Raw genomic sequence first — 55329 nt, 5'->3', positions numbered from 1 at the left:
CAGGTCATCAGGGGCTCTCCCGCGCTTGCGATCCGGTGGCTCCGGGTCTTGCGCCGTCTAAGGGTCATGGGGTAATCAAGGCCGAATTGAGGCAAGCTCGGCAGGCTGGGCCAACTTCGGCGAAAATCCTCATTTGATTTCACAGATTCTGCCCCTAAACCCTTGATGTCGCAAACAAATGCGCCGCCGCAGGCGGTTCTTGTGAGGCCTGTCACAAGTGCTCACCCTGTGTTGCGGCGACGCTGCAACAGAGTACCGTTTCCCGCGACATCGACCGGTTTGGCATCACACCCATGGCGACACTGAACATACTGAGATTCCCCGACCCTCGCCTGCACACCGTGGCCAAACCGGTGGCCGAGGTGGACGAGCGCATCCGCACCCTGGTGGCAGACATGCTGGCCACCATGTACGCGGCCGATGGTGTCGGCCTGGCCGCCACCCAGGTGGATGTGCATGAGCGGGTGGTCGTGATCGACGTGTCCGAGCAACGCGACACGCCTCTCGTGCTGATCAACCCGGAGCTGATCGCCAAGAGCGAGGAGATGATGACCGGCGACGAGGGCTGCCTGTCGGTGCCGGCCATCTATGACGCGGTGCAGCGCCATGCCCGGGTCACCGTGCGTGCGCTCGACCGCGACGGCAAGAGCTTTGATCTGCCGGCCGAGGATTTGCTGTCGGTCTGCATCCAGCACGAGATGGACCATCTGATGGGCAAGGTCTTCGTCGAGTACCTGAGCCCGCTGAAGCGTGAGCGCATCAAGACCAAGATGCTGAAGAAGACCCGCGACGAGCAGGGCAAGCAGCGCTGAAAATGAGGCTGATTTTTGCCGGCACCCCGGAATTTGCCGCAGTAGCGCTGGCGCGGCTGCATGCCGCCGGCTTCGAGATTGCCCTGGCGCTGACCCAGCCAGACCGGCCGGCCGGCCGCGGCCTGAAGCTGCTGCCCTCGGCGGTCAAGCAGTTCGCACTGGACCATGGCATCCCGGTCGCCCAGCCGCGCAGCCTGCGCCTGGACGGCAAGTATCCCGATGACGCCCAGGCCGCCCGCCAGGCGCTGCTGGCGGCTGGCGCGGAGGTGATGATCGTCGCCGCCTACGGCCTGATCCTGCCGCAGTGGGTGCTGGATACGCCCCCGCGGGGCTGCCTGAACATCCACGGCTCGCTGCTGCCTCGCTGGCGCGGCGCCGCACCGATACACCGTGCGATCGAGGCCGGCGACGCCGAGACCGGCATCACCATCATGCAGATGGATGCCGGCCTGGACACCGGGGCCATGCTGCTGAAGGAAGCGGTGGCGATACGCCCGGATGACAGCACGTCCACGCTGCATGACCGCCTGGCGGATCTGGGTGGCAAGCTCATCGTCGAGGCCCTGCGGGCCGGCGAGTTGCGTCCCACGCCGCAACCGGCCGAAGGCGTGACCTATGCCCACAAGATCGAAAAGGCCGAGGCGGCAATTGACTGGGCGCTGCCGGCGCGGCAGATCGAGCGCCGTCTGCGCGCCTTCGACCCGTTCCCGGGCGCCAGCACGGTCATCGACGGCGAAATCGTCAAGGTCTGGCGTGCCGAGCTTGTCGATCAGGCCGGCCCGGCCGGCACCGTGCTGGCCGTGGACGACACCGGTCCGGTGGTCGCCTGCGGCGAGCAGGCGCTGCGCCTGACCGAGCTGCAGCGCCCTGGCGGCAAGCGCCAGCCGGCGCGCGCCTATCTTCAAGCCAAGCCGCTGGCGCCCGGAGACATACTGGCGGGCAGTTGAAATTGGCGGGAGCGGCCCCCATCTGGGCTGCTCAACCCCCAGGACTACCACCAGGAGAAGTGCACCATGTTCAACCTGCTCAAGACCGCGGTCTTGATGGCCGCCATCACCGCGCTATTCATGGCGCTGGGCGCCATGATGGGTGGGCGCCAGGGCATGATGCTGGCGCTGATCATCGCGCTGGGCATGAATTTCTTCAGCTACTGGTTCTCCGACAAGCTGGTGCTGAAGATGTACAACGCGCAGGAGGTCGACGAGACCTCGGCGCCGCAGTTCTACCGCATGGTGCGCGATCTGGCGCAGCATGCCGAGCTGCCCATGCCCAGGGTCTATCTGATCAACGAGGATGCGCCCAACGCCTTTGCCACCGGCCGCAACCCCGAGCATGCCGCCGTGGCGGCGACCACCGGCATCCTGCGGGTGCTGTCCGAGCGCGAGCTGCGCGGCGTGATGGCCCACGAACTGGCCCATGTGAAGCACCGCGACATCCTGATCAGCACGATCAGCGCGACGATGGCCGGCGCGATCTCGATGCTGGGCAATTTCGCGATGATCTTCGGCGGCCGCGACAGCGAGGGCCGGCCGGTCAATCCCATCGTCAGTATTCTGATGATGATTCTGGCGCCGCTGGCGGCCAGCCTGATACAGATGGCGATCAGCCGCGCACGCGAATTCGAGGCCGACCGTGGCGGCGCCGAGATCTCGGGCGACCCGCAGGCCCTGGCCTCGGCGCTGCAGAAGATCCACCGCATCGCCCAGGGCATACCGATGGAGGCTGCCGAGCGCCACCCGGAGACGGCACAGATGATGATCATGAACCCGCTGTCCGCGGGCGGCCTGCGCGGTCTGTTCAGCACTCACCCGTCCACCGAGGAACGTGTGGAAAAGTTGCTGGCCATGGCCGCTGGCCGGGGCTGAGCATCAAGTCCGGGTGCTTTGCGACCGATAAGCCCCAGATGAAGACGGCACTCACCTCCCTGACCCTGGCCGCGGCCGCCCTGTTGAGCGGTTGCGACTTGCTGGGTATCGAGTCGCCCGAGAAGATCGCCGCCGTCAAGGAGGCCGATGGCAAGGCCATAGGCGGGGCCTGCCGCCATGCCTCCCGGGCGATCGAGGACTGTTACGCGCTGAATCCCAAGGCCCAACGTGCCGCCGTGTTCACCGGCTGGCGCGAAATGGACGAATACATGCGCGAGAACAAGCTGGAGGGCATCACCCCTCAGGTGGCCAAGGGCCCGGCTGCCGGCAAGGGCGAGGCCGAGGTCGAAGAAAAGCCGGCGGCCAAGGATGTGGCCAAGGCGGGTGCCGCCAAGCCTGCCGCGGCGCCAGCTGCCGCCAAACCCAAGACCTGAAGGCGCGGTGGGGCCTGGCTTTTACGCCTGGGCCCGAGATTTCAGCAGTTCATCGCAAGCGGCTTTGGTCGCGTGGCCCCAGGCAGGATCATTCGCCCACTGTTTGATTCATTCCGATGAGGAGCCCACCATGTTGACCCGCCGTCTTGCCCTTTGCGCCGCCCTGATCCCCCTGTTTGCCAGCACCACGGCCAGCGCCTGGGGCAATGAGACCGTCCGAGGCTCCGGCAATGTGGTCACCCAGACCCGCGCCATCACCGGCTTCGATGCGATCAGCACGCGCGGGGGCATCGACGTGCTGGTGCGCCAGAGCGGCAAGGAGTCGGTCGAGGTGCAGACCGATGACAATCTGCAATCGGTGCTCGAGACGCAGGTGGTCAGCGGCGCCAAGGGCCGCACCTTGGAGATCTCCTTCAAGAAGGGTTACAGCGTGTCCAACCACAGCAAGACCCTGGTCACGGTCGATGTGATTCAGCTGCGTGCGCTGTCGATCGCCGGTTCGGGCGATGTGCGTGCCGAAAGCATCAACAGCCCGCAGCTGAATCTGGCTATTGCCGGGGCCGGTGATATGCGGTTGGGCAAGCTCAGCTGCGACGAGATCAAGATCAGCGTCGCCGGCTCCGGTGATGTGGTGGCCAGCGGCAAGACACAGAAGCTCAGCATCTCGATCGCCGGCAGCGGCGACGTCAAGACCGAGGGCCTGGCGGCCGACGATGTCAGTGTCAGCATTGCCGGCAGTGGCGATGCCGTGGTGGCCGCCAAGCAGAATCTGACCGTCAAGGTGGCTGGCTCGGGAGACGTCAAGTACGTCGGCAACCCGGCCAACATCAAGAGTTCGATCATGGGCAGTGGGTCGGTGAACAAGCTTTAAGACCGACTGATTCGTGCGCACACCGCGCCCCTCGGGCGCTAGGTTCGTCCGCCTCGTACGACAATCGAGGCATGACTACCGCAGCACAAGGCCCGCTCTGGCGCCATCCTGAGTTTTCCCGAGGCGCCCGCGACATGGTGGGCGTGTCTCTTGGTATTTCGGCCTGGGGCCTGGTGACCGGCGTGGCCATGATCAAGAGCGGGCTGAGCGTGCCGCTGGCGCTGGCCATGTCGCTGCTGGTATTCGCCGGCAGCTCGCAACTGGCCTCCCTGCCGCTGATCGCCGCCGGAGCGCCGCTGTGGGTGCTGTGGGCCACGGCCTTTTGCGTCAACCTGCGCTTTGTCATCTTCAGCGCCCATTGGCGGCTGTACTTCGGCCATCTGCCGTTCTGGCAGCGCATGCGGGTGAGCTATTTCGCGGCCGACCTGAACTACGTGATCTTTCTGCGCCGCTTTCCGGACATGAAGCCCGCACCCGAGCAACTGCCGTACTACTGGGGCGGCGTGGCGCTGAACTGGAGCGCCTGGCAGGTGCCGTCGATCGCTGGCATCTTCCTGGCCAATCAGGTGCCCACCGAGTGGGGCCTGGGCTTTGCCGGCATCCTGGCGCTGCTGGGGCTGAGCTATTCGCTGCTGTCCGACAAGGGCACCTGGATATCGGCCGGCGTGGCCAGCTGTGCGGCCGTGGCCGCCTATGCCTTGCCGCTGCGCCTGAACATCGTGGTGGCGATTGCCGCCGCCGTGGCCGTGGGCCTGCTGCTGGAGCAGTTCATGCCGCCACCGCCCAAGAAGCTGGAGGCACGGTCATGAGCGCCTGGGAAACCCTGCTTGGCATCGTTGGCATGGGGCTGATCACGGCCCTGACCCGTGGCTTCTTCCTCTTCCCCAAGCGTGAGATACCGCTGCCCGACTGGGCGCGCCAGGGCCTGCGCTATGCGCCGCTGGCGGCGCTGGCGGCCGTGGTCGTGCCCGAGATCGTGATGACCCAGGGCCATCTGATCAGCACCTGGAAGGACGCGCGGCTGTTCGCGGTGGCCGTCTCCACCGCCTATTTCTTCTGGCGCCGGGGCATTCTGGGCACCATCGTCAGCGGCACGGCGGTGATGCTGACGCTGCGCCTCGGGCTGGGCTGGTAAGGTTGAGGTTGTTCACCTCAACTGCACCGCCCTCCCATATGAACGTCATTCGCTTCTCCGACCTCGTGGCCGCCGGCAAGGTGGCCGGCCAACGCGTCTTCATTCGCGCCGATCTGAACGTGCCGCAAGACGACGCCGGCCAGATCACCGAAGACACCCGCATCCGCGCCTCCATCCCCTGTATCGAGCTGGCGTTGAAGGCCGGCGCGGCGGTGATGGTGACCTCGCATCTGGGCCGCCCGACCGAAGGTGAGTTCAAGCCCGAGGACTCGCTGGCGCCCGTGGCCAAGCGCATGAGCGAGCTGCTCGGCCGCGACGTGCCCGTGGTCGCCAACTGGGTCGATGGCGTGACGGTGGCGCCCGGCCAGCTGGTGCTGCTGGAGAACTGCCGCGTCAACAAGGGTGAGAAGAAGAACGACGAAACCCTGGCGAAGAAGATGGCCGCGCTGTGCGACATCTACGTCAACGATGCCTTCGGCACCGCCCATCGAGCCGAGGGCACGACCTATGGCATTGCGCAGTTCGCCAAGATCGCCTGCGCCGGCCAGCTGCTGGCGGCCGAGATCGATGCGATCACCCTGGCCCTGGCACACCCGAAGCGCCCGCTGGTGGCTATCGTTGCCGGGTCCAAGGTCTCGACCAAGCTGACCATCCTGAAGGCCCTGTCCGAGAAGGTGGACGGCCTGATCGTCGGCGGCGGCATCGCCAACACCTTCATGCTGGCCGCCGGGTTGAAGATAGGCAAGTCGCTGGCCGAGCCCGATCTGGTGGCCGAGGCCTCGGCGGTGATCGCGGCCATGAAGGCACGCGGCGCGGCCGTGCCGATTCCGGTCGACGTGGTGGTGGCCAAGCGCTTCGCGGCCGATGCCGAGGCCACGGTCAAGGCCGCCGCCGACGTGGCCGACGATGACCTGATTCTGGACATCGGCCCCAAGACCGCCGCGATGCTGGCCGAGCAGCTGAAGTCCGCCGGCACCATTGTCTGGAACGGTCCGGTCGGCGTGTTCGAGTTCGATGCCTTTGCCAAGGGCACCGAAGTCATCGCCCGTGCGATTGCCGATTCCAGCGCCTTCAGCATCGCCGGCGGCGGCGACACGCTGGCGGCGATCGCCAAGTACGGCATCGAAAAGGATGTCGGCTACATCTCCACCGGCGGCGGCGCCTTCCTGGAGATTCTGGAGGGCAAGACGCTGCCGGCGTTTGAAATCCTGGGCCGGCGCGCGCAGGGCTGAAGCCCGGCGCAGTGCCATCAACGGCGCCCATGTGGCGCCGTTTTTCATTGCCTTCCTTGCATGACAGTTGTAATTCTGCGCATGGTTGACGGCCCATTCGCGGAGTAAGCTGCCAGCCAAAGAAACTGATGGAGACCCGGATGAGCAACACGCCCCTGTCCCCGGCCGAAGCGGCCCTGCGCGAAGCCGCCCTCGAGTACCACCGCTCACCGACCCGCGGCAAGATCTCGGTCAATGCAACCAAGCCGCTGTCCAACCAGCGCGATCTGTCGCTGGCCTACTCCCCGGGCGTGGCCTACGCCTGCCTGGCGATCCAGGAGGACCCGAGCCTGGCTGCCGACTTCACCTCGCGGGCCAATCTGGTCGGTGTGATCACCAATGGCACGGCGGTGCTGGGCCTGGGCGATATCGGCCCGCTGGCCGGCAAGCCGGTGATGGAGGGCAAGGGCTGTCTGTTCAAGAAGTTCGCCGGCATCGATGTGTTCGACATCGAACTGGCCGAGCGTGACCCCGACAAGCTGGTGGACATCATCGCCGCGATGGAGCCGACCCTGGGTGGCGTGAACCTCGAAGACATCAAGGCGCCCGAGTGCTTCTATATCGAGAAGAAGCTGCGTGAGCGGATGAACATCCCGGTCTTCCATGACGACCAGCATGGCACGGCCATCATCTCCAGCGCGGCCCTGCTCAACGGCCTGGAACTGGTCGACAAGAAGATCGGAGAGGTCAAGGTGGCGGTGTCGGGCGCGGGCGCTGCGGCCATCGCCTGCCTGGACGTGATGGTCGGTCTGGGCGTGGCCCGTCAGAACATCTTTGTGGTCGACTCCAAGGGCGTGATCCAGTCCGAGCGCGACGACGCGCGCTCCGGCAAGCTGGACGAATCGAAGCAGCGCTACTGCCAGGTCACTGCTGCGCGTACGCTTGCCGATGTGGTCCGCGATGCCGATGTCTTCCTCGGCTGCTCGGCCGCCGGCGTGCTGACGCAGGACATGGTCAAGACGATGGCCCGCCAGCCCATCATCCTGGCGCTGGCCAATCCGGAGCCCGAGATCCGCCCCGAGCTGGCCAAGGCCGTGCGGCCCGACTGCATCATGGCCACCGGCCGCTCGGACTATCCGAACCAGGTCAACAACGTCCTGTGCTTTCCCTACATTTTCCGCGGCGCACTCGATTGCGGCGCGACCAAGATCACCGAGGCGATGAAGCTGGCCTGCGTGCGCGAGATCGCGGCGCTGGCCAAGGCCGAGACCAGCGATGAGGTGGCCGCCGCCTACGCCGGCCAGGAGCTGGCCTTCGGCCCCGACTACCTGATACCGAAACCCTTCGACGCGCGGCTGATACTGCGCATCGCCCCGGCTGTGGCCCGTGCCGCCGAGGAGTCGGGTGTTGCCACCCGGCCGATCACGGATCTGGACGCCTACCGCCAGTCGCTGGAACGCTTCGTCTACCAGACCGGCATGTTCATGCGTCCGGTGTTCGCCGCGGCCAAGGCCAAGCCGGCGCGGGTGATCTATGCCGAGGGCGAGGACGAACGCGTGCTGCGTGCCGTGCAGGTGGCGCTGGACGAGGGCCTGGCGCGGCCCATCGTCATCGGCCGCCCCGAGGTGATCGCCATGCGCATCCAGCGCGCCGGGCTGCGCCTGAAGTTGGGCGGCGATGTCGAGGTCATAGACCCTGCCAACGACGCGCGCTTTCGCACCTACTGGGAAACCTACCACCGCATGCTGGGCCGCGAGGGCATCACGCCCGAGATGGCCAAGGCCGATGTGAGGCGCTCGTCCACCACGATCGGCGCGCTGGCCCTCAAGCTGGGCGACGCCGACGCGATGATCTGCGGCCTGGTCGGCCGCTATGACAAGCATCTGGACCATGTGGCCAAGCTGATCGGCCTCAAGCCCGGGGCACCGAGCTTCGCGGCGATGAACGCGCTGATGATGGACAAGCACACGCTGTTCATCACCGACACTTTCGTCAACGACGACCCCACGGCCGAGGAGCTGGCCGAGATCGCCGCGATGGCGGTGGACGGTATGCGCCGCTTCGGCCTGCCGCCCAAGTTGGCATTTCTGTCGCACTCGATGTTCGGCTCTTCGACACGGCCTTCGGCGCGCAAGATGCGCAAGGCACGGGACCTGTTCGTTGCCGCGCATCCGGACATCGAATGCGACGGCGAGATGCATGGCGACGCGGCGCTGTCCGAGGCGGTGCGCCATACCTTCCTGATGGACAGCGGCCTCACCGGTGCGGCCAATCTGCTGGTGATGCCCAATCTGGACGCTGCCAACATCCTGTTCAATGTGCTGAAGGTGACGGGCGGGCAGGGCGTCACCGTCGGCCCGATTTTGCTCGGCGCCGCCGCGCCGGTCCATATCCTGACCCCGTCGGCGACGGTGCGTCGCATCGTCAACATGACGGCGCTGGCGGTGGCCGATGTGGCCGAAGCCGCCCGATAGGTTTCGTACCGCAGTGTAACCGAATGGCGCTGATAATCAGCGCCTACTTGTCCCGAGTACCGAGAGCCAAAACATGTCCCGTGCCACCAAGATCGTCGCCACCCTGGGCCCCGCTTCGTCAACACCGGAGGTGCTGGAACGCATGATTCGGGCCGGCGTCGATGTGGTGCGGCTGAACTTCTCGCACGGCAAGGCGCAGGACCATATCGACCGCGCCACGATGGTGCGCGAGGTGGCCAAGGCGGCCGGCAGGTCGGTGGCCATCATGGCCGATCTGCAGGGCCCGAAGATCCGCGTCGGCAAGTTCGCCAACGGCAAGATCGAGCTGGTCAACGGCACTAAGTTCATCCTCGACGCCGACCGCGTCGAGCTGGGCGACGAGCAGGCCGTGGGCCTGGACTACAAGGAACTGCCGCGCGATGTCAAGCCCGGCGACACCCTTCTGCTCAACGATGGTCTGCTGGTCTTGATCGTCGAGGCCGTGCGCGGCGCGGCGGTGCACACCATCGTCAAGGTCGGCGGCGAGCTGTCCAACAACAAGGGCATCAACAAGCAGGGCGGTGGCCTCACGGCCCCGGCGCTGACCGGCAAGGACATGGAGGACATCAAGACGGCGATGAGCTTCCAGGCCGAGTATGTGGCGGTCAGCTTCCCGAAGAACGCTACCGACATGGAAATGGCCCGCCAGCTCTGCAATGTGGCCGGCGAACCCTACCGCCACAAGCCGGGGCTGATCGCCAAGATCGAGCGCTCGGAGGCGATTCCGCATCTGGAGTCCATCCTGAAGGCCAGCGACGGCATCATGGTGGCGCGTGGCGATCTGGCCGTCGAGGTCGGGAACGCGGCCGTGCCGGCGCTGCAAAAACGCATGATCAAGCTTGCCCGCGAGCTGGACAAGGTGGCGATCACCGCCACGCAGATGATGGAGTCGATGATCGTCAACCCGGTGCCGACCCGCGCCGAGGTGTCGGATGTGGCCAACGCGGTGCTGGACGGCACCGATGCCGTGATGCTCAGCGCCGAGACGGCCGCAGGCAAGTACCCGGTCGAAACCATCGAGCAGATGGCCGCGATCGCGCTGGAGGCCGAACGGGCCGAGTTCGTGAGCCTTGACACCGACTTCGCCGGCCGCCAGTTCGGCCGCATCGACCAGTCGATCGCCATGGGCGCGCTGTTCACCGCCTTCCACCTCGGCTGCAAGGCCATCGTGGCGCTGACCGAATCGGGCTCCACCGCGCTGTGGATGAGCCGACACCGCATCCAGGTGCCGATCTTCGCGCTGACCACCCAGCCGCTGAGCCAGACCAAGATGACGCTGTACCGCAATGTGCGGCCGCTGCTGATGCCCAAGTACGAGGACCGCGACACGGCCCTCGCCGCCGCCGAGAAGCTGCTGGTGGACCAGGGCGTGCTGATGCCGGGCGACACCTATGCCATCACCTGCGGCGAGCCGATGGGCTACCCCGGTGGCACGAATATGTTGAAGGTCTGCCGCGTGGCGTGATGGCCATGGCGCCCCGGTAGAATCGGCTCAAGTTACGGCGTGGTTACAGGGTCTGAAATGCACCCGATAGTCGCGCGCACCGGTTTTTCAACTTAGGGGACTCTCATGGCACTCGTTTCCATGCGCCAATTGCTGGACCATGCCGCCGAACATGGCTACGGCATCCCGGCCTTCAACGTCAACAATCTGGAGCAGGTGCAGGCCGTGATGGCCGCCGCCGACGAGGTCGGTGCGCCGGTGATACTGCAGGCCTCGGCCGGGGCGCGCAAGTACGCCGGCGAGAGCTTTATCAAGCACCTGATCCAGGCCGCCGTCGAGGCCTATCCGCACATCCCGCTGGTGATGCACCAGGACCATGGCACCAGCCCCAAGGTCTGCGCCGGCGCCATCGACCTGGGCTTCGGCTCGGTGATGATGGACGGCTCGCTGATGGAAGACGGCAAGACGCCGGCCTCGTTCGAGTACAACATGGAGGTGACCCGCAAGGTCGTCGAGATGTCTCACAAGGTCGGCGTCACCGTCGAGGGCGAGCTGGGCTGCCTGGGCAATCTTGAAACCGGCGAGGCCGGCGAGGAAGACGGCATCGGTGCCGAGGGCAAGCTGGACCACAGCCAGATGCTGACCGACCCTGAAGAGGCCGCCGTCTTCGTCAAGGCCACCCAGCTGGACGCGCTGGCCATCGCCATCGGCACCAGCCACGGCGCCTACAAGTTCTCGCGCAAGCCCACCGGCGACATCCTGGCCATCGGCCGTGTCAAGGAAATCCACAAGCGCATTCCCAACACCCATCTGGTGATGCACGGCTCGTCGTCGGTGCCCCAGGATTTGCTGGCCATCATCAACCAGTACGGCGGCAAGATGAAGGAAACCTTCGGGGTGCCGGTCGAGGAAATCCAGGAAGCGATCAAGCACGGCGTGCGCAAGATCAATATCGACACCGACATCCGCCTGGCGATGACCGGCGCGGTGCGCAAGTTCCTGGCCGAGAACCCCGACAAGTTCGACGCTCGCGAATGGCTGAAGCCGGCCCGCGAGGCCGCCAAGGCGATCTGCAAGCAGCGTTATCTGCAGTTCGGCTGCGAAGGCCAGGCCGCCAAGATCCAGCCCCGCTCGCTGGTCGATGTGGCTGCGGCCTATGCGCGCGGCGAACTGAATCAGGTCGTGCAGTAACAAAAGCGCATCCACAACAAGAAGGACGCCTCGCGAATCTTGCCCGCCGTGCTGTCAGCCCGGCGGGCTTTTTTGCATCAATCAGCGCCTAAAATCCAGCCTTCTCTGACGGAACCCCACCATGACCGCTGCCCTGCTCGAATCCTCGCTGACCTCGCTCCCCCTGATCGCTCGTGGCAAGGTGCGCGAAAACTATGCGGTGGGCACGGACCGCATCCTGATGGTGGCCAGTGACCGGCTCTCGGCCTTCGACGTCATCATGGGTGAGCCCATTCCTGGCAAGGGCGCGTTGCTGACGCAGATGGCACTGTTCTGGTTCAAGCAGCTGGACGGCATCGTGCCGAACCACCTCACCGGCGACGATCCGCTCTCGGTCGTGACCGAGGCCGAGAAGGCGCAGGTGCGCGATCGCTCGATGCTGGTCAAGCGACTCAAGCCCCTGCCGGTCGAGGCAGTCGTGCGTGGCTATCTGGCCGGCAGCGGCTGGGCCGAGTACCAGAAGAACGGTGAGGTCTGCGGCGTCAAGTTGCCCTCGGGCCTGAAGAACGCGTCCAAGCTGCCCGAACCCATCTTCACCCCGGCGACCAAGGCCGAGATGGGCGACCACGACGAGAACATCTCGTTCGACAAGATGGTCGAGATCATCGGCGCCGACCTGGCCACCCGGGTGCGCGACATCTCGATCGCGCTGTATCGCCGCGCCGCCGACTATGCGCTGGGCAAGGGCATCATCATTGCCGACACCAAGTTCGAGTTCGGTCTTGATGCCGACGGCACCTTGACCCTGATGGACGAGGTGCTGACGCCCGACTCCTCGCGCTACTGGCCGGTCGAGAGCTATGCCGAGGGCATCAACCCGCCCAGCTACGACAAGCAGTTCGTGCGCGACTGGCTGGAGCAGGCCACGGTTGACGGCAAGCCCTGGGGCAAGGTGGCCCCGGCGCCGGCCCTGCCGGCCGAGGTGATTGCCAAGACCAGGGCGAAGTATGAGGAAGCCTTGGCGCGTCTGACCCAATGAGAGAAACCAGCGAAGGGCCCGTCATGCTGCTGACCTCCCGATTGAGCAAAAGCCTTGAGCGCGAGATCGCCAAGGCCGGCAACCCGATCGAACTGGCCTGCCTGAAGGCACAACGCGCCATCCTGCTGATGCGCCATGGCCATCTGCCTGAGGCGCGCGAGGTGCTGACGGCCCTGCACCAGCAGGCCTTCCAGTACCCGAATCCGGCGCTGGGCGCATGGCTGCATCTGGCCGAGGGCCTGATGAGCTACTACACCGATTTCAGCAGCAGCGCCCGAGACAAGGTGCTGCGCGCCCATGCCATCAGCCGCAGTGCCGGCATGCGGCCGCTGCAGGCGCTCAGTGCGGCCTGGCTGGCCCATATCCACTTCGCCGAGCATCAGCTCGAGCCGATGGCGCTCTATCTGGCCGAGACCCTGCGGCTGGCCGCACCCGACCAACATGCCGCCCGCAGCCGCGCCTGCATGGTGGCGGCCCAGGGCTATCACTTCGCCGATCGCATGGGCCAGGCCAGCAGCTGGTATATGCGGGCCCGCACCCATGCGAATGCCGAGGGTGACGACGCGACCCTGTCCCACCTGATACACAACATGGCCCAGTTGCGCACCGCCCAGGCGCGGCGGGCCCACCTCACGGGCCGGCCCACAGCGGCCGATGGCGGGCTGATGCTGGGTGCGGATTCGATCCAGCACTATGACGAGGCCGTTGGCGGCTCGGCCATGGAGGGACTGGTGCCGATACTGCGTGCCCAGGTGCTGGTGGTGGAGGGCGATTTCGCCGGTGCCCAGGCGCTGTACGAGGAGCATCTGCCTCGGGCCATGTCGCTGGGCCTGGCCCGGCTGGGCAGCAGCCTGCTGGCCGATCTGGCCTGGTGCCGGGTCAACACCGGGCAGGCCGAGCACGCGCTGCGGCAGGCCCACGAGTCCGAGGTCGAGCTGGACCCGGACTGCGATGTCGATGACCGCGCCGCCACGCATGCACGCCTGGCTCAGGTCTACACGGCCTTGGGTGATTCAGCCGCGGCGCGCCGCCACACCGATCTGGCCGAGACGGCCTGGCTGGAGTTTGGCGTCCAGCAACGGCAATGGGCGACTGCGTTGGATGAGGGCTTGGCCGGCCTCTGACGAGCCTCGGGCGCCGCATCCACCCATCGATGATCGGACCGAACGCCCATGCCCACACGTCCGAACGCGACGTCCGCCCTGCGGCAAGACCTGCGCTTCGCCCACCTGCAATCCGGCGCCCGCATTGCCTGGGCCACCAGCGGCCAGGGCCCGGCCCTGGTGCGCGCAGCGCACTGGATGACCCATGTCGAGCACGACCTGAACTCGCCGATCTGGCGACCCTGGCTGGAACGGTTGGGCCGCGAGGTGCGCTTGATACGCTACGACGAGCGCGGCTGCGGCCTGTCTGGCCCGGACGATCAGCCGCTGGGTCTGGAGGCCGCCGTCGAGGAACTGGAGGTGGTGATCGAGGCGACGGGCCTTGCGCGCGTGGCGCTGCTGGGCATGTCGGGGGCGGCCGCGCCGGCCGTGGCCTATGCGGCGCGCCACCCGGAGCGGGTCACCCATCTGGTCCTGCTGGGCGGCTACACCCATGGCCTGATGCACCGCCAGCCCTCGGCCAAGGCACTGCAGTGGCATGAGGCTATCGTCAAGCTGGTCGAACTCGGCTGGGGCCAGCGCGACGCGGCCGTACAGCAGTTCTTCACCGCGCAGATGATTCCCGACGCCACCCCAGCGCAGGCGCGTGCGCTGAATGAGCAGCAGCGCCTGTCCTGCACGGCCGAGCGCGCGGCGGCGATTCTGCGTGCCCGTGTGGCGCTGGATGTGCGCGAGTGGTTGCCCCTGGTGGGCTGCCCGACCCTGGTGTTGCATGCGCAGGGTGATGGCATCGTGTCGGTAGAGCTCGGGCGGGAGCTGGCGGCGGCGATCACTGGTGCGCGCTTCGAAACCCTGGCCTCGCGCAACCACCTGCCGCTGGCCGGAGAGCCGGCATTCGAGCGCTTTTGCGAGGCCGTCGGCGGCTTTGTCGCCGAGCGCCCGGCCGTCGCCCAGGGCAGCTTCACGCCGCGCGAGCGCGAGTTGCTGGGCCTGGTCGCCCAGGGTTTGGACAATCTGCAGATCAGCGCCCATCTGGGCCTGGCGGATCAGACGGTGCGCAATGCGCTGTCCAAGCTCTACGCCACCCTGGGCGTGGAGGGCCGGCCTCAGGCCGTGGCCCGGGCTCGCGATCTCGGTTTTGGCTGAGGTGCAGGGACATCTGTCCCCGGCTTGGGCACCCCAGGGCGCGGTTTGGTACGGCCGTCCCATGGCCCCGCACGCCATGCCCGCGCCCAATGGCTGCACGGGCATTTCGCCCGATCCAAAGGACAGACCATGAAATTCCCTGTGCTCCAGGCCGCCCTTCCATTTGCCCTGGCGTCGATGTCCGCCGCAGCTGCGCCCCAGCCGTTCAGCGCCAGCTACACCGGCACCGCCCAGGTGGTGGAGGTGCTCAATCCGACCGGCCCGGTGCTGCGTTTCGAGACGCTGGCCGCCGGGACGGGCACATTTGATCTGGGCAGCTATTTCTCGACCGATGTCATCGACATGTCCACCGGCGCCGGCACCGGCACGAACCGCTTCGTCGCCGGCAATGGCGACGAGCTTTTCGGTGCGTTCAGCGTGCAGGTGATTCCCACCGCGGTGCCCAATATCGTCGAGCTACTGGGTCAGGCCACCTTCACCGGCGGCACCGGCCAGTTCAGTGGCGCCACAGGCAGTGCCGCCTTCACCGGTTCGGGTGTCTTCACCAGCCAGACGGTGGCGACGGCAACCTTGAACTACAGCGGCAGCATCGCTCTGGTGCCCGAGCCCGCCAGCGGCCTGCTGATGCTGGGCGGGTTGGCGATGGCGGCGCCGGTGGTGAGGCGGTTGAACAAAAACGCCTAGACGGTTGGGGACAGAGCTTTCGACCACGCTGCGCGTGGAACTCAAGGTCTGTCCCGCAAGGTCAGAAGAGGGCCATGCTCAGTTTTCTCCGGTACTGATCCAGCACCGGATCGCTGGGCTCCACATGGGCCCGGCCGGCAAGCTCCAGCGCGCCCTTCTTGACCTCGGCCGCGGCCGCCTTCGGTGCGGGCTTGGTCATCAGCTCCAGGATGGCGACATAGGTCTTGCGCGCCAGCTCGCCGTTCCAGGCCTTGTCGCGCATGATGATTTCCAGCAGCTCGTCCATCGCGGCGGTGAACTGCTGGCCCGCCAGCAGCGACTGCGCCAGCTCGAAGCGGGCATCGAAGTCGCGCTTGTTGGTGGCAATCGCCTGGGCCAGCGCCTCGGCGCTGCGTGCGGTGGGGGCGGTCTCGCAGGCGCGCAGCCAGGTGGCCAGCGCGGCCAGGCGTGGATTGGGCGTCAGCGTGTCGGCGGCCTTGGCGGCCAGCGGGGCGAAGGCCTCGGCGGCGGCGGCCGTCTGACCCAGCTCCAGCAGGGCGCGGACGAAGTCAACGCGGGCCGCCTCGTTGCCCGGGTCCTTGGCCAGCGTGTCCTGCAGGCGCTGCAGCGCGGCCTCGGTATCGCCCTCGGCCAGCAGTTCCTCTGCCTCGGCCAACTCCTCCTCGGCTTCCATCGCCTCGGTGCTGGGCACATGCTTGTCCAGGAACTCGCGGATCTGTGCCTCGGGCAGGGCGCCGACAAAGCCATCCACCGGCTGGCCACCGACAAACATCACGCAAAACGGAATGCTGCGCACGCCGAAGGCCTGGCTCAGCTGGCTGGAGATCTCGGGCTGCTCGTCGCTATTGAGCTTGGTCAGCTTGAAGCGGCCCGCGTAGGCGACTTCCAGCTTCTCCAGCAGCGGGCCCAGGGCCTTGCAGGGGCCGCACCAGGGGGCCCAGATGTCGAGCAGGACGGGTTGCTGCATCGATGCCTGCAGCAGTTCGGATTCGAAGTTCTGGATCGTGATGTCGGTCATGGCCTGCACTGCAAAAGAGAGCGTAAGGAGGAACGTGGCGCCCGCCGCCTACAATTCAAGGCTTACTAGCAATGGAGCGAGCCTTGACGAGCGCCTCTCCCGTGGTTGGTGTGGTGATGGGCTCCAGCAGCGACTGGGAAACCCTCAAGCACGCCGCCGACATTCTCGCCGAGTTCGGCATCGCCTTCGAAACCCGTGTGGTTTCGGCCCACCGCATGCCCGACGATATGTTCGCCTATGCCGAGGCCGCGGTCGGCCGTGGCCTGAAGGCCATCATCGCCGGTGCTGGCGGCGCCGCCCATCTGCCGGGCATGCTGGCGGCCAAGACGGTGGTGCCGGTGCTGGGCGTGCCGGTGGCCAGCCGCCATCTGCAGGGCGTTGATTCGCTGCACTCGATCGTGCAGATGCCCAAGGGCATTCCAGTGGCTACCTTTGCCATTGGCACCGCCGGTGCGGGCAATGCCGCCTTGTTCGCGATCGCGATGCTGTCCAATGAGCAGCCCGAGCTGCGCGCCAGGCTGGAGGCCTTCAGGGCCCGCCAGACCGAGGTGGCACGCGCCATGACCCAGGACCTCAAGTGAGCCCGGTGTTACTGCCTGGTTCGGTGGATCAGCAAGGCCGGCCCGCCGCCGTCGGCGTGATGGGCGGCGGCCAGTTGGGCCGCATGTTTGTGCACGCCGCGCAGACGCTGGGCTTCGAGGTCGTTGTGCTCGATCCAGACGCCAACAGCCCGGCCGGGGCCGCGGCCCAGACGCAGATCCAGACCGCCTATCTCGATGCCGGCGGCCTGGCCGAGCTGGCGCGGCGCTGCGTCGCCATCACTACCGAATTCGAGAACGTACCCGCCGAGGCGCTGAAGACGCTGGCCCAGCAGCGCCCGGTCGCCCCGTCGGGCGAGGCCGTGGCCGTCTGCCAGGACCGCGCCGCCGAGAAGGCGCATTTCGCCGGCTGCGGCGTGCCCTGCGCGCCCTATGCGGTGATAGCGATGGCCGAGCAACTGGCGGCGGTCGATGAGGCCTTGCTGCCCGGCATCCTGAAGACCGCCCGTCTGGGCTACGACGGCAAGGGCCAGGTGCGCGTGCGCAGCCGCGCCGAGCTGGAGCAGGCCTGGGCCGAATTGAAGCAGGCGCCCTGCGTGCTGGAGCAGATGCTGCCGCTGGAGCGCGAGATCAGCGTCATCGTTGCGCGCTCGGCCGCTGGCGAGATCGTCCACTTCCCGGTGCAGCAGAATCTGCACCGCGACGGCATCCTGGCGCTGACCCAGGTGCCGGCCCCCGATGTGTCTGCGGCCCTGCAGCAGGAAGCGGTCGCCTGCGCCCGGCGCATTGCCGAGTCGCTGAACTATGTCGGTGTGCTGTGCGTCGAATTCTTCGTGCTGCGAGACGGCCGTTTGGTCGCCAACGAGATGGCGCCGCGACCGCACAACTCGGGCCACTACAGCATCGATGCCTGCGATCTGTCGCAATTCGACTGCCAGCTGCGCGCGATGACAGGCCTGCCGCTGGTGCAGCCACGTCTGCATTCGCCCTGCGCCATGGTCAACCTTCTGGGCGACCTCTGGTTCGATGACCAGGGCCGGCAGCGCACCCCGGCCTGGGACCAGTTGCTGGCTCTGCCCGGCGTGCATCTGCATTTGTACGGCAAGACCGAGGCCCGCGCCGGCCGCAAGATGGGCCATCTGACACTGACCGCCGCCACCGCCGAGCAGGCACTGGCCACCGCCAACCGCGCGGCGGCCCTGCTCGGTCTGCCGGGGTTTTGACCGTGCTGGTTGCTGGTATCGATCCTGCCGCGCTGGCCGAGGGCGCCAGGCGTCTGACAGCAGGCGAGCTGGTCGCCTTTCCGACCGAAACGGTCTACGGCCTGGGTGCCCGCGCCGACGACGATGCGGCCGTGGCCAAGATCTTTGCCGCCAAGGGCAGGCCCAGCGACCATCCGCTGATCGTCCATGTGCTGGACGAGGCGGACGCCGCGCTGTTCGCCAGCACCTTGCCGCCGGTGGCCCAAAAGCTGATGCATGCCTTCTGGCCCGGGCCGCTGACGGTGATCGTGCCGCGCGCGCCTGGGCGTGGCGCGGCAGCGGCAGGGGGGCAGGACAGCATAGGTCTGCGCTGCCCGGCGCATCCGGTCGCCCGTGCCTTGCTGCAGGCGGCGCGGGTCCAGGGCGTGCTGGGCGTTGCCGCGCCGAGTGCCAACCGCTTCGGCCGCGTCAGCCCGACCAGCGCCGCCCATGTGGTCGGCGAATTCGAGCCCGGCCTGCTGGTGCTCGATGGCGGCGACTGCGAGGTCGGCATCGAATCCAGCATCGTTGACTGCAGTCGCGGCCGTCCGGTGCTGTTGCGGCCGGGCGTGATCACGCGGGCGCAGATCGAGGCGGCGATCGGCGAACCGTTGGGGCAGCTTGACGCCGCGGCGCCCCGCGCCTCGGGCACGCTGGAGGCGCATTACGCCCCGGCCGCCACAGTGCGCCTGCTGACCCTGCCGGTACTGCGTGACGCGCTTGCAAAGACGCCGCAACAGGGTCTTGAGGGTGTGGCGGTATATTCCCGGACGCTGAGCCCACGTGCGGGCTCTCTCGACAGGCACATGCCTGACGACGCAATTGCCGCCGCGCACGAGTTGTTTGCGGTGTTACGCGCGCTGGATGACGCCGGCGCGCGACAGATCTGGATCGAAGCGCCCGAACAGGACCCGGCTTGGGATGGTGTGCGTGACCGCTTGACGCGGGCCGCGGCCGCCACCCCTGGTGCCTAGGACGGCGATGACAAGTGTGATGATGGAGCGAGTGTTCTCATGAAGATGTTCAAGCAAGGCGCGCGGCTGCGTACCCTCTGGTGTGGCGCTGCGGCGACCCTGTTGCTGGCGGCCTGCGGCGGCGGGGGCGGTCAGGTCGAGCCTTTTGCGCCAACGCGCATCATTGCCCTGGGCGACGAGTTGAGCCTGATCACGCCAACGAGCAAGAAGTACTCGGTCAATGCGCTGGTCACCCAGACCGACACCACCCTGCCCGACAAGCTGGACTGCAAGACCTATCCGATCTGGGTGCAGACGGTCGCCACCAACTTCGGCCTGGTGTTTCCTCAGTGCAACCCCGACAACGTGGTCACCACCAACGGCGTGATGTATGCCCAGGTCGGCGCCAAGGTGGCCGATGTCAAGGCGCAGATCGATGCCCACCTGGCCAGCGGCAGCTTCAATCCCAAGGACCTGGTCACGGTGCTGGTGGGCATGAATGATGTGTTGGAACTCTACGGCCAGTTTCCGGCGCAGAGCCAGGCCACGCTGCTGGCGCTGGCCGAGCAACGCGGCCAGGCGCTGGCCGAGCAGGTCAACCGCATCGTCAATGCCAATGGCCGCTCTATCTTTGTGCTGATCCCGGACATGGGCCTGACGCCTTTTGCCCTGACCGAAAAGGCCAACAAGCCCGCCAGCGGCAGCGACCTGAACCGTGCCGCCTTTCTGACCAGCCTGAGCGCACGCTTCAATAGCAAGCTTCGTCTGGGCGTCATCAATGACGGGCGCCTGATCGGCCTGGTCAATGGCGGCGAGATGACGCAGCTGATCGCCACCTTCCCTGGGGGTTACGGCTTTGCCAACATCGACAAGCCGGCCTGCAATGTGGCGCTGCCGGACTGCACGACCAAGACCCTGACCTCGACCACCGATGCCGCCGGCACCGTGACCAAGGCCGACGCCCTGACCTGGCTGTGGGCCGATGACACCCGCTTCGGCGCCGGCATGCATGCCCGCCTGGGTTCGACGGCCTATCAGGCGGCCAGCATCCACCCGTTCTGATCCGCCCAGAAGGGCACCATCCGCTTCGACAAACCCCGCCCACGGCGGGGTTTTTTCATGGGCGCTTGGTGCATTAGACCTGTGCGCCTAAGCCGGGTTTTCCCGGAACGCAGCCGGAATGGGTCCGCCTATAGTGAGCGCCTGCCCACCAAGCAAGTGCTTGGTGGATTCGGCACGAAGGCAGCGGCCAACGAGACATAGGGGCATAGGATGAAGCGGATTGTTGTGTGGGGTTCGGCCCTTGGTTTTGCAGCGTTCCTGGCCGCTTGCGGCGGTGGTGATGCCACGATTGCCGGCAGCGGCACGCCGACCGGCGCGCCCACCACCAAGGGCACGTTCACCGCCCTGGTGTCCTTCGGCGACAGCCTCAGCGATATCGGCGCCTATGCGCCCGCCACCTCGCTGACGGGCAATGGTGCGCCGCCCTACTTCGGCGGCAAGTTCACCACCAACAGTGCCACCGGCACAGTCTGGGTCGAGAACCTGGCCAAGACCATGGGGGTGATCGTCACCCCCGCCGAAGTCGGCTTCGGTCCCAGCTCGGTGAAGTGCCCGGCCGCCGCCAATCCGACCCTGGCCGGCACCTGCACCGGCTACAGCCAGGGCGGTTCGCGCGTCACCGATCCGAACGGCATCGGCCGCGCGGGCGGTGCCCTGACGGTGCCGATGAAGACCCAGATCGCCAATCACCTGGCCCGCTTTGGCGGTTTCAAGGCCAGCGACCTGGTCCTGCTTTATGGCGGCAACAACGACGTCTTCACCCAGTTCGGTGCGTTCACCGCGGCCGCGGCCAAGGTGCAGGCCGACGCGGCCGCCGGCAAGCTGACCGCCGACCAGGCCAATGCGGCCCTGTTCGCGGCCCAGCAGCTGGCCCAGGAAGAAATGAAGAAGGCTGCGCTGGAGCTGGCGACCTATGTGAAGGATGACGTCCTGGCCAAGGGCGGCAAGTATGTGGCCGTGATGACGCTCAGCGACATCGCCGACACACCGTTCGGCAACTCGCTGCCGGCCACGGTGCGCCCGGTGCTGACCGACCTTTCCCTGGTCTTCAATCTGTGGCTGCGCGAGGGCCTGACGGGCCAGGCGGTGCAGATCATCGACACCTACCCGATCTTCAAGGACGGCTACGCCAATCCGGCCAAGTACGGCATCGTCAACAACACCGTGCCGGCCTGCGACGCCACCAAGATTGCCGCCATCACCGGCGGCAAGGTCACCGACGGCTCCTCGCTGTTCTGCAACACCACGGCCGGCGCACCCTACAACGGTCTGCGCACCGGTGCCGATATGAACACCTGGCAGTTTGCCGATGGCGTGCATCCGACCGCTGGCGGCCACAAGATCATCAGCGACGCGTTCACCACCCAGCTCAAGGCCTTTGGCTGGCTGTAAGGCATCAGGCATTCAGGAGAGACTCGATGAACAACAAACTCATTCCGCTGCTGCTGGCGGTTCCGGCCCTGCTGTGCGCGCAAGGCGCCGCAGCGCAGCTGAACAGCTTCAAGCTCGGCATGGCCTCTATCGATGTCAATTCCAGGACCACGGGCCTGCGGGGCATCGGCGTGCCCGCCGGCGGCGACCTCGAGATCAAGGATGCCAGTACCCTGGCCATCTGCTACACGCGTGAGCTGTCGCCCCATCTGAGCGTTGAAGTGGCGCTGGGCGTGCCGCCGCGCCATGACGTGATGGCCAAGGGTCCGATCGCATTCCTGGGCCGCGTGGCCACGGTCAAGCAGTTCGCGCCGACGGTGTTCCTGAATTACAGCTTCCTCGACGCGAGCTCCGCGTTCCGCCCCTTTGTCGGTATCGGCGTGAACTACACCCGCTTCATCGGTGCGAAGTCGATGATAGGCCAGAAGATCGAGCTGAGCGACTCGACCGGCCTGGCCGGCCAGGTCGGCGCGACCTATGCGATCAACAAGCAATGGGGGCTCTACGGTGCCTTCATCATGGCCAAGGTGGAGAGCGATCTGGTTGCCACGGCCACCACGGTGCAGACCACGACCATCGATTTCCGGCCCAAGGTGTTGACGGTGGGTGTCAGCTACAAATTCTGAACCTGGCCGATCGACATTGAGCGCCCCGCTGGTCGGGGCGTTTTGTTTGCTGCGAGCTCGCTGGTCTGCCCGGCCGTTTGCGGGTGCCCCGCTACACTTGCGCCATGACCGTGCTGCTGGCTCTGGATACCTCGACCGAAACCATGGCGCTGGCGCTCATCAGCCCGGCCGGCCTGTTCACGCACGAAGGCGAGTCCGGGGCCAAGTCCTCGGCCCATATGGTGCCGGAGCTGATGAAGCTGCTGGCCGCGGCCGGCCTGCGGCTGGCCGATGTCGATGCCATCGCCTTTGGCCAGGGGCCTGGCGCCTTCACCGGTCTGCGCACCGCCTGTGCCGTCGCCCAGGGACTGGCTTTTGGTGCGGGCAAACCTGTGTTGCCGCTGGACAGCCTGATGCTGGTGGCCGAGGACGCCGCCGCGCAACTGGGCGGCGATGCGACCGCACTGGGCACCGTCTGGGTGGCGATGGACGCCCGCATGCAGGAAATCTATGCCGCCGGCTACCGCTGGCAGGGCGACCATTGGCAGGCCGTGGCTGCGCCCGGCCTTTATGGGCCCGAGGCCTTGCTGCAGTGCTGGCGCGACCAGCCCCCGGCCGTGATCGCCGGATCGGCCCTGCTGGCCTTTGCCGGCACGCTTGACACGCAGGGCGCCCGCCTGCTGCCCGGCTGCGCGGCGCGGGCGCAGAGCCTGGCCAGGCTGGCGCTACAGCAATGGGCGCTGGGCCTGGCCGTCGATCCCGCGCTGGCGCTGCCCGTCTATGTGCGCGACAAGGTCGCCCACACCACCGCCGAGCGTGAGGCGCAGCGCAGCGCCCAGGGGGCGGCCCCATGAGTGCCCGCCTGCAGGTACAGCCGCCGCGCTGGTTGGCCATGGGGGTGCGCGACATCGCCGAGGTGCTGGCCTTGGAGCAGCGCGTCTATCCCTTCCCCTGGACACGGGGCAATTTCGAGGATTCTCTGGCTGCAGGCAACTACGCCCAGGTGTTGCGCAGCGAGCAGGGCCTGTTGCTAGGCTATCTGCTGGCCTTGTCCGGCTATGACGAGATGCATTTGCTGAACATCACCGTGCTGCCGCAGCAGCAGGGTTGCGGCCATGCCCGCCGCATGCTGGATGCGCTGGCCGAGACCTGCCGCGAGCGCGGTTTCAGCCAGATCTGGCTGGAGGTGAGGCAGAGCAACGCCCACGCGCGCCGCGTCTATGCACGCTATGGTTTTGCCGAGGTCGGCCTGCGCCGGGCCTACTACCCGGCCGAGGGCGGCACGCGGGAGGACGCCATCCTGATGAGCCTGGATCTGGCGGGAGGCGTAGCATGAACTGGTCCACGCGGCAGGAGGCGATGCTGGAGGCGATGGGCTTGCGCCTGTGGCAGCGCCAGCCCAAGGTGATCGAGGTGCTCGACGAGGCGCCCGCGCCGCGGGTGCCTGCCAAGGCTAGCCCGCCGGCCCCCACGCGGGCGCCCATCGTTGCCCCGACGGTTGCTCCGGCTCTCGAGCGGCCCGTGAACTTGCCCCCCAGCCAGCCGCCATCGACCGTGTCATCGCTCGATTGGACCGGCCTGCGCGAGGCCGTGTCCGGCTGCCAGGCCTGCAAGCTCTGCGAGGGCCGCACGCAGACGGTGTTTGGCGTCGGCCATGAGCGCGCGCACTGGATGGTGGTCGGCGAGGCTCCCGGCGAGCAGGAAGACTTGCAGGGCGAGCCCTTTGTCGGCACAGCCGGCCGGCTGCTCGACAGCATGCTGCGCGCCATTTCGTTGAGCCGCGGCGCGGCCGCGCCGGAGCAATCGGTCTATATCGCCAACACGCTGAAATGCCGCCCGCCGCGCAACCGCAATCCCGAGCCCGAGGAGCTGGCGCGCTGCGAGCCCTTCCTGCTGCGCCAGATCGAGCTGGTGCAGCCGCGCATCATCCTGGCCATGGGGCGTTTCGCCGTGCAATCGCTTCTGCGCAGCAGCGAACCCATTGGGCGCCTGCGCGGCCGGGTCCACCACTTCCATGGCGTGCCGCTGATCGTGACCTATCACCCGGCCTATCTGCTGCGCAACCTGACCGACAAGGCCCGCGCCTGGGAGGACCTGTGCCTGGCCCTGGATACCTTGCAGTCGACGTGACAGCAGCCGCCAACAGCGCCGCCAGGAGGCCTGCCGATGTCGGTCGCTGACGAGACCCAGGCTCAGGCGGAACTGGCGCGCTTTCGCCTGCTGGCGAACAACCTGCCGGTGCTGATCGCCGTCTACGAGATCAGCAGCAATGCCTGCCTGTTTGCCAACCGCCAGTATGCCGAGGCCTTTGGTTGGACCGAGACCTCGCTGCTGGGCCGGCACTTTGCCGAGGTCATTGGCGCCGATGCCGCGGCGCTGATTCAGCCGCATGTCGATCGCCTGCTGAGCACCCGCCAGGCGGTGCTCTACGAACGTCGTGTGCCGGCGGAAGATGGCCAGGGCGAGCGTTGGATCGAGGTCAACCTGCTGCCCCAGCTGGGGGAGGACGGTGAGGTGATGGCCACCTTCGTGCTGATTTCCGACATCACCCGCCACCGCCTGGCCGAGCGTGCGGCACGCGAGTCGGAAGAGCGCCTGGGCAAATTCATGCAGGCCAGCCTGGAGGGCATCGTCTTCCATCGCGAAGGGCTGATCACCGACGCCAACCCGCCGGCCTGCGAGCTGCTGGGCTACGGCTTGGAGGAGCTGCTGGGCCGCAGCACGCTCAGCTTCATTGCCCCCGAGGCGGTGCCCAAGGTGCAGCAGGTCATACGCTCGCGGGAAGAGACCCGCTATGAAAGCATGCTGCTTCACAAGAGCGGCGCGCATATCCCGGTCGAGTTCATCGTGCGCAGCATGATGTTCGGCGGCGAGCTGCAGCGCATGACCATCATCCGCGATCTGCGCGATCGCCTGGAGGCCCAGGCCCGCATCCATCATCTGGCCCATCACGATGCGCTGACCGGCCTGCCCAACCGCATGGCCTTCATGGAGCATCTGCAGCGCTGCTGCGCCGAGGCGCTGGACCATGGCGAGATGCTGGCCATGCTGTTCCTGGACCTGGACAACTTCAAGCGCGTCAATGACTCACTGGGCCATCTCGAAGGCGATGTGCTGCTGCGCACCGTGGCCCAGCGCCTGACTGGTGCCCTGCGCGCCACCGACCGGGTGGCCCGTTTCGGCGGTGACGAGTTCGTGCTGCTGCTGCGGCCGGTGCAGGGGCGGCTGCAGGTGGATGGCGTCGCCCGCCGCTTGCTGGCCGACGTGGAGCAGCCGGTGCTGGCCGGTGGCCGGCCCCTGTCGGTCACGCCCTCGATCGGCATCGCACTGTTCCCCGAGCAGGCCGGCACCCCCGAGCAGCTGATCCAGCGTGCCGACATGGCCATGTACCAGGCCAAGGCCCTGGGCCGGGCCAATCACCAGTTCTTCGATGCCTCCACCGCGGCCCTGGCCCTGGACGAGCTGGTGCTGGAGAGCCAGCTGTCCCACGGGCTGAGCCATGATGAGTTCGTGCTGCATTTCCAGCCCCAGTTGCAGATAGCCGATGGCCGCCTGGTTGGCGCGGAGGCCTTGATACGCTGGCAGCACCCGACCCGCGGCCTGCTGACGCCCGAGTCCTTCATCGGCGTGGCCGAGCAGCTGCGCCTGATGCTGCCACTGGGCGAGTGGATTCTCCGGGAGGCGGCACGCTGCGCCCGGCGCTGGCACGACAACGGCCTGGCCGCGGTACCGGTGGCGGTCAATCTGTCCAGCATGCAGTTCCGCCTGGAGGGCTTCGCCGCCTCGGTGGCGCGCATCCTGGCAGAAGAAGGCGTGCCCGGCGAGTGGCTGGAACTGGAGCTGACCGAACGCATGCTGATGGACGATCTGCCACTGATGCGCAAGACCTTGATCGAGCTGAAGGCGCTGGGCCTGCAGATCTCGGTTGATGATTTCGGCACCGGCCATACCCTGCTCAGCCACCTGACCCAGCTGCCTATCGACAAGCTCAAGGTCGATCGGCAGTTCGTCGAGGCCCTGCCGGACGATGCCGGCGCGCTGGCCATCACCCGAGCCATCGTGCAGATGGCCCGGGGGCTGGGGTTCACCGTGATCGCCGAGGGTGTGCAGAACCGCGCCCAGCAGGAGTTGCTGGCGCAATGGGGCTGCCAGCAGATCCAGGGCCTGGCCCTGGGTGGACCGCTGCCGGTGGCCGAGTTCGAGGCCTGGGTGGCGCAGCGCGTCTGGCCGGTGCTGGGCTGAGTCCCTTGAGCGGGCTCCTAGAATGCCCGCATGCAAAGCACTGCCGTCCCGTCTCCCCTGCACGCCCTGATCCAGCAGCAGATCCAGCACGCCGGTGGCTGGTTGCCCTTTGACCGGTTCATGGCCCTGGCCCTGTACGAGCCCGGCCTCGGTTACTACGCCAACCAGAGCCCCAAGTTCGGCCTGATGCCCTCCAGCGGCTCGGACTTCGTCACCGCCCCCGAGTTGTCACCGCTGTTCGGCGAAGCGCTGGCGAGCCAGCTCGCCCAGGCGCTGCAGGCCACCGGCACAGGCGACCTGTGGGAGTTCGGTGCCGGCTCCGGCGCCCTGGCCGAGCAGTTGCTGGAGGCCCTGGGCGAGGCGGTGCGCAGCTACACCATCGTCGATCTGTCCGGCAGCCTGCGGGCCCGTCAGGCACAACGGCTGGCGCGCTTTGGCGACAAGGTGCGCTGGCTGGCCGAGCTGCCCGAGCAGATCGAGGGGGTGGTCGTCGGCAACGAAGTGCTGGATGCGATGCCGGTGCAACTGCTGCACTGGAATGGTGACCAATGGTGGGAGCGTGGTGTCGCCATCGGTGACCGGGGTTTTGCATGGGCCGACCGGCCGACCCATTTGCGGCCGCCGGTGGAAGGCGGTTTCGTGCCCGGCTCGGTGATCGAGATCCATCCGCAGGCGGAGGCCTTTGTGCGCACCCTGGGTGAACGGCTGGTCCGCGGCGCGGTGTTTCTGCTCGACTATGGATTCCCCGAGGCCGAGTACTACCACCCGCAGCGCAGCGGCGGCACCCTGATGTGCCATCGCCTGCACCAGAGCGATATGGACCCGCTGGTCGATGTCGGGCTGAAAGACATCACCGCCCACATCAACTTCACCGGCATCGCGCTGGCGGCCCAGGAGGCCGGGCTCGAGGTGCTGGGCTACACCTCGCAGGGCCGCTTTCTGCTGAACTGCGGACTGACCGAGCTCATGCAGGGCGCCGACTTCCGCACCCTGGCCCCGGCCCAGAAGCTGGTCGCCGAGCATGAGATGGGCGAGTTGTTCAAGGTCATCGGCCTGGCGCGGGGCGAGGCTTTCGATGCACTGGGGTTCAGCGCGGGCGACCGCAGCCATCGCCTTTGAGCGGGTGCCGCGGAGCATCGGCCGCACGAGGAAAAAAAGCGCCCCGTTTCCGGAGCGCTTTTCGGCAGCCTGCAGGCCGCGAGTTCAGTCTGGAATCAGGCCTTGTTGCGGCGGCGCGAGATGAAGCCCACGGCGGCCAAGCCGGCCAGCATCAGTGCGTAGGTCTCGGGCTCGGGCACCGGCGTAATCGACGACGACAGCAGATAGCTGCCGCCATTCTTGCCGTCAACGGTGCCGGTGACGCGATAGAAGTAGTTGCCGGCCGTCACGCTCAGGAACGTCTTGTTGGCAGCCAGCGAATCAAAGCTGAAGAAGCCCTTGGACGCGTCATTGGTGTAGTCGGCATCGCCATTGTCGGCAAACAACTCGACCTTGCCGCCATTGATGTCAAACACCGGAGGGGCATCGTTGCTGACGCCGGTCGCGAGTACGTCGAAGGTGCCAGCCAGGCTGAACTTGTAGACATGATCGATCGGCAATGCGCCAGCCGTCATGATCCACCAGGCGGCCATCTCGGCCGGGTCGTGGTTGGTCCAATCGGCCTGCACCGTGGGGACAGCGTTGGCGGACAACGCAGCGGCCGCCAAGCTGGCCGCAACGAGGGATGATTTCAATTTCATGGGTTCCTCCAGTACAAAACGGTACCGGCCGATTCTGGCGGGGCACCTGACCCCGGGCTATCCCTCGTAGTAGGGGGAAACAGCGGCTTACGGGCCTCAAATGTGTATCAGTTGTTTCAGGCTGGTGAGGGATCGCCCTGTGTTCCGATGTTTTTAGCGAATTTGCTGCTCTGCGCTGAGCTGCCGGCCGCCCGCTAGACTGATCGTCATGCAAACCTATTTAGTCGGAGGCGCGGTTCGCGACGCCTTGCTGGGCCGGCCGGTGACCGATCGCGACTGGGTGGTGGTGGGCGGGAGCCCGACCGAGATGCTGGCCGAGGGTTTTGTGCCGGTGGGCAAGGACTTTCCGGTGTTTCTGCATCCGGCCAGCCATGAGGAATATGCGCTGGCACGCACCGAGCGCAAGACGGCTCCGGGCTACCACGGCTTCAGCGTACATGCGGCACCCGACGTGACGCTGGAAGAAGACCTGCGCCGTCGGGATCTAAGCATCAACGCGATGGCCCAGGACGCGGAGGGGCGGTTGATCGATCCCTATGGCGGGCAGGCCGATCTCCGGAACAAGGTGCTGCGTCACGTGTCCGAGGCTTTTGCCGAGGATCCGGTGCGCATCTTGCGCCTGGCGCGTTTTGCCGCCCGCTTTGCCGACTTCATGGTGGCGCCGGAAACCCAGGACTTGATGGGTCAAATGGTGGCCTGTGGCGAGCTTGATGCGCTGGTGGCCGAGCGAGTCTGGCAGGAACTCGCACGTGGCTTGATGGAGGCCCGGCCGTCGCGGATGTTCGAGGTCTTGCGCGCTTGCGGCGCGCTGGCGCGGCTGCTGCCCGAGGTGGATCGGCTGTGGGGCGTGCCGCAGCCGCCGGCCCACCACCCCGAGATCGATACCGGGGTGCACCTGATGCTGGTGCTGGACATGAGCGCGCAGCTGAGGGCGCCCCTGAGCGTGCGCTATGCCTGCCTGGCCCATGACCTGGGCAAGGGCACGACGCCGGTGGATCAGCTGCCCCGCCATATCGGCCATGAGGGGCGCAGCGTCAAGCTGGCGGCGGCCATCGCCCAACGCCTGCGCGTGCCGCGCGATTGCGCCGAGCTGGCCGAGGTGGTGGCGCGAGAGCATGGTCATGTGCATGGCAGCCTGGAGCTGAGCCCGGCGGCGGTGCTGCGCTTGCTGGAGCGCTGCGACGCGCTGCGCCAGCCGCAGCGCTTCGAGCTGGCGCTGGTGGCCTGTGAATGCGATGCCCGGGGCCGCACTGGCATGGAGAGCAGACCCTACCCGCAGGCCGATCGTCTGCGCAGGGCAATGGCCGCCGCGCTGGCCGTGGCCACGGCGCCTGTGGCGGCAGCCGCGGCTGAGCGCGGGGCGGTAGGGCCCGAGATCGGGCGGGCCATCCAGCAGGCGCGGCTGGAGGCCTTGGTCGCGGCGCTCTGAGGCGGGGCCGAGCCGGGTGCCTGCGCACCCGGCGACGCCTGCTGAAGGACCGTTCGCCTGCAAGCGAACGGGCTGATTGTCAGCGCTGAGTGCGGTAGGGCTCGTCGTCGGCGACGAAGTCCTGCTCTGTCAGCGCATCGGCCACCCAGGCGGCCACGCCAGGCGCCTGCTGGACCGAAGCGACATAGGCCGCCGCCGCCGGGCTCAGGGGCAGGCCGAAGCGGGTGATGCGCATCACCACCGGGGCGAAATAGGCATCCACCGCACCGAAGGCGCCAAACAGGAAGGGGCCGACCGCCGAGCTGAAGATGGCATCGATCCGCGCCAGATCGGTGCGCAGTTTGGCGTTCTCTGCCATCAACCTGGCGCCGATTTCGGGGAAAAAGGCCTCGATATTCATCGGGCACAGGCTGCGCAGCGTGCCGAAGCCGGCATGCATCTCGGCGCAGAGGCTGCGCGCGCGGGCGCGCTCCAGCCGGTCGCGCGGCCAGACGGCCAGCTCGGGGTGGCGGTCGGCCAGATACTCGGCGATGGCCAGCGTGTCCCAGACGGCAAAGCCATCGTCATCGACCAGCACCGGCACCTTGGCCACCGGTGTGATCGCGGCCAGCGTGCGGTAGAAGGCCGAGCCCTCGCTGAAGTCAAAGCGCAGCATGACCTCCTCGAACGGGATGTCCAGTGCCTTCAGCAGCACCCAGGGGCGCATGGACCAGGAGGAGTAGTTCTTGTTGCCGATGTAGAGCTTCATGGGTGTTTTGGCAGTGGGGGATTTCAGTGGCGGGCGCGCCAGGCGTTGAGCCTCGCGCAGCCCTGGCCGCTGCTGAGGTAGCTCGGCGCGACGGCACCCAGGGCCTGCGGGCTGATGCCCAGATCGGCCAGACCCGGCAGGCGGCCGGTGGCGACGTTGGGCACGGACATCGAGGCCAGATTGTCGCGGGACATCAGCGGCTCGCCCGGCAGCAACTCCATGGCCAGCGCCTGCAGGAAAGCCAGCGGGCCGGGCAGCGGAAGGATCGGCCGCGGATGTCCGCTCAGTCGTCCCGCCAGGCGCACGATGTCGGCCAGGCTCAGCACCTCGGGGCCGGCCAGCTCGTAGGTTCGGCCTATGGTGGCGCGATCCTGCACGCAGCGCACGACGGCGCGCGCCACGTCCTCGACCCAGACCGGCTGGAAGCGCGCGCCGGCGCCGGCCAGCGGCATCACTGGTGCCAGCGCCTGCAGCTTGGCGAACATGTTCAAAAAGCTGTCGCCGGCCCCGAACACAACAGAAGGCCTCAGCAGGGTCAGGTCTAAACCTGACTCACGCAGCGTCGCTTCGCCGGCCGCCTTGGAGCGTAGATAGCGCGAGGGTGCCTCGGCGGCCGCACCATCGGGCACACCTAGCGCACTGACATGTATCAGCCGGCGCACGCCACTTGAATTGCAGGCCGCGGCCAGGTGCTTGGGCAGCTGCACATGGACCTGATTGAAACGCGCTTCGCTACCCTGCAGCACGGCAATCAGATTGATGACCAGATCATGGCCCGGCAGCACCGCCTCCAGCACGCCGGCGCGGTGCACATCGGCCTGCAGAACGGTCAGTCCCGGCAGGCTCTGCACCGCCTGCGCATGGGGCAGGCGACGTGTCGGCACGGTGATGCGGGCACGGCCGCCAAAGGCCCGCACCAGCTGCTCGCAAACGCTGCGGCCGATGAACCCGCTGCCACCGAGTATCAGGATGGCCGGGTTCATGGCAGGTCAGCCGGTGCGGCGGCGGTGGTCTCGCGCGGCCCTATTTGCCGGCCCAGGCGCGAGCGCAGGCTGGTGGGCTGGCCGCCCAGCAGCTGGGCGTAGAGGGTGGCGTTGGTCAAGACCTTCTTGACGTAGTCGCGGGTCTCGTTGAAAGGGATGTTCTCGGCCCAGACGGCGGCATCCTGCAGCGAGCCCTCGCGCCAGCGGCGGGGCCGCGACGGGCCGGCGTTGTAGGCGGCAGCGGCCATCGCCATCGAGCCGCCGAAATCGTCCAGCACCAGCTTCAGGTAGCGAGTGCCCAGCTTCAGATTGAAGTCGCGGTCGCTGAGCGCCTCGGGTTTGTAGTCCAGCCCGGTCTTCTTGGCCACCCAGCGGGCGGTGCTGGGCATCACCTGCATCAGGCCGGAGGCGCCGACATGGGACTGCGCGTCCATCACGAAGCGCGACTCCTGACGTATCAGGCCATAGACGTAGGCCGGATCCAGTCCGATCTCGCGGGCCTTGCTCAACACCTCGTTGCGGAACGGCGTCGGGAAGCGCTGGGCCAGATCGATCGCGTCCCTGGTGCGTTCGCTGGTGTTGATGCAGCGGTCCCAGACTTCGCGATCACAGGCCAGTTGCGCAGCGGCGAGCAGCTCGCGGTCACCCATGCCGCGCAGGCTGAAGTTCCACTCGCGCACGCCCTCGCTGCGCAGGCCCTGGTTGATCAACAGCAGGCTGCGGTTGAGGCCGGGGTGGGCGGCGGCGGCGGCGCGCTCGGCGGCACTCAAGGCCAGCGGCGATGGCGGCAGCGGCTGGGCGAGCCCGAGGTCTTCACTGGCCAGCCGGCCATAGAAGTGCAGCGGGCTGGCGATGCCTTGCAGCAGGCCGCGAGCCAGATTGCGCTGAGGCTCGCCATGCTCGCCCGCATCGGCGGTGGCCATCAGGGCACGGGCACGCCAGTAGACCCAGGTGCTGTCACCGGCGTCTTTCTCGCCCATCATCGTGATGCCGCGCATCACCAGGGGCCAGCGCGAGGCGCCCTGGTCGGCGCGCAGGGCCGAGCGCACCAGCCAGGCCAGCGTGTCGCCGCTCCACTCCGGCTCCTTGTTGCGTTGCGTGGCCTGAGCGGCCAGTGCGCGCTCGTAGTAGCCGGCCGCCTCGGGCAGCAGCTTGAAGGCCGCCTGTTTGCCGACCTGGGCCCAGACCCAGGCGTTCAGCTCGGCAGGCAGCTTGGCCTCGAAGCGGGTGCGCATGAGCTCGGCCGCCGTCTCCGGCTCGGCGCTGGCCTGGCGTATCAGTGCCAGGGTCGTCAGCTCGGCATGGGTGCGGCCGGTGGTGCTGGCCTTGCGCGCCAGATAGCGGGCCAGGCTGTCTTGCATGTCGGCCACGGCCAGTTCGATCGGTTTGCCGAGCAGCGCGGCAGCTTGGCGCGCGGCGCGCGGGCGGTTGTTCTCCATCGTCAGCCGCAGCTTCAGCCAGACGTCGGCGGTGGTCAGTTGCTTGGCCTCGAACAGGGTGGTGGCCAGCAGGTTGCAGCCGTCGTCCATTTCGCGCTGGGCCAGCCAGTTGCTGCGTGCCGCGACCTTGACGTTGCGGCCGGCCAGATGCTCGGTCAGCAGGGCATAGCAGGTGACCTCGCGGTCATCGTTCATGCGAAAGCGCGGAAAGTCGGTGGCGAGGTTCTTCCAGTCGCGGCGCCGGCCCAGCTCGAGCAGCCAATCATTGCGCAGCCGGTCCTCGACGTAGGTGCCGGGCCATTGGGCATAGAAGGCGTCCAGATCGGCCTGGGTGGCCTCGCTGAGCCGCTGGCCAATCTCCCAGTAGGCGATCCAGGAGGCCAGCGGGTGCTGCTGATTGACGGCGGCATCGCGGGCGCTGGCCAGGGCCTTGCGGTCCTTGGCGGCGAGCGCCTTGCGCGCCTGCTCCAGCACATCCTGGGCCTGGGCCAGCGGGGCGCAGAGCAGCACCGCACACAGTGCCAGGCCCTTCAGTCCTGCTTCATATACTCGCAACTTGAATCGATTTCGCATGAGGTGTCTTGGTGTCACAGCAACAGCCCCCGGTTCCCGCCACCGACCCGCGTGCCGCCCTGCGTCAGCAATTGCTGCTGCAGCGCAAGGCCTGGTTTGCGAGTGCGGTCGCGGTGCCGCAGCGCGCCGCGCTGGCCGCGCATTTGCGGGACGTGTTGCGGCAGTTGGAGCCCGAGTACCTGGGCCTGTATTGGCCCTTCGAGTCCGAATTTAACGCAGTCGAGGTCTGCCTGGACTATGAGCTGCTGAATGACACCGAGCTGGCCCTGCCATTCGCCTTCAAATCGCCGCGACGCATGGAGTTCCGGCTCTGGGATGGCGAGACGCCGACGTTGCGCGACGAATGCGGCATCCTGACCGCCAGCGGCGCCGCCGTGGTGCCCGAGGTGGTGCTGGTGCCCTGCCTGGGCTTCACCCGCGAGGGCTATCGCCTTGGCTATGGCGGCGGCTATTTCGATCGCTGGCTGGCCGCGCATCCGGAGGTCACGCCGGTGGGCCTGGGCTGGGCCGGTGGCGAAATCGAGCTCGTTGCCCAGCCGCATGACGTGCCGATGGCGCTGATCCTCACCGAGCAGGGCGTCGTCAACTGAGCTCGGCCTCGCCAATCGCATGGCGGGTCAGTGCCGCCTGGGCCAGCACCCATTGGCAGAACTGCTGCACCTCGGGGCGCTGGCGGCTCTCGTCGGCCACGGCCAGCCAGTAGGTCAGCGGGCTGTCCATGCGGCCGGCCGGGCCGAAGGGCTCGACCAGCTCGCCGCGCTCAAGTGACTCGGCCACCAGGGCAACCCGTGCCAGCGCCACCGCCTGGCCGGTCAGCGCCGCCTGCACCTGCTGGTAGGTGAAGTTCAGGTACATCCAGCGCCGCGGGTTCAGGCCGGGCTGGCCCTGCTCGGCCAGCCAGCGCCGCCAGCTGAGGAACTCGGCGCTGGGGCGCTGGTCGTCCTCCTCGGCCAAGGTGTGATCGGCCAGGTCGGCGGCCACGCGCATCGGCGGGCGCTGCCCTTTAGCCACCTGCTCGGCCAGCCAGGGACTGATCACCGGCGTCAAGGTTTCGCCGAACAGACGGCGCGAATGGGCCGGTGCGGTGGTGCTGTAGCGCAGCGCCAGGTCCATCTCGCCATCATCGATGTCCAGCACCATATCGGTGGCCGAGACGCGGATGTCGATATCGGGATGCTCGCGCTGGAAGGCCTCCAGCCGCGGGATCAGCCACAGCGAGGCGAACGAGGCGAAGGTGGTGACGTTGACGACCCGCCGGCCGCGCGACTGGCGGATCTGGCGTACCGCGCCATCCAGCCGGTCCAGCGCCGACACGCAGGCGCGCTGCAGCAGCGCGCCATGGCTGGTCAACTCGACATGGCGGGTGCCGCGGGCGAACAGGCTGGCACCGAGCTCCTCCTCCAAGGTCTTGATCTGACGGCTGATGGCCGGTTGCGTCAGGTGCAGTTCCTCGGCGGCGGCACGGAAGCTGAGCAGCCGGGCGACCGCCGCGAAGGCGCGAAGGGGGCCGATGGCGAGCGGGCGCTGGCGGGGTGTACTCATGACGATATGTTATCAATGATTGGCAAAGCTCTCATTGGACGCTACCCGCCGCCCTGCCTAATATCGAGTCCAGAGCAAACAAATCAGGGTTTCTACCGGAGCATCAAAATGATCAATCACAGCACTGAATTCCAAGCCTCTTCATGGCCTCTGACGGCAGGCGAGGCGCTGAGCATGAAGATCGGCCCCGGCGCCCGCGTGCTGGGCGTGACCGAAGGCCGTGTCTGGCTGACCGTCACCGGCGACAGCGAACATCAGGACCAATGGCTGGAAGCCGGTCAGAGCGTTGACCTTCCCGCCGGCGCCCATGTGGTGATGGAGTCCTGGCCCTCGGCCAGCTTCCAACTGCTGGTGCCGCCCAAGGCCTGCGCCGTCGGCCGCCGCCTGTCAGCGCAAAGCGTGGTCAGGCCTTTGCACCGCCTGATCGCTTCGCTGCAGCCGGCCTTGCAACACGCTTCTTGAGCACCGGTGTGGCCCGGGCACGCAGGGCGGCCTCCAGCGCCAGGCGTGCCCAGGGTTGCATCAAGCCGGCTGACTCAAGCGCCTCATCGGGCGGGCTGTAGTAGGCAATCGTGTTGAGCTTGCCGCGGGCCTCGTAGCAAAACGGCTCGCAACCGGCTGCCTCGAAACTGGCTCGGTTGATGGGGTCGGTCTTCAGGTACAGGCGCTCGGACGACAGGATGGCGACGAACAGCTCATCGACATAGAGGCCGTGGCCGCCGAACATGCGCTTGATGCGCACCGGGCCCAGCGGGGCCAGCAGTTCGGCACAGTAGTTGGCGAATTCATTGGCGGGTGTTGACATGGGCCCACTCTAAAGCGTGCGGGCCTGGCACACAATCAGCCGGTATCGACTGCCCTGGAGAGTGCCGGTGGATCTGAATGACCGAGTCGCGCTGCGCCGCAAGCTGATCGCGCAACGCCTGGATTTGCCAAACCGGCTGGAACTCGCCGCCGATCTGCAGCAAGTGCTGCGCGTCTGGCTGGCGCGGCGCCAGGAGCTGACGATAGGCGCCTACTGGCCGATCAAGGGTGAGTTCGATCCGCTGCCCGCGCTCTACCGCTGGAGCGAGGCCGATCCCCGGCGGCGCATCGGCCTGCCGGTGGTGGACAGGGAGCAGGGCACCCTGAAGTTCCATGTCTGGTACCCCGGCTGCCCGATGGAAGAAGATGCCTACGACATCCCCAAGCCCAAGGGCACCGAGGTGTTCGAACCCCAGTTGCTGATCGTGCCCTGCGTGGGCTACGGGCCCGAGGGCCTGCGCCTGGGCTATGGCGGCGGCTTCATGGATCGCACGCTGGCAGCGCTCAAGCCACGGCCGGCCACCGCCGGCGTCGGCTATGCGCACGGCTTCCAGCCGCTGTTGAAGGCCGAGCCGCATGATGTGCCGCTCGATGCGATGATCACCGAGGAGGGCGTCGTCTGGGACGCCCACGGTTGACCCGGATGACTTAGAAGCGCCAGCCCAGGCCGACGCCGATCAGCACCGGGTCGACCTTGAACTTGCCGACTTCCGTGCCCTTGGAGTAGACCTTGGTATCAATCTGCACCTTCTTCAGGTCCAGGTTCAGGTACATGGTCTTCGACAGGGCGATGTCGGCGCCGACCTGGAATGACAGGCCATAGCTGTCCTTCTTGATGCTGGGCGACAGCGCGGCCTGAACGGCCGGCGCGAAGTTGACGCTGGAGAAGTGCGTGTAGTTCACGCCCACGCCGACATAGGGGCGGAAGGTCGCCGCCGGGGCGAAGTGGTACTGCAGGCTCAGCGTCGGCGGCAGATGTTTCAGCGAGCCGATCTCGGCGCCGCCCGAGCGCAGCGTGTGCTTTTGCGGGATCGTCAGCACCAGCTCGGCCGCCCAGTTGGGGGCGAAGAAGTAGCTGATGTCCACCTCGGGGATGACCTTGTTGTTGACGCTCAGGCCCAGGCCGGTGGTGTCCTTGTTGGCCGAGTCGAGGTTCACGGCGCGCACGCGCACCAGCCAGGGGCCTTCCTGCTGTGCCTGGGCGGCGGTGCCGGCCAGGCACAGGGTCAGGGCGGCGAGGGCGGTGAGGGTGTGTGCAAGCTTGGTCATATCAATCACTCCTTGTTGAGCGGGAACAGTCCCGTTGGCAGTGATTGAAAAGCCTCAGCTAGGGTTATCCCTTGAGTTGGGGCAAGGCGTGGAAAGGCAATGCCATGCGACTGACATTGCTTTGCCGCAGGTCAAACCTTGGTGCCGAGACCGAGGCGTTTGCACAACTCCAGGGTCAAAGCCGACTGATTCAGTGTGTAGAAGTGGATGCCGGGCGCTCCGCCGGCGATCAGGCGCTCGCAGACGCGGGTCATCACATCCAGGCCGAAGGCGCGGATCGAGGCGCTGTCGTCCATGAAGCCTTCCATCTTCAAGGCCACCCAGCGCGGAATCTCGATGCCGTCGCGGGCCGCGAACTGCGCGATGCGGGCGTAGTTGTGGAAGGGCATGATGCCCGGGATGATGGGGGCGTCCACGCCCAACGCCCGCACCTCGTCGACGAAGTGGAAGTAGGCGTCCGGGTTGAAGAAGAACTGGGTGATGGCCTCGTCGGCGCCGGCCCGCATCTTGTCGGCGAAGTGCTGCAGGTCCCTGGCCGCATAGCGCTGTTGCGGGTGGTATTCGGGATAGGCGGCGACCTCGATCTTCCAGTCGGCCCCCTGGGTCTCGCGGATGAAGCGCACCAGCTCCGACGCATAGCGGAACTCGCCGGCGGTGGCCGTGCCACTGGGTAGGTCGCCGCGCAGTGCGACCACGCGGCGGATGTTCTGCGCACGATAGGTGGACAGGATTTCGGCAATGCCCTCGCGGGTCGAGCCTACGCAGGACAGGTGCGGCGCGGCCTCGAAGCCCATCTGCGCGATGGCGCTGACGGTGGCCAGGGTCTTGTCGCGCGTGGCGCCGCCGGCGCCGTAGGTGACGCTGAAATATTGCGGGCTCAGCACACTGAGGTCCTGGACCACGGCCTTCAGCTTCTCTGCACCCACCGGGGTGTTGGGCGGGAAGAACTCGAAGCTCACCGGGCATTTGTCGTTATGGGCCATGCTCACTCCTTGACGGGGGCAGGTCCGGCCTGCGCCCACAGAAAATATTCGGTGTTGCCGTCGCCGCCGGCGATGGCACTTTCAAAATAGCCGTGCAGCCGCCAGCCCAGCGCCTTCGCGGCCTCGCAGGCCCGCGTTTCCAGCAGCGCGTACTGCCTGGCGTCTTTCACCAGTCCGCCGCGGCCCACATGCTGCGGGCCGACCTCGAACTGCGGCTTGATCAGCAGCAAGACCTGGCCCTCAGGCTTCAGCCAGGGCGCCAAGTGGGGCAGGGCGCCCAGCATCGAGATGAAGGACAGGTCGCCTACGATCAGGTCGAAGCCCTCGACTGGCGCGTGTGCCGCCAACGCCGAGCCGGCCAGCTCGCGCACATGCAGGCCTTCCAGCGCCACCAGCCGCGGCTCACCGGTGAGGCTTGCATGCAGCTGGCCATGCCCGACATCGACGCCGACGACCCTGGCCGCACCGGCCTTCAGCAGGCAGTCGCTGAAGCCGCCGGTGCTCTGGCCCATGTCCAGCACCGTCAGCCCAGAGACCGCGATGCTGCTGCGCGCCAGCGCACCCTCGAGCTTCAAACCGCCACGCGACACGAAGCGCAGCTCGGCGTCGTCACTGACCCGCAGCTCGGCTGTTTCCGGCAGGTCCTCGCCCGCCTTCTTCAAAGCCACCCAGCCCTTGGGCGAGCGCCACTGCGCAGCGCTGCCCGCGATCAACCGCTGAGCGGACGATCGCGTGGGCGCCAGGCCTTGGGAGACGAGCAGCAGGTCAGCACGCATGGCATACAGCCGTAGCCCGGATGGAATCCGGGGACCCGGATTCCATCCGGGCTACGAACCTCCGATCAATAGCGATACGAGTCGGGCTTGAACGGGCCTTGCTTGGGCACGCCGATGTAGGCGGCCTGCTCCTCGGTCAGCTCGCTGAGCTGCGCATTCAGCGTCACCAGCTGCAGGCGGGCCACCTTCTCGTCGAGGTGCTTGGGCAGCACATAGACCTTGCCGATGTCATAGGCGTCCTTGTGCGCGAACAGCTCGATCTGGGCGATCGTCTGGTTGGCGAAACTGGAGCTCATCACATAGCTGGGGTGGCCGGTGCCGCAGCCCAGGTTCACCAGGCGGCCCTTGGCGAGCAGGATGATGCGCTTGCCGTCGGGGAAGATCACATGATCGACCTGGGGCTTGATCTCTTCCCACTGGTACTTCTCGATCGAGGCGATGTCGATCTCGTTGTCGAAGTGGCCGATATTGCAGACGATGGCGTTGTGCTTCATCGCGGCCATATGCTCGTGGCGGATCACGCCCTTGTTGCCTGTCGTCGTGACGAAGATATCGGCCTTGTCGGCGGCATATTCCATGGTCACGACGCGATAGCCTTCCATCGCCGCCTGCAGCGCGCAGATGGGGTCGATTTCGGTCACCCAGACTTGCGCCGACAGCGCGCGCATGGCCTGGGCCGAGCCCTTGCCCACATCGCCATAGCCGGCGATGACGGCGATCTTGCCGGCCACCATCACGTCGGTGGCGCGCTTGATGCCGTCCACCAGCGATTCGCGGCAGCCGTACAGATTGTCGAACTTGCTCTTGGTCACCGAGTCATTGACGTTGATGGCGCGGAACAGCAGGCTGCCCTTGGCCGACATCTCCTTCAGGCGGTGCACGCCGGTGGTTGTCTCTTCGGTCACGCCGATGATGTCGCGGCTCTTGCGCGTGTACCAGGTCGGATCCTGGGCGATCTTGGCCTTGATGGTGGCGAACAGGATGCGCTCTTCATCGCTGCCGGGCTTGTCCAGCACCGACAGATCCTTCTCGGCGCGCTGGCCCAGATGCATCAGCAGCGTGGCATCGCCACCATCGTCGAGGATCATGTTCGGGCCTTCGCCGTCGGTGCCTGCAGGGCCGAATTCGAAGATGCGGTGGGTGTAGTCCCAGTAGTCTTCCAGTGTCTCGCCCTTGTAGGCGAACACCGGCGTGCCGGCGGCAACCAGCGCGGCGGCGGCATGGTCCTGGGTCGAGAAGATATTGCATGAGGCCCAGCGCACTTCGGCGCCCAGTGCCTGCAGGGTCTCGACCAGCACGCCGGTCTGTATGGTCATGTGCAGGCTGCCGGCGATGCGGGCGCCCTTCAGCGGCTGGCTCGGACCGTACTCTGTGCGCATGGCCATCAGGGCGGGCATTTCGCATTCGGCGATGCTCAGCTCCTTGCGGCCCCAGGCGGCCAGGCTCATGTCGGCGACGAGGTATTGCTCGGGATTCAGGGGTTTGAGAACAGCATTCATGTCAGGAGCTCCTTCGGATGGAAGCCGCATGTGCTGTCGGACGGGGGTGCGAACTCACCCACGCGAAACACATGCGGGTGAGCGCCGTTGCTACAAGACTCCAAGCCTGGCCACGCATGGTGCGGGGTTGCAACGCTCCTTGGAATGGACGGATTGTAGTCGCGAGTCGGCGCGCCGTTCGAGGAATAGGGCCGGAATCGGGCCGGAACTTGGGGACAATAGCGCCATGCAACCCTTTGCCTCCTGCCCCGCCGCGCGCCTGAGCGCGGTGCGCGGCATCCTCACCGACATTGATGACACCCTTACCGCCAACGGTGCCATCGCACCTGCCGCCCTGCGGGCACTGCACGGACTGAACGATGCCGGCGTGCCGGTGATTGCAATCACCGGCCGGCCGGCCGGCTGGAGCGAACCGTTCGCGCTGCAGTGGCCGGTGCGCGCCATCGTGGCCGAAAACGGTGCCGTGATGCTGCGCGCGCAGGCGGGCGAGCTGCGGCGCGACTTCACGCAGGACGCCGACACCCGCGCCGCCAACTTTGCGCGCCTGCAGCGCTGCGCAAATGCCGTGCTGGCGGAGCTGCCCGGCACGCGCCTGGCCTCCGACAGCCCCGGCCGGCTGACCGACATTGCCGTCGATCACAGCGAGTTCGCCCACCTCGACGAGGCGCAGATTGCCCAGGTCGTGGCCCTGATGCGCGGCCATGGCCTGCATGCGACGGTGAGCTCCATCCACATCAATGGCTGGATCGGCGAGCACAGCAAGTGGACGGCCGCGAGCTGGGCCGTGCACACCGCGTTGGGCGAGGCCTTCGCGGCCGAGGACTGGCTGTATGTGGGCGACTCGACCAATGACCAGCTGATGTTCGAGCGCGTGCCGCTCAGCGTAGGGGTGGCCAATATCCGCCGCTTCGTGCCCCAGCTGAACACGCTGCCGGCCTTTGTGACCGAGGCCGAGCGCGGCGAGGGCTTTGCCGAGGTGGCTCGGGCGCTGCTGCAAGCACGCCGGCTGGCGTCAGCGCGTGCTTAGGCCGGCCGCCTCCAGTTGCTGCAGCGCCACCTCGCGGTAGCGGGCAGCTCGCTGCAGATCGGCGCGGGCGATCTCATGAAGCTGGGAGTTGACCACCGTCTGCGGCGCGGCCGGATCGGGCACAAAGCTGTGCCAGGCCCGACGGAGCCGGCCCAGCTCGGCGACTGGCGTGCTGGGCCTGGCAATATAGATGGGCGTCGGAATGTCGCTCAATTCGGCCAGCGTCATCTGCCCGCCGGGTGAGCCGGGCGGCATCAGGTTCAGTTGCGTGCGCGTCACGGCAATCGCCTCCACATCACCCTGCTCCAGGCTGATCACGGCGCTGCTCATCGAGGGCTGCGTCACGACGGTCAGGTCACGACCGGGTTCCAGCTGCTGCTGACGCAGCCACAGGCTGGCCACGGCCGTTGTCAGCGACAGCCTACCCAGCATGCCCATGCGCTTGCCGCGCAGCTCGGCGGCGGTCTTGATGACGCTGCCCTGGCGCAGCAGTATCAGCACCGGCGTGGCCTCCACGGTGGCTGCCAGGGCCTGGAAGCCCCAGTCGCTGAGCGCCAGCCCGGCCAGGTGGGCGGGCAGCAGGGTCACGTCATGCTCGCCACGCCGGGTTTGCTCGACCAGCTCGCGAAAGTCGCGCGCGGTGTAGAGCTCGACCGGTTGCTTCAGCTGCGACTCCAGATGCTGGCGCAGCGGCCTGAAGGCGGCCAGCGCGGCGCTGGGCGACAGAAAGGGCGGCACGGCGATCAGCAGCGGCCTTGGCATCTGCGCCAGCATTGAAGAAGCGCCGAGCAGCAGCGGCGCGGCAAGCAGGCTGCGCCGCCTGATGAGACTCATCTGCTTCATATCGGGGCGTGCAGCTCGCCCCAGGCCGAGGCCGAGAACGCGCGTTCGTTGAGCAGTCGGTCGATGTGCTCGAGCAACTCGGGCAGATCGATAGGCTTGGTCAGATAGGCGTCGAAGCCGGCGGCCTGGGCGTCGCGCACATCGGAGGGCATGGCATTGGCGCTGAAGGCGATCAGCGGCATGCCGGCATTGGCAGGGTCTGCGCGCAGGCGCCTACAGACCTCCAGGCCGTCGATGCCGGGCAGGCCGATGTCTATAAGTACCAGGTGTGGCCGCCGCTGCTCGACCATGGCCAGGCCCGACAGGCCATCGACGGCGATGCGCAGGTCGAACTCCGGGCGCTGCTGGCGCAGCATGCTGCGCACCAGCTCGGCATTGGTCGGGTTGTCTTCGATGTACAGCAGCCGGCGCGATACGCCGGTCAGCGGCTCGTGCAGCGGTGCAGGCTCGGGGCCATCATCCAGGTTGATGTCGAAGGGCGGGCTGAACGGCGAGGCGGCACTGGCCACCAGGGTGACGCTGAAGCGGGTGCCGCGGCCGGGCTCGGACTCGACGCCGATCTGGCCGCCCATCAGCTCGACCAGGCGCTTGGTGATGACCAGGCCGATGCCGGTGCCGGCGGTCAGGTCATTGCCCTGCTCGAAGCGCACAAAGGGCTGGTAGAGATTGGCCAGTTGCTGTGCATTCATGCCGCGGCCGGTGTCGCTGACGCTGACCAGCAGCTGCTGCTGTGCCGGCAGCGCCGAGACCTCCAATGTCACCGTACCGCCCGGCTGGTTGTACTTGATGGCATTACTGAGCAGGTTGTTCAGCACCTGCTTGAGACGCTTGCGGTCGGCACGCGCCCACAGCTGCGGCGCCGAGCGCTCGATGATGCGTACGCCCTGAGCCTGAGCCTGCGTGGACAGCATCTGCACCGTCTCGCTGACCAGCTCGGCGACCAGCACCGGCTCGATCGAGGTCGACATCTCGCCGGCCTCGATGCGCGACAGGTCCAGCACGTCGTTGATCAGATCCAGCAGATGCCAGCCGGCATGCTCGATCTGCTTGACCTTGTCGAGCTCGTTGTCGCGCAGCCGCTCGCGCGACAGGCTCAGCAGCTGGGCAAAGCCCAGCATCGCATTCAGCGGCGTGCGCAGCTCATGGCTCATGCGTGAGAGGAACTGCGACTTGGCCAGGCTGGCGCGCTCGGCCTCGTCGCGGGCGCGCTGCAGCTCCAGGGTGCGGCGCTGCACGCGCGACTCAAGACCCTCGTTGAGATTGCGCAGCTCCTGCTCGGCCAGCACATGGCGTGTGACGTCGGTCAGCGTGCTGACGACGGCTTCGACATGGGGTGTCGCCGGTGCATGGGCATCTGCATGAAAGCGCGGCTCGGCATTGACGCTGAGCCAGCGCACGGCGCCCCGCGCGTGGCGGAACTGCAGCAGCACATCGCGTTGCGGCTGGCCGGTCTGCAGGGCCAGCGCCGCGGGCATCTGCTCCGGCCTCAGCAGCCGGCCCTCGGGGTCGCGGGCCTCGGGCATGCGGCCGGACAGACTGCTCACGCCCAAGAGGCGCAGCGCCGCATCATTGCTGTGGATGACGCGCTGCTGGGCGTCCTGCACCAGCAGGCCGCCGGCCATCGAGGCCATCAGCGAACGCTGCTGCTGTTCGCTGTCGCGCAGCGCCTCGAACTGGGTGCGCACCGCGGCCGACATGCGATTGAAGGCGTCCGACACCTGGGCCAGTTCGCGCACCCGGCTGCCGGGCAGGCTGAGGCTGTAGTCGCCGTCGGCGACGCGCTGGCTGGCCTTGGCCAGGCGGGCGAAACCGGCGCTCAGCCAGGTCGCCCAGAAGGCCAGGGCGGCCAGGCCCAGCACCAGCAGCGCACCGCCGATCAACAGACTGCTGCGGAGCAGCCTTGCACGCACCTCCTGCAGTGCCGAGCCGACCAGGCCGAAGCGCACCTGCCCCAGGCGCTGGCCGGCGATCTCCACCGGCACAGTGGCGATGCGCAAGGCCGCGCTGGCCTCGGCACCGGGGCCGGCCTGGGCGACCAGGCGGCCGCGCGTGTCCGTCACCTCCAGAAAGGCCAGGGCCTGGGTCTGCGTGCTCTGACTCACCACGTCCTGCAAGGCGGCATAGTCGCGCGTGGCCAGCAGCGGCGCGACGGCGGCCGTGATCAGCGGACTGGCAAGGCCCATCTCGGCAGCGAAACGGTCTTCCAGCGCCTGGCCGATCAGCAACTGCGCATTCCACAGCAGCAGACCGAACATCACCAGCATGGTGATGAAACCGCCCAAGAAATACTGGGAGCGCAGGGTTTTGAACACGTCCGGTGAGGCGTAGTGATGGCGCGGCCGATTGTGCCCGATGACGCCGCTACAAATGCTTGCAAAAGGTAAGCGTACCGCCGCTGGCGGCAGCCGTTCAAGCGCCCAGACCGAGAAACACCCGCATGCGCTCAAGTTCCTGATCGAGCGCCAGCCCGAAGGCGGCGCTGCGCGGGCGCGATTTGATGAATCCGAGCTCGGGCACCAGCGCGCCGTCCTGCACCCGCACATTGGCCCAACCGATGACCTGCTCGCCCCACAACATCGGCAGCGCATAGTGACCCATCAGGCGCTTGGCCGCCGGGGTATAGGCCTCGAACTTGTAGGCCCAGCCCCAGAACAGCTCGAAACGGCGACGGTCCCAGACCACGGGATCGAAGGGTGCCAGCAGACGCAGCTCGGCGTCGGTCTTGTGGCTGCGCGAGGCAGGGGCTTCACCCGCGGGCCACAACCAGCTGGTGCCGTCTATCTTGACCTGCGGCAGCTCGGCGCGGGCCTTGGCCAGCGCCTGGCGGGCCTCGACCTTCAGATGCGGCGCGCCATAGCCCAGCAGTTGCACCAGGTAGCCGAGGCTGGCCGAGGGCAGCGGCGCGTACTTGTGCACGACCAGATCCACCAGCCGGCCGGCCCGCTCCAGCCGGGCGGCGGGGCTGTCGTCCACCTCGGGATGCTCGTTGACCGCATAGACGCGGGTGCCGTTGTCGCGGCGCACCACGCGCAGCAGGCCGCGGTAGTGCATGCCGTCCAGCAGCTGCGTGCTGGCATTGAGTTCGCCGCACCAGTAGCCGGGCACCCGGCCATGCTCGAAGGCGGCCAACACCTCGCGCGGATGGATCACGCCCCGCTCGCGGACGAAGGCCAGCAGCTCCTGGGCCCGCGCCGCGGTCTCGGCGTTCCAGGCCCGCTTGGCTGCCCGCGGGTGCATCAGCGCCAGCGTCGCGCGCGGCAGGAAGCCGTAGTTGACGAGGCAGTCTTCCTCGATATCCAGCTTGGGATAGCGGCGCTCCAGGTCGCCGGCGCGATAGTCCTTGACGCGGTGGCGAAGGGTCAGGTCCTGGGCCCGTGCCGGCGCGCGTATCGGGTCGGCCTGGACGAAGCCCAGGCGCTCGATGGCACGCTTCAAGGTGGTGGGTTTGAACAGCGTGCGCGCGATCGCATAGCGGCGCAGCTGATCCAGAGTCGGGGTCGGCATGCCGGTATTTCAGCTCAGATCGCCATGTTGGGTGCTCAGATGCTCCTCGGTGTCGAGCTGCATTTCGAAGCTGAAGAAACGGTTGCGGCCGTGGGCCTTGGCGGCATAGAGCGCCTCGTCGGCCCGCATGATCATGCCCTGGGCGGTGGTGGACGCGTCGGGCACGCAGGTGGTGATGCCGCCCGAGACGGTGACGTGGCCGGCGACCGGTGAGTCGGGGTGGGGTAGGGCCAGCTTGGCCATCACGCGCAAGAAGGCGCGGGCAAAGGTCATGGCGCCGGAGCGTGGCGTGTTGGGCAGTATCAGCGCGAACTCCTCCCCGCCATAGCGTGCCGCCACGTCGCGTGGCCGGCGGCAGACCTGCTTGAGCAACTCGGCCACCTGGCGCAGGCAGGCATCACCCTGCAGATGGCCCAGGCTGTCGTTGTAGAGCTTGAAATAGTCCACATCGCACATCACCAGGGTCAGCGGCAGCTGGTCGCGGCGCGCGGCGACGATCTCGTTGAACAGGCCGCGGTCCAGGCCGCCGCGGTTGACCAGGCCGGTCAGCGAGTCCAGCTCGACCAGGTGCTTGAGCTTCTGATTGGCCTCGTTCAGCTCCTCCGACAGGGTCACCAGCCGGTTGCGCATCGTCAGCAGTCGTTGCATGGCGCGCAGCTTGGCCGCCAGCACGATGGCGCTGACCGGCTTGACCAGGTAGTCGTCGCCGCCGGCCTCGATGCCCCGGTGCAGGTCCAGGTCGTTGCCCAGGCCGGACAGGAAGATGATGGGCGTCCAGCCGCCGGGCTCGGCCTGGCGCAGCTCGCGGGCCACCCAGTAGCCGTCATGGTCGGGCATCTCCACGTCCAGCAGCACCAGATCGGGCTGGTGGCGCAGGAACAGCGACAGTGCCTCGGCGCCCGAACGTGCCTCCAGCACCCGGTGGCGGGCATGCTCCAACTCGCCGCGCAGCACGGCGCGAGCCGCGGCCTGATCATCGACAACCAGTATCGTCAGCGAGGGTTCAATGTCCGGGGCGCGCATCAGGAGCCGATTTCTGTGCCAAATGTCACAGATTTTGCCGCACGCCGGCCGGCTTGCAATGGGGTTTTGCGCGGGATACGAAAAAGGGCCGCTGCTGCGGCCCTTGATTCGTGGGGGGCTTGCTTACAGCCCAGCCGCTGCACGCAGCGCCGCCGCCTTGTCTGTCCGCTCCCAGGTGAATTCCGGCTCTTCGCGGCCGAAGTGGCCGTAGGCGGCCGTCTTGGCGTAGATCGGGCGCAGCAGGTCCAGCATCTGGATGATGCCCTTGGGGCGCAGGTCGAAATGCTCCTGCACCAGAGCCGAGAGCTTCTCGTCCGAGATCACGCCAGTGCCTTCGGTGTAGACCGTCACATTCATCGGGCGGGCAACGCCGATGGCGTAGGCGACCTGGATCTGGCATTGGCGCGCCAGACCGGCGGCGACGATGTTTTTGGCCACATAGCGGGCGGCATAGGCGGCGGAGCGGTCCACCTTGCTGGGGTCCTTGCCCGAAAACGCGCCGCCGCCGTGCGGGCAGGCGCCGCCATAGGTGTCGACGATGATCTTGCGACCGGTGAGGCCGCAATCGCCCTGCGGGCCGCCGATGACGAAGCGGCCGGTCGGGTTGATCAGGTACTTGGTGTCGGCGGTCAGCCACTCCTTGGGCAGCACCGGCTTGATGATTTCCTCGCGCACCGCCTCGTAGAAGGCGTCCGTCATCTTGTCGCCGAGACTGTACTCGGGGGCGTGCTGGGTGGACAGCACCACCGTGTCGATGCTGTGGGGCTTGCCGTCCACATAGCGCATCGTCACCTGGCTCTTGGCGTCGGGGCGCAGATAGGGCATGCGGCCGTCCTTGCGCATCTGCGCCTGGCGCTCGACCAGACGGTGGGCGTAATAGATCGGCGCGGGCATCAACTCGGGCGTTTCATCGCAGGCATAGCCGAACATCAGGCCCTGATCACCGGCGCCGATGTTCAGATGGTCGTCGGACGCATGATCCACGCCCTGGGCGATGTCATTGCTCTGCTTGTCGTAGGCCACCAGCACGGCGCAGCCCTTGTAGTCGATGCCGTACTCGGTGTTGTCGTAGCCGATGCGCTTGATCGTGTCGCGTGCCACCTGGATGTAATCCACATGGGCATTGGTTGTGATTTCACCGGCAAGCACCACCAGGCCGGTGTTGCACAGGGTTTCGGCCGCCACGCGCGAGCGCGGGTCCTGCGTGAAGATCGCGTCCAGAATCGCATCGGAGATCTGGTCTGCTACCTTGTCGGGATGGCCTTCGGAAACAGACTCCGAGGTAAAGAGAAAATCGTTCGCCACTTCTACACTCCTTGGGTTTGACACTGGCGTCGCCGTGTCGCTGGGAGAGCTGCGGCGAACGCTTTAGCGGCATTTTTGAATCGCCCCGCAAGTTGTTCCTTTAACTCGGCGATAAGAGATTATAGAAAAAATGTCCATGCTGTTGCGGGTTTTGTCGCGCTTGCCGCTGTGGTTTATGCACGCTTTGGGTGCAGCCCTGGGGTGGCTGAGCTGGTGGGCCTCGCCCAGCTATCGCTCGCGCTTTCGCGCCCAGGTGATGCAGGCGGGCCTGGCCTGGGGCGTTGCGCGCCCGGCTGTGGCACAGGCTGGCAGGATGATTGCCGAGCTGCCCTGGCTGTGGCTGAGACCGGCCCATCAGGCGCTGGGCGGACACGCGCGGTGGCAGGGCGCGGAGGTCGTCGAACAGGCCCTGGCCGCGAGGCGCGGCGTCGTCTTCCTGACCCCCCACCTGGGGTGCTTCGAGGTCACGGCCCAGGCCTATGCCGAGCAGTTCGCGCCGGCCCATGGGCCGATCACCGTGCTGTTTCGCCCCGCTCGCAAGGCCTGGATGAGAGCGATCGTTGACGGCTCGCGCGCCCGGCCCGGGTTGATGACGGCGCCGGCCACGCTGGCGGGCGTGCGGCAGATGATCCGTGCGCTGCGCAAGGGCGGTGCCGTCGGGCTGCTTCCCGACCAGGTCCCCCCCGAGGGCATGGGCGTTTGGGCGCCTTTCTTCGGTAAACCGGCCTATACGATGACCCTGGCGGCGCGGCTGATCCAGCAGACCGGGGCGGTGCCGGTGCTGGTTTGGGGCGAACGCCTGCCTTTTGGCCGTGGTTTTGTGGTGCATGCGCGACCCGGGCCGGCGATCGCAGCCGATTCCACGCCAGAATCGGCGGCCGCCACCATCAACCAGGCCATGGAACATCTGATTCTCGACGCGCCCGACCAATACCTGTGGGGCTATCACCGCTACAAGCAGCCCCGCGGACTTGCCGCCGAGTCTCAAGCGCCCGAGGCCTGAATGGGCAGCCGCTGGGTGTCCAACGCTTCCGCCCATCTGTTCGTGGGCCTGTTATGGCTGCTGCACTGGCTGCCCTTGCCCATGCTGGCCGTGCTGGGTCAGGGCCTGGGCGGCCTGCTGTGGCTGCTCGGGCGCTCGCGGCGGCGCATCACCCTGCGCAATCTGGAGCTGTGTTTCCCTGAGCTGTCCGAGGCACGACGCAGGGCCATGGCGCGGGAGCACTTCGGCTGGCTGGGACGCAGCTTTCTGGAGCGAGGCCTGCTGTGGTTTGCCCCGGCCGAGCGCCTGCACCGTCTGGTGCGCGTCACCGGCAATATCAAGCTGGCCGAGCAAAGCGATGCGCCGGTGATGTGGTTGCTGCCGCATTTCGTCGGCCTGGAGTGGACCGGCCCGGCGCTGATGCTGAACCAGACCAACCCCGGGGTTGATGTCTACCAGCGCCAGAGCAATCCGGTGTTCGACAAACAGATGCTGGCCGGCCGCTCGCGCTTCGGCAAGACGGCCTTCGTCGACCGTCACGACGGCATACGCCCGGTGCTGCGGCTGATCAAGCAGGGTTATGCCTTCCTGAACGCTCCCGACATGGACTTCGGCGAGAAGGACTCGGCCTTTGTGCCCTTCTTTGGTGTGCCGGCCTGCACGCTGCTGGCGCCCTCGCGGCTGGCGCGGACCATGAATATGGTCGTGCAGCCGCTGGTGGTGACGATGCTGCCCGGCGGCCGGGGCTATGAGGTCGATGCCGGCGAGCCGCTGGAGGGCTACCCGAGCGATGATGCGCTGGCCGACGCGGCCAAGCTGCACGCTTGGCTGGAGGCGCGCATCCGCGAGCATCCGGCCCAGTATCTGTGGGCGCACAAGCGCTTCAAGACCCGGCCGCCGGGTGAGCCGTCGCTGTATTGAGCGGCATTGATGACCTCGGGCCGATAATCAGCGCATGAAAGTGCACTTCACCAAGATGCAGGGCGCCGGCAACGACTTCGTCGTGCTCGACGCCACGCAGACCCCGCTGAGCCTGACCCCCGAGCAGATGCGCCATCTGGGCGATCGCCGCTTCGGCGTCGGCGCCGATCAGATCCTGGTCGTCGAGCCCGGCCGCGAGCCCGGCATCGACTTCGGCTACCGCATCTTCAACAACAGCGGCGACGAGGTCGAGCAATGCGGCAATGGCGCGCGCTGCTTCGTCCGCTATGTGCATGAAAAGGGCCTTTCACTGAAGCGCCTCATCCGCGTGCAGACCATCAACGCCTTGCTGGAACTGCGCCTGCGCGACGACGGCGGCGTGACCGTGGATATGGGTGCACCGCGTTTCGAGCCGGCGCAGATTCCGTTCGATCCTCAAGGCCTGGTGCCGACGCTGCGCAATGGCTTCGAGCAATGGCCGCTGCGGGTAGCGGGTATTGCCCAGCCGGTCGAGGTCGCGGTGCTGTCGATGGGCAACCCCCATGCGGTGCTGCTGGTCGATGATGTGGACACCGCGCCGGTCGCCGCCTGGGGCCCGCTGATCGAGCACCACCCGGCCTTCCCGCGCAAGGTCAACGTCGGCTTTCTGCAGATCATCGACCGTGGCCATGTGCGGCTGCGCGTGTTCGAGCGCGACGCTGGCGAGACGCTGGCCTGCGGCACCGGCGCCTGCGCGGCCGTGGTGGCCGGCATACGCCTGGGCCTGCTGGACGCCGAGGTGGAGTTGCAGGCCCGCGGCGGCGTGCTGTACATCGAGTGGGCCGGCAAGGGTGTCGAAGGATATGCACCGGTGCTGATGACGGGCCCGGCCCAAACCGTTTTTGAAGGAGAGATCGAGCTGTGAGCAATTCAACCCAGGGTACCGACGGCGTCACCGAGCAGGACATTGCCAACTATCTGGCCAACACCCCGGGCTTTTTCGAGCGCCATGCGGAGTTGCTGGCCAGCATCCAGCTGAGCCATCCCCATGGCCAGCGGGCGGTATCGCTGCAGGAGCGCCAGGCCGAGATGCTGCGCGACAAGATCAAGGGGCTGGAGCACAAGATCATCGAGATGATTCGCAACGGCCAGGAGAATGTGGCCATTGCCGACCGCCTGCACCGCTGGACCTGCCAGCTGATGCTGACGGCCAATGCCTCGGCGCTGCCCCAAGTGCTGCTCGACGAGTTGCGCCACCAGTTCCTGATTCCGCAGTCGGGCCTGCGCCTGTGGGGTGCCGACGAGGCCTACGCCGAGCTGCCGTTCGCGCAGGCGGTGGGTGACGATGTGAAGAGCTTCGCCGCCAGCCTGACCCAGCCCTATTGCGGCATCAACTCCGGCTTCGAGGCCGCTCAGTGGCTGGGCGAGCCGGCCGGTGTGATGTCGCTGGCCCTGGTGCCCTTGAACCATGGCACGCCGGCCAATACCTTCGGCATGCTGGTGCTGGGCTCGCCCGACCCGACCCGCTACACCGCCGATATGGGCACCGAGTTCCTGGCCCGCATCGGCGAGATCGCCAGCGCCAGCCTGTCGCGACTGTTGCCGGTCAGCTGAGTTCCGTCGCCGTGCTCGATGCCGACCTGCAGCGCTATCTTGAGCATCTGCGGGTCACGCGGCGCCTGGCTCCGCGCACGCTGAGTCTGTATGAAGACGCGCTGACGCGGTTGCAGGCCTTGGCAAGGCAGTACCCGCTTGAGCTGCGCCAGGTACAAAACCACCATGTGCGGCGCTGGACCGCGCAACTGCATGGGCAAGGACTGGCCCCGCGCAGCCTGGCGCTGATGCTTTCGGCCTGGCGAGGCCTGTACCGCTGGCTGGGTGGCGAGCGTCTGGTCAGCCACAACCCGGTGGAAGGTGTGCGCACACCGAAGGCGGCCAAGCCGCTGCCCAAGGCCCTCTCGGTCGATCAATCGGTGGCCTTGGCCGACTTTCAGAACCCTGCCGGCAGCGATCCGCGCGTCGAGGCCCGGGACCGCTGCATGGTCGAGCTGCTCTACGGCTGCGGTCTGCGCGTGGCCGAGCTGGTGGGCCTGGACCTGCAGGCCAGCGGCACGGCCCAGGGCTGGATCGATCTGCCCTCGGCCGAGGCCCATGTGCTGGGCAAGGGATCCAAGCGCCGCGCGGTGCCGTTGGGCCGGGAGGCTGCCAAGGCCTATCAGGCCTGGCTGCAAGTCCGTCCGCTGCTGGCCCGGGCCGACGAGACGGCACTGTTTGTCGGTATGCGCGGCCAGCGCATCAATGCCAATCAGGTGCGGCTGAGCCTGAAGGCCCGCGCGCTGGGTGCCGGGGTGCCCACCCATGTGCACCCGCATATGCTGCGCCACTCGTTCGCCTCGCATCTGCTGCAGTCCAGCGGCGATCTGCGTGCGGTGCAGGAGTTGCTGGGCCACGCCAATATCGGCACGACGCAGGTCTACACCAAGCTCGACTTCCAACATCTGGCCAAGGTCTACGATGCAGCCCATCCGCGCGCCAAGCGCAAGTAGTTCCTGGAGCCTGCTATCGTGCCGGCCTATGTTGAAGACTGCCAGCTCCGCGCCCGGCGCCCCAAGGGCGCTTTTTTATGCCATTGCCGCGCTCTGTGGCGCCGCCAACGCGGCCGAGCCGGTGCTGCCGCGGCCGGGCTTTCTGCAGACCCAGCCGGCCGCCATCGAGGTCAGCTGGTCGCCGCTGCGGCTGCCAACCGGTCAGAAGACGGCACTGGCCGGCACCAGCTATCTGGTGGCGATGGACGAGGAATGGGGCCTGGGCCCGAGCTTCTACGGTGCTGCGAAGGGCAATTTCGGCGGGCTGTTCACCGTCGGCTTCACTGCCCAGCGGCGCTGGCGCCTGGCCCAGGATCTCCATGCCGCGGTCAGCCTCTATGCCGGCGCAGGCGGCGGCCTCAGCTCAGAAAAGCTGCGCTTCGGCGGTGGGCTGATGCTGCGGCCCGAGCTGTCGCTGCGCCGCGAGATGGGGCCCTGGTACGCGGGACTGACCATGTCGCGCACCAGTTTTCCGAGCGGCAATATTGCCGGCAGCTCGCTGGGTTTCGTGGTGGGTTATGCCGATGGCTTCAAGAGCTACGAACCGGACGAATCCGGTCAGCGGGTGCGTGGCTACCGTCGCAGCGGCCTGGGATTTGACGAGTTCGCGTTCAGCGCCGGCTCCTACCAGCCGCGCAAGGGCAGCCGCGGGCGCGGGGGGGCCGAGTCTCAGCGCATGGGCAAGGTCGGCGGTGCGCTGCGTCAATACGTCAGCGAAGGTGCCTGGTGGGGCATCGAGGCGGCCGGTGCCTCGCAGGGCGGGGCCGATGGTTATATGGAGGCCCTGGTCGGCATCGGCCAAGACTATGCGCTGGGCAGTCCGACCCTGCGCGCCGGCTGGCAGGCGGCGGCTGGCCTGGGCGGCGGCGGCGATGTGGACACCGGCAATGGCTGGCTGGTCAAGCTGGGTCCGAGCCTGCGGTGGAAGTCGCCCTGGGGGCCGTCGCTGCTGCTGGACGCCGGCTTCATGGGCTCGATCAGCGGGCAGTTCAGGACCGGGTATGCCCGTTTGAGCCTGGGGATGCCGCTTGATCAGGCCGTCACTCCCTTTGGCGAACCGAATGCCAGCGGTGGCGTGGTGCAGACTCAGACCGTCTCGGCCAGCCTGCAGCGGCTGTCCGGGGTGAAGTTCAAGAACGGACGCGAGGAGAGCGTCGGCCAGTTGGCCATGGTGCTGACCCGTGAACTCTCCCCCCACGTCTATGGCGTGGCCCAGGCCGGCAGTGCCGCCTTTGGCAGCGCCGGGGCCTACTCCTTCGGCTTGGTCGGCCTCGGGCTGCAGACGCGGCCGTTGGCGCTGCAAGGCCTGCCGGCTATGCGCCTGGGTGCCGAACTGATGGTCGGCGCCGGTGGCGGCGGCGGTGTGGCCGTCAGCGGTGGGGCCATCATGCAGAGCGAGGCCTGGGCCGAGTGGAGCTTTGGCGAGACCAAGCGCCTGCGCCTGCGTACTGGGCTGGGCCAATGGCGCTCGTTGCGCGGGCAGACCCAGAGTTCGCCGTTGGTCAACGTCTCGCTGGGCTACGCCTTCGGCACCCTGCAGCGATAATTCGGGCGCGCAAGCGGCGACAATCGCCGCATGAAAACCATACGACTTCGCGAGGGCAAGGAGCGCTCGCTGCAGCGCCGCCACCCCTGGGTGTTCGAGGGCAGTATTGCCAAGGGCAGCGGCGACGCCGGCGAGACCGTCAAGGTCACCGCCGCCGATGGCAGTTTCCTGGCCTGGGGCGCCTACAGCCCGACCTCGCAGATCCGCGTGCGTGCCTGGAGCTTCGATGAGGCTGAGCGCATCGACGCTGCCTTCTTCGAGCGCCGCATCGAGGCCGCGCTGGCCGTGCGAGCGCGCCTGCCGATCGCCAGCGACGCGATGCGCCTGATCCACGGCGAGGCCGACGGCCTGCCCGGCCTGGTCGTCGATCGCTATGCCGACACCCTGGTGGCCCAGTTCGCCAGCACCGGCAGTGAACGCTGGAAGGACGTCATCGCCGACCATCTGCTGTCCGCCACCGGCCTGACCCGCCTCTATGAACGCTCCGACGCGAATGTGCGCAGCCTGGAGGGCCTGGACCCTAGGACCGGCTGGTTGCGCGGTGATGGAGCGACCGAGATCACGATCCAGGAGCATCAGTGGCGGCTGAGCCTGGACGTGGCCGAGGGTCACAAGACCGGCTACTACCTGGACCAGCGCGACAACCGCAAGAAGTTCGCCGATGCGGTGCGCCACTATGGCGCCAAGCGCGTGCTCAACTGCTACAGCTACACCGGTGGCTTCTCGGTGGCGGCCTTGGCGGGCGGTGCCGACGAGGTGCTGAGCGTCGACTCGTCGGGTCCGGCCCTGGCCCGTGCCGACGCCCATGTGCGGCTCAACGGCTTCGATGCCGCCCGCCACACCAGCCTGGACGCCGACGTCAACCAGACCCTGCGCCACTGCCTGGAGCAGGGCCGGACCTTCGACGCCATCGTGCTGGACCCACCCAAGTTTGCCCCCAGCGCGGCGCACGCCGAGCGCGCCTCGCGCGCCTACAAGGACATCAACCGACTGGCCCTGAAGCTGCTGGCCCCCGGCGGCCTGCTGTTCACCTTCAGCTGCTCGGGCGGCATCAGCGCCGACCTGTTCCACAAGATCGTCGCGGGGGCAGGTCTTGATGCACCGGCAGATGGCTTCATTCTCGACCGCGTCGGCGCCACGCCGGACCATCCGCAGACGATCTGCTTCCCGGAGGGGGAGTATCTGAAGGGGCTGTTGATACTGAAGCGCTGATTCTTGTAGATTCTATGGAGCAGCGCAAGCCCCGCGAAGGCGTTGAGGATCAAAACTGCTCTTTGAAGTCCAGACGGCGAAAGCGATGCGCAGGAGTTTG

At 67.2% G+C, this 55329-nt stretch carries 55 protein-coding genes and 1 riboswitch (1 of these 56 only partly in view); of the genes, 38 read left to right on the top strand and 17 right to left on the bottom strand.

Annotated elements, in window-relative coordinates:
* A protein-coding gene (locus tag DES47_RS23020; protein ID WP_133703126.1) for a LysM peptidoglycan-binding domain-containing protein crosses the window boundary here: on the bottom strand, window positions 1–8 show its 5' end (the start). 1180 nt of this gene lie to the left of the window's left edge; only the first 8 of its 1188 coding nucleotides appear in the window; it begins with the start codon at window positions 6–8; its stop codon lies beyond the left edge, outside the window.
* Window positions 9–293: 285 nt separating this feature from the next.
* Here DES47_RS23020 and def point away from each other — a divergent pair, with 285 nt between their 5' ends.
* The 15 genes from def to DES47_RS22945 all read left to right on the top strand — a co-directional run bounded on the left by def (window position 294) and on the right by DES47_RS22945 (window position 15427).
* Window positions 294–812 carry a peptide deformylase gene (gene def, locus DES47_RS23015; RefSeq protein WP_133703125.1) on the top strand — a complete coding sequence of 173 codons (519 nt, stop codon included), beginning with the start codon at window positions 294–296 and terminating at the stop codon, window positions 810–812.
* A gap of 2 nt (window positions 813–814) precedes the next feature.
* On the top strand, window positions 815–1759 hold the full coding sequence (gene fmt, locus DES47_RS23010) for a methionyl-tRNA formyltransferase (RefSeq protein ID WP_133703124.1): 945 nt from the start codon (window positions 815–817) through the stop codon (window positions 1757–1759).
* A gap of 66 nt (window positions 1760–1825) precedes the next feature.
* Window positions 1826–2677, top strand: coding sequence for a zinc metalloprotease HtpX (htpX, locus tag DES47_RS23005; RefSeq protein WP_133703123.1), 852 nt, complete (start codon window positions 1826–1828; stop codon window positions 2675–2677).
* Window positions 2678–2715: 38 nt separating this feature from the next.
* Window positions 2716–3111, top strand: coding sequence for a hypothetical protein (locus DES47_RS23000; protein WP_133703122.1), 396 nt, complete (start codon window positions 2716–2718; stop codon window positions 3109–3111).
* 130 nt (window positions 3112–3241) lie between these two features.
* Window positions 3242–3982, top strand: a complete 741-nt coding sequence (locus DES47_RS22995; protein ID WP_166652128.1) for a head GIN domain-containing protein — start codon at window positions 3242–3244, stop codon at window positions 3980–3982.
* Between the two features lie 71 nt (window positions 3983–4053).
* Window positions 4054–4791 (top strand): AzlC family ABC transporter permease, encoded by a 738-nt coding sequence (locus DES47_RS22990; RefSeq protein WP_133703120.1) that lies wholly within the window; start codon window positions 4054–4056, stop codon window positions 4789–4791.
* Window positions 4788–5117 (top strand): AzlD domain-containing protein, encoded by a 330-nt coding sequence (locus tag DES47_RS22985; RefSeq protein WP_133703119.1) that lies wholly within the window; start codon window positions 4788–4790, stop codon window positions 5115–5117. Before DES47_RS22990 ends, DES47_RS22985 begins: the two co-directional genes overlap by 4 nt.
* Window positions 5118–5155: 38 nt before the next feature.
* Window positions 5156–6349 carry a phosphoglycerate kinase gene (locus DES47_RS22980; protein ID WP_133703118.1) on the top strand — a complete coding sequence of 398 codons (1194 nt, stop codon included), beginning with the start codon at window positions 5156–5158 and terminating at the stop codon, window positions 6347–6349.
* A 140-nt stretch (window positions 6350–6489) separates the two neighbouring features.
* On the top strand, window positions 6490–8802 hold the full coding sequence (locus DES47_RS22975; RefSeq protein ID WP_133703117.1) for an NADP-dependent malic enzyme: 2313 nt from the start codon (window positions 6490–6492) through the stop codon (window positions 8800–8802).
* A gap of 73 nt (window positions 8803–8875) precedes the next feature.
* Window positions 8876–10306, top strand: coding sequence for a pyruvate kinase (gene pyk, locus DES47_RS22970; protein WP_133703116.1), 1431 nt, complete (start codon window positions 8876–8878; stop codon window positions 10304–10306).
* A gap of 105 nt (window positions 10307–10411) precedes the next feature.
* A complete protein-coding gene (gene fba, locus DES47_RS22965; protein ID WP_133703115.1) occupies window positions 10412–11476 on the top strand; it encodes a class II fructose-bisphosphate aldolase in 1065 nt (354 codons plus the stop codon).
* A gap of 121 nt (window positions 11477–11597) precedes the next feature.
* Window positions 11598–12494, top strand: coding sequence for a phosphoribosylaminoimidazolesuccinocarboxamide synthase (locus DES47_RS22960; RefSeq protein WP_133703114.1), 897 nt, complete (start codon window positions 11598–11600; stop codon window positions 12492–12494).
* A 23-nt stretch (window positions 12495–12517) separates the two neighbouring features.
* On the top strand, window positions 12518–13618 hold the full coding sequence (locus DES47_RS22955; protein ID WP_133703113.1) for a tetratricopeptide repeat protein: 1101 nt from the start codon (window positions 12518–12520) through the stop codon (window positions 13616–13618).
* Between the two features lie 48 nt (window positions 13619–13666).
* A complete protein-coding gene (locus DES47_RS22950; protein WP_133703112.1) occupies window positions 13667–14743 on the top strand; it encodes an alpha/beta fold hydrolase in 1077 nt (358 codons plus the stop codon).
* A 129-nt stretch (window positions 14744–14872) separates the two neighbouring features.
* Window positions 14873–15427, top strand: coding sequence for a PEP-CTERM sorting domain-containing protein (locus tag DES47_RS22945; protein ID WP_133703111.1), 555 nt, complete (start codon window positions 14873–14875; stop codon window positions 15425–15427).
* A gap of 61 nt (window positions 15428–15488) precedes the next feature.
* Here DES47_RS22945 and DES47_RS22940 read toward each other — a convergent pair whose 3' ends face one another.
* Window positions 15489–16445, bottom strand: coding sequence for a tetratricopeptide repeat protein (locus tag DES47_RS22940; RefSeq protein ID WP_133703110.1), 957 nt, complete (start codon window positions 16443–16445; stop codon window positions 15489–15491).
* A 116-nt stretch (window positions 16446–16561) separates the two neighbouring features.
* Between DES47_RS22940 and purE the strand changes: the two genes are divergently transcribed.
* The 11 genes from purE (at window position 16562) to DES47_RS22885 (ending at window position 27637) form a co-directional block, all read left to right on the top strand.
* The gene (gene purE, locus DES47_RS22935) at window positions 16562–17026 is read left to right on the top strand and encodes a 5-(carboxyamino)imidazole ribonucleotide mutase (RefSeq protein ID WP_208115097.1); all 465 of its coding nucleotides are present in this window, start codon (window positions 16562–16564) and stop codon (window positions 17024–17026) included.
* Complete coding sequence (locus DES47_RS22930; protein WP_133703108.1) at window positions 17023–18207, top strand: 5-(carboxyamino)imidazole ribonucleotide synthase; 1185 nt, start codon at window positions 17023–17025, stop codon at window positions 18205–18207. Before purE ends, DES47_RS22930 begins: the two co-directional genes overlap by 4 nt.
* Window positions 18208–18209: 2 nt before the next feature.
* Window positions 18210–19199, top strand: coding sequence for an L-threonylcarbamoyladenylate synthase (locus tag DES47_RS22925; RefSeq protein WP_133703107.1), 990 nt, complete (start codon window positions 18210–18212; stop codon window positions 19197–19199).
* A 39-nt stretch (window positions 19200–19238) separates the two neighbouring features.
* Window positions 19239–20240: an SGNH/GDSL hydrolase family protein gene (locus DES47_RS22920; RefSeq protein WP_133703106.1), complete on the top strand. Its 1002-nt coding sequence runs from the start codon at window positions 19239–19241 to the stop codon at window positions 20238–20240.
* Between the two features lie 210 nt (window positions 20241–20450).
* On the top strand, window positions 20451–21632 hold the full coding sequence (locus tag DES47_RS22915) for an SGNH/GDSL hydrolase family protein (RefSeq protein WP_133703105.1): 1182 nt from the start codon (window positions 20451–20453) through the stop codon (window positions 21630–21632).
* 26 nt (window positions 21633–21658) lie between these two features.
* Window positions 21659–22297, top strand: a complete 639-nt coding sequence (locus DES47_RS22910) for an OmpW/AlkL family protein (protein WP_133703104.1) — start codon at window positions 21659–21661, stop codon at window positions 22295–22297.
* A gap of 104 nt (window positions 22298–22401) precedes the next feature.
* Complete coding sequence (gene tsaB / locus DES47_RS22905) at window positions 22402–23130, top strand: tRNA (adenosine(37)-N6)-threonylcarbamoyltransferase complex dimerization subunit type 1 TsaB (RefSeq protein WP_133703103.1); 729 nt, start codon at window positions 22402–22404, stop codon at window positions 23128–23130.
* Window positions 23127–23612: a ribosomal protein S18-alanine N-acetyltransferase gene (gene rimI / locus DES47_RS22900; RefSeq protein ID WP_133703102.1), complete on the top strand. Its 486-nt coding sequence runs from the start codon at window positions 23127–23129 to the stop codon at window positions 23610–23612. Before tsaB ends, rimI begins: the two co-directional genes overlap by 4 nt.
* The gene (locus tag DES47_RS22895) at window positions 23609–24406 is read left to right on the top strand and encodes a uracil-DNA glycosylase (RefSeq protein ID WP_133703101.1); all 798 of its coding nucleotides are present in this window, start codon (window positions 23609–23611) and stop codon (window positions 24404–24406) included. Before rimI ends, DES47_RS22895 begins: the two co-directional genes overlap by 4 nt.
* 36 nt (window positions 24407–24442) lie before the next feature.
* Window positions 24443–26518: a putative bifunctional diguanylate cyclase/phosphodiesterase gene (locus tag DES47_RS22890; protein ID WP_133703100.1), complete on the top strand. Its 2076-nt coding sequence runs from the start codon at window positions 24443–24445 to the stop codon at window positions 26516–26518.
* A gap of 30 nt (window positions 26519–26548) precedes the next feature.
* Window positions 26549–27637 (top strand): class I SAM-dependent methyltransferase, encoded by a 1089-nt coding sequence (locus tag DES47_RS22885; protein ID WP_133703099.1) that lies wholly within the window; start codon window positions 26549–26551, stop codon window positions 27635–27637.
* A gap of 95 nt (window positions 27638–27732) precedes the next feature.
* Here DES47_RS22885 and DES47_RS22880 read toward each other — a convergent pair whose 3' ends face one another.
* Window positions 27733–28257, bottom strand: a complete 525-nt coding sequence (locus DES47_RS22880; RefSeq protein ID WP_133703098.1) for an FxDxF family PEP-CTERM protein — start codon at window positions 28255–28257, stop codon at window positions 27733–27735.
* Window positions 28258–28465: 208 nt separating this feature from the next.
* Between DES47_RS22880 and DES47_RS22875 the strand changes: the two genes are divergently transcribed.
* A complete protein-coding gene (locus DES47_RS22875; RefSeq protein ID WP_425057482.1) occupies window positions 28466–29686 on the top strand; it encodes a multifunctional CCA addition/repair protein in 1221 nt (406 codons plus the stop codon).
* A 79-nt stretch (window positions 29687–29765) separates the two neighbouring features.
* Here the strand turns inward: DES47_RS22875 and DES47_RS22870 are convergent, their stop codons facing one another.
* The 3 genes from DES47_RS22870 to DES47_RS22860 are packed head-to-tail and all read right to left on the bottom strand — an operon-like array spanning window position 29766 to window position 33429.
* Window positions 29766–30434, bottom strand: a complete 669-nt coding sequence (locus DES47_RS22870; protein ID WP_133703096.1) for a glutathione S-transferase family protein — start codon at window positions 30432–30434, stop codon at window positions 29766–29768.
* A gap of 23 nt (window positions 30435–30457) precedes the next feature.
* Window positions 30458–31417 carry a complex I NDUFA9 subunit family protein gene (locus DES47_RS22865; RefSeq protein ID WP_133703095.1) on the bottom strand — a complete coding sequence of 320 codons (960 nt, stop codon included), beginning with the start codon at window positions 31415–31417 and terminating at the stop codon, window positions 30458–30460.
* Window positions 31414–33429, bottom strand: coding sequence for a lytic transglycosylase domain-containing protein (locus DES47_RS22860; RefSeq protein WP_133703094.1), 2016 nt, complete (start codon window positions 33427–33429; stop codon window positions 31414–31416). Before DES47_RS22860 ends, DES47_RS22865 begins: the two co-directional genes overlap by 4 nt.
* 11 nt (window positions 33430–33440) lie before the next feature.
* On the opposite strand from DES47_RS22860, the gene DES47_RS22855 reads away from it, so the two are divergent.
* Window positions 33441–34019, top strand: a complete 579-nt coding sequence (locus DES47_RS22855) for a 5-formyltetrahydrofolate cyclo-ligase (protein WP_166652127.1) — start codon at window positions 33441–33443, stop codon at window positions 34017–34019.
* On the opposite strand, the gene DES47_RS22850 is transcribed toward DES47_RS22855, so the two are convergent.
* On the bottom strand, window positions 34012–34971 hold the full coding sequence (locus tag DES47_RS22850; protein ID WP_133703092.1) for a LysR substrate-binding domain-containing protein: 960 nt from the start codon (window positions 34969–34971) through the stop codon (window positions 34012–34014). The genes DES47_RS22855 and DES47_RS22850 overlap by 8 nt on opposite strands.
* 6 nt (window positions 34972–34977) lie before the next feature.
* On the opposite strand from DES47_RS22850, the gene DES47_RS22845 reads away from it, so the two are divergent.
* The gene (locus tag DES47_RS22845) at window positions 34978–35433 is read left to right on the top strand and encodes a DUF2917 domain-containing protein (protein ID WP_341800644.1); all 456 of its coding nucleotides are present in this window, start codon (window positions 34978–34980) and stop codon (window positions 35431–35433) included.
* Here DES47_RS22845 and DES47_RS22840 read toward each other — a convergent pair.
* Window positions 35375–35776, bottom strand: coding sequence for a TfoX/Sxy family protein (locus tag DES47_RS22840; protein ID WP_133703090.1), 402 nt, complete (start codon window positions 35774–35776; stop codon window positions 35375–35377). The two genes, DES47_RS22845 and DES47_RS22840, sit on opposite strands and share 59 nt — an antisense overlap.
* Window positions 35777–35843: 67 nt before the next feature.
* On the opposite strand from DES47_RS22840, the gene DES47_RS22835 reads away from it, so the two are divergent.
* On the top strand, window positions 35844–36413 hold the full coding sequence (locus DES47_RS22835) for a 5-formyltetrahydrofolate cyclo-ligase (protein WP_133703089.1): 570 nt from the start codon (window positions 35844–35846) through the stop codon (window positions 36411–36413).
* 10 nt (window positions 36414–36423) lie between these two features.
* Here the strand turns inward: DES47_RS22835 and DES47_RS22830 are convergent, their stop codons facing one another.
* The 4 genes from DES47_RS22830 to ahcY form a co-directional block, all read right to left on the bottom strand.
* Window positions 36424–37044, bottom strand: coding sequence for an OmpW/AlkL family protein (locus DES47_RS22830; RefSeq protein WP_133703088.1), 621 nt, complete (start codon window positions 37042–37044; stop codon window positions 36424–36426).
* A gap of 131 nt (window positions 37045–37175) precedes the next feature.
* Window positions 37176–38027: a methylenetetrahydrofolate reductase [NAD(P)H] gene (gene metF / locus DES47_RS22825; RefSeq protein WP_208115093.1), complete on the bottom strand. Its 852-nt coding sequence runs from the start codon at window positions 38025–38027 to the stop codon at window positions 37176–37178.
* Window positions 38028–38029: 2 nt separating this feature from the next.
* Entirely contained in the window at window positions 38030–38803 is a 774-nt protein-coding gene (locus tag DES47_RS22820) for a TlyA family RNA methyltransferase (RefSeq protein WP_133703086.1), read from the bottom strand.
* Window positions 38804–38868: 65 nt separating this feature from the next.
* Window positions 38869–40302 carry an adenosylhomocysteinase gene (ahcY, locus tag DES47_RS22815; RefSeq protein ID WP_133703085.1) on the bottom strand — a complete coding sequence of 478 codons (1434 nt, stop codon included), beginning with the start codon at window positions 40300–40302 and terminating at the stop codon, window positions 38869–38871.
* A 72-nt stretch (window positions 40303–40374) separates the two neighbouring features.
* A riboswitch (S-adenosyl-L-homocysteine riboswitch) is annotated at window positions 40375–40449 on the bottom strand.
* A gap of 79 nt (window positions 40450–40528) precedes the next feature.
* Here ahcY and DES47_RS22810 point away from each other — a divergent pair.
* On the top strand, window positions 40529–41329 hold the full coding sequence (locus DES47_RS22810) for an HAD-IIB family hydrolase (RefSeq protein WP_133703084.1): 801 nt from the start codon (window positions 40529–40531) through the stop codon (window positions 41327–41329).
* Here DES47_RS22810 and DES47_RS22805 read toward each other — a convergent pair.
* From DES47_RS22805 to metK, 5 genes are all read right to left on the bottom strand, one after another.
* Window positions 41315–42163: a phosphate/phosphite/phosphonate ABC transporter substrate-binding protein gene (locus DES47_RS22805; protein ID WP_166652126.1), complete on the bottom strand. Its 849-nt coding sequence runs from the start codon at window positions 42161–42163 to the stop codon at window positions 41315–41317. The two genes, DES47_RS22810 and DES47_RS22805, sit on opposite strands and share 15 nt — an antisense overlap.
* A 5-nt stretch (window positions 42164–42168) precedes the next feature.
* On the bottom strand, window positions 42169–44484 hold the full coding sequence (locus tag DES47_RS22800; protein ID WP_133703082.1) for an ATP-binding protein: 2316 nt from the start codon (window positions 44482–44484) through the stop codon (window positions 42169–42171).
* A 97-nt stretch (window positions 44485–44581) separates the two neighbouring features.
* Complete coding sequence (locus DES47_RS22795) at window positions 44582–45676, bottom strand: DNA glycosylase AlkZ-like family protein (protein WP_133703081.1); 1095 nt, start codon at window positions 45674–45676, stop codon at window positions 44582–44584.
* A 9-nt stretch (window positions 45677–45685) separates the two neighbouring features.
* Window positions 45686–46699: a GGDEF domain-containing response regulator gene (locus DES47_RS22790; protein ID WP_133703080.1), complete on the bottom strand. Its 1014-nt coding sequence runs from the start codon at window positions 46697–46699 to the stop codon at window positions 45686–45688.
* A gap of 123 nt (window positions 46700–46822) precedes the next feature.
* Window positions 46823–48004, bottom strand: a complete 1182-nt coding sequence (gene metK / locus DES47_RS22785; protein ID WP_133703079.1) for a methionine adenosyltransferase — start codon at window positions 48002–48004, stop codon at window positions 46823–46825.
* Between the two features lie 130 nt (window positions 48005–48134).
* Between metK and DES47_RS22780 the strand changes: the two genes are divergently transcribed.
* The 7 genes from DES47_RS22780 to DES47_RS22750 are packed head-to-tail and all read left to right on the top strand — an operon-like array spanning window position 48135 to window position 55229.
* Window positions 48135–49007 carry a lysophospholipid acyltransferase family protein gene (locus tag DES47_RS22780; protein WP_133703078.1) on the top strand — a complete coding sequence of 291 codons (873 nt, stop codon included), beginning with the start codon at window positions 48135–48137 and terminating at the stop codon, window positions 49005–49007.
* Window positions 49008–49907: an LpxL/LpxP family acyltransferase gene (locus DES47_RS22775; RefSeq protein ID WP_133703077.1), complete on the top strand. Its 900-nt coding sequence runs from the start codon at window positions 49008–49010 to the stop codon at window positions 49905–49907.
* A gap of 34 nt (window positions 49908–49941) precedes the next feature.
* On the top strand, window positions 49942–50811 hold the full coding sequence (dapF, locus tag DES47_RS22770; RefSeq protein ID WP_133703076.1) for a diaminopimelate epimerase: 870 nt from the start codon (window positions 49942–49944) through the stop codon (window positions 50809–50811).
* The gene (locus tag DES47_RS22765) at window positions 50808–51500 is read left to right on the top strand and encodes a DUF484 family protein (protein WP_133703075.1); all 693 of its coding nucleotides are present in this window, start codon (window positions 50808–50810) and stop codon (window positions 51498–51500) included. Before dapF ends, DES47_RS22765 begins: the two co-directional genes overlap by 4 nt.
* Window positions 51501–51511: 11 nt before the next feature.
* The gene (locus DES47_RS22760) at window positions 51512–52432 is read left to right on the top strand and encodes a tyrosine recombinase XerC (protein WP_243748432.1); all 921 of its coding nucleotides are present in this window, start codon (window positions 51512–51514) and stop codon (window positions 52430–52432) included.
* Window positions 52433–52460: 28 nt separating this feature from the next.
* Window positions 52461–54017, top strand: coding sequence for a hypothetical protein (locus DES47_RS22755; RefSeq protein WP_133703074.1), 1557 nt, complete (start codon window positions 52461–52463; stop codon window positions 54015–54017).
* Between the two features lie 30 nt (window positions 54018–54047).
* A complete protein-coding gene (locus tag DES47_RS22750; RefSeq protein ID WP_133703073.1) occupies window positions 54048–55229 on the top strand; it encodes a class I SAM-dependent rRNA methyltransferase in 1182 nt (393 codons plus the stop codon).
* The last annotated feature ends 100 nt before the right edge of the window (window positions 55230–55329 follow it).

This window comes from Roseateles toxinivorans (assembly GCF_004362525.1).
GTDB lineage: Bacteria > Pseudomonadota > Gammaproteobacteria > Burkholderiales > Burkholderiaceae_C > Paucibacter > Paucibacter toxinivorans.
The sequence above is the reverse complement of the archived record's forward strand: the minus strand, read 5'-3'. Positions and strand labels throughout refer to the sequence as shown.

What these genes read in the sequence shown, in the direction of transcription:
- DES47_RS22775 (WP_133703077.1), top strand. Translation starts at nt 49,008, where the DNA reads ATGGGCAGCCGCTGGGTGTCCAACGCTTCCGCCCATCTGTTCGTGGGC.
- fmt (WP_133703124.1), top strand. Translation starts at nt 815, where the DNA reads ATGAGGCTGATTTTTGCCGGCACCCCGGAATTTGCCGCAGTAGCGCTG.
- pyk (WP_133703116.1), top strand. Translation starts at nt 8,876, where the DNA reads ATGTCCCGTGCCACCAAGATCGTCGCCACCCTGGGCCCCGCTTCGTCA.
- DES47_RS22840 (WP_133703090.1), bottom strand. Translation starts at nt 35,776, where the DNA reads ATGTCAACACCCGCCAATGAATTCGCCAACTACTGTGCCGAACTGCTG.
- DES47_RS22845 (WP_341800644.1), top strand. Translation starts at nt 34,978, where the DNA reads ATGTTATCAATGATTGGCAAAGCTCTCATTGGACGCTACCCGCCGCCC.
- DES47_RS23000 (WP_133703122.1), top strand. Translation starts at nt 2,716, where the DNA reads ATGAAGACGGCACTCACCTCCCTGACCCTGGCCGCGGCCGCCCTGTTG.
- DES47_RS22995 (WP_166652128.1), top strand. Translation starts at nt 3,242, where the DNA reads ATGTTGACCCGCCGTCTTGCCCTTTGCGCCGCCCTGATCCCCCTGTTT.
- DES47_RS22795 (WP_133703081.1), bottom strand. Translation starts at nt 45,676, where the DNA reads ATGCCGACCCCGACTCTGGATCAGCTGCGCCGCTATGCGATCGCGCGC.
- DES47_RS22890 (WP_133703100.1), top strand. Translation starts at nt 24,443, where the DNA reads ATGTCGGTCGCTGACGAGACCCAGGCTCAGGCGGAACTGGCGCGCTTT.
- DES47_RS22780 (WP_133703078.1), top strand. Translation starts at nt 48,135, where the DNA reads ATGTCCATGCTGTTGCGGGTTTTGTCGCGCTTGCCGCTGTGGTTTATG.
- DES47_RS22960 (WP_133703114.1), top strand. Translation starts at nt 11,598, where the DNA reads ATGACCGCTGCCCTGCTCGAATCCTCGCTGACCTCGCTCCCCCTGATC.
- purE (WP_208115097.1), top strand. Translation starts at nt 16,562, where the DNA reads ATGGGCTCCAGCAGCGACTGGGAAACCCTCAAGCACGCCGCCGACATT.
- DES47_RS22750 (WP_133703073.1), top strand. Translation starts at nt 54,048, where the DNA reads ATGAAAACCATACGACTTCGCGAGGGCAAGGAGCGCTCGCTGCAGCGC.
- DES47_RS22990 (WP_133703120.1), top strand. Translation starts at nt 4,054, where the DNA reads ATGACTACCGCAGCACAAGGCCCGCTCTGGCGCCATCCTGAGTTTTCC.
- DES47_RS22980 (WP_133703118.1), top strand. Translation starts at nt 5,156, where the DNA reads ATGAACGTCATTCGCTTCTCCGACCTCGTGGCCGCCGGCAAGGTGGCC.
- DES47_RS22940 (WP_133703110.1), bottom strand. Translation starts at nt 16,445, where the DNA reads ATGACCGACATCACGATCCAGAACTTCGAATCCGAACTGCTGCAGGCA.
- ahcY (WP_133703085.1), bottom strand. Translation starts at nt 40,302, where the DNA reads ATGAATGCTGTTCTCAAACCCCTGAATCCCGAGCAATACCTCGTCGCC.
- DES47_RS22875 (WP_425057482.1), top strand. Translation starts at nt 28,466, where the DNA reads ATGCAAACCTATTTAGTCGGAGGCGCGGTTCGCGACGCCTTGCTGGGC.
- DES47_RS22920 (WP_133703106.1), top strand. Translation starts at nt 19,239, where the DNA reads ATGAAGATGTTCAAGCAAGGCGCGCGGCTGCGTACCCTCTGGTGTGGC.
- metF (WP_208115093.1), bottom strand. Translation starts at nt 38,027, where the DNA reads ATGGCCCATAACGACAAATGCCCGGTGAGCTTCGAGTTCTTCCCGCCC.
- DES47_RS22830 (WP_133703088.1), bottom strand. Translation starts at nt 37,044, where the DNA reads ATGACCAAGCTTGCACACACCCTCACCGCCCTCGCCGCCCTGACCCTG.
- DES47_RS22860 (WP_133703094.1), bottom strand. Translation starts at nt 33,429, where the DNA reads ATGCGAAATCGATTCAAGTTGCGAGTATATGAAGCAGGACTGAAGGGC.
- DES47_RS22950 (WP_133703112.1), top strand. Translation starts at nt 13,667, where the DNA reads ATGCCCACACGTCCGAACGCGACGTCCGCCCTGCGGCAAGACCTGCGC.
- DES47_RS22895 (WP_133703101.1), top strand. Translation starts at nt 23,609, where the DNA reads ATGAACTGGTCCACGCGGCAGGAGGCGATGCTGGAGGCGATGGGCTTG.
- DES47_RS22850 (WP_133703092.1), bottom strand. Translation starts at nt 34,971, where the DNA reads ATGAGTACACCCCGCCAGCGCCCGCTCGCCATCGGCCCCCTTCGCGCC.
- DES47_RS22945 (WP_133703111.1), top strand. Translation starts at nt 14,873, where the DNA reads ATGAAATTCCCTGTGCTCCAGGCCGCCCTTCCATTTGCCCTGGCGTCG.
- DES47_RS22865 (WP_133703095.1), bottom strand. Translation starts at nt 31,417, where the DNA reads ATGAACCCGGCCATCCTGATACTCGGTGGCAGCGGGTTCATCGGCCGC.
- DES47_RS22880 (WP_133703098.1), bottom strand. Translation starts at nt 28,257, where the DNA reads ATGAAATTGAAATCATCCCTCGTTGCGGCCAGCTTGGCGGCCGCTGCG.
- DES47_RS22915 (WP_133703105.1), top strand. Translation starts at nt 20,451, where the DNA reads ATGAAGCGGATTGTTGTGTGGGGTTCGGCCCTTGGTTTTGCAGCGTTC.
- DES47_RS22985 (WP_133703119.1), top strand. Translation starts at nt 4,788, where the DNA reads ATGAGCGCCTGGGAAACCCTGCTTGGCATCGTTGGCATGGGGCTGATC.
- dapF (WP_133703076.1), top strand. Translation starts at nt 49,942, where the DNA reads ATGAAAGTGCACTTCACCAAGATGCAGGGCGCCGGCAACGACTTCGTC.
- fba (WP_133703115.1), top strand. Translation starts at nt 10,412, where the DNA reads ATGGCACTCGTTTCCATGCGCCAATTGCTGGACCATGCCGCCGAACAT.
- DES47_RS22810 (WP_133703084.1), top strand. Translation starts at nt 40,529, where the DNA reads ATGCAACCCTTTGCCTCCTGCCCCGCCGCGCGCCTGAGCGCGGTGCGC.
- DES47_RS22910 (WP_133703104.1), top strand. Translation starts at nt 21,659, where the DNA reads ATGAACAACAAACTCATTCCGCTGCTGCTGGCGGTTCCGGCCCTGCTG.
- DES47_RS22790 (WP_133703080.1), bottom strand. Translation starts at nt 46,699, where the DNA reads ATGCGCGCCCCGGACATTGAACCCTCGCTGACGATACTGGTTGTCGAT.
- DES47_RS22885 (WP_133703099.1), top strand. Translation starts at nt 26,549, where the DNA reads ATGCAAAGCACTGCCGTCCCGTCTCCCCTGCACGCCCTGATCCAGCAG.
- DES47_RS22805 (WP_166652126.1), bottom strand. Translation starts at nt 42,163, where the DNA reads ATGAGTCTCATCAGGCGGCGCAGCCTGCTTGCCGCGCCGCTGCTGCTC.
- DES47_RS22820 (WP_133703086.1), bottom strand. Translation starts at nt 38,803, where the DNA reads ATGCGTGCTGACCTGCTGCTCGTCTCCCAAGGCCTGGCGCCCACGCGA.
- DES47_RS22975 (WP_133703117.1), top strand. Translation starts at nt 6,490, where the DNA reads ATGAGCAACACGCCCCTGTCCCCGGCCGAAGCGGCCCTGCGCGAAGCC.
- def (WP_133703125.1), top strand. Translation starts at nt 294, where the DNA reads ATGGCGACACTGAACATACTGAGATTCCCCGACCCTCGCCTGCACACC.
- tsaB (WP_133703103.1), top strand. Translation starts at nt 22,402, where the DNA reads ATGACCGTGCTGCTGGCTCTGGATACCTCGACCGAAACCATGGCGCTG.
- DES47_RS22755 (WP_133703074.1), top strand. Translation starts at nt 52,461, where the DNA reads ATGTTGAAGACTGCCAGCTCCGCGCCCGGCGCCCCAAGGGCGCTTTTT.
- DES47_RS22870 (WP_133703096.1), bottom strand. Translation starts at nt 30,434, where the DNA reads ATGAAGCTCTACATCGGCAACAAGAACTACTCCTCCTGGTCCATGCGC.
- htpX (WP_133703123.1), top strand. Translation starts at nt 1,826, where the DNA reads ATGTTCAACCTGCTCAAGACCGCGGTCTTGATGGCCGCCATCACCGCG.
- DES47_RS22955 (WP_133703113.1), top strand. Translation starts at nt 12,518, where the DNA reads ATGCTGCTGACCTCCCGATTGAGCAAAAGCCTTGAGCGCGAGATCGCC.
- rimI (WP_133703102.1), top strand. Translation starts at nt 23,127, where the DNA reads ATGAGTGCCCGCCTGCAGGTACAGCCGCCGCGCTGGTTGGCCATGGGG.